The following is a 46773-nucleotide window of genomic DNA, read 5'->3' as shown; positions in this document are numbered from 1 at the left end:
AAAACTAACATCTCATTAACTGGTTTTGCTGTTCCTACTGCTGACCTTTCAATCGGAACTTTTAAGCTTACCGATGTTGTAGATCCCACCAACCCCCAAGACGCAGCAACTAAGGCATTTGTAGAAGCAGCAATAGCAATAGCTCCCGCTGTAGCCGCCAAAGAAAACACCGCCAATAAATCCACAGATGGCACTTTGGTTGATAACTCAGATACGGATTTCCCCACAGAGCAAGCCGTTAAAACCTATGTTGACACCAATTTAGCTACTGCCTTATCTACTGGAAATACTGCTTTATTAGCTGAAGTTTCGCGAGCAACAGCTGCAGAAAATGCAAACACTACTAGCATAGATGCTATTAACGAATTAGCAGATGGCAGAATTTATGTAGGAGACGGTAGTAACAACGCCACTGAAGTTGTTATCTCTGGAAATGCGACAATGACCAACGCAGGTGTCTTAACAATTGTTGACGGGGCAGTTACATCTGCCAAAATTTTTGACGGAACTATTTCAAATGTTGATGTAGACCCTACTGCTGCAATTGCTGGTTCCAAAATAACACCAGACTTTAATGCCCAAAATGTCGTTACCACAGGAACATTAGCAGCTGGCAGCACTACTATAACTGGATCATTAAATGTTTCTGGGACAACAACAATTAATACTGGTGTAAATTCTACCGCATTACCTACAGGAAGGGGAATAGCAAACCAAGTTTTAACCACAGATGGTGCTGGTACAGCAATATGGCAAGCCCCAGCCGTAAGAGCTATGGGGAAAGTTGATGCAACAGGAACAGCAGTAAAAATAACCCCTACCGTTACATCTGCGTATTCTGTCCCTGGTGTTTACACTGTAAATCTAAGCGCTTTAAGTTTAGGGGGGGACTACATCATTCAATTAACTCCTTTAAATGTAGGTACAACAGCATTAACAATTCAAGTCACAGCACAATCAGCCGCAAGCTTTACCGTACAAATATCAGATAGTGCAGGAACACCAACAGATGCAGCTTGGTTCTTTACCGTAACAGATTTTTAGTAGATGAAAAATATACACTACTTCATACTAGTTCTACTTACCACAAGTACGTTTGCACAATCTGCCCTGTACAATAGCGGTAGCATTCGCATTCATGACACCGCTACCCTTGGGTTTCATACCAACCTAATCAATAACGCTACCTTTGACCAAAATTTGGGTACCGTAGGTTTTTACGGCCCCACCGTTACCAGCGTTTCAGGGGCGTTTATTCCTGTTTTTTATGATATCGAGATATTTAAACCCCTAAGTGCTGTTGACCTAGAAACTTCTATAGACGTTACCAACGCGCTTAATTTTATAGATGGTGATATCCGCACCTTTAGAAACAACCCCATAGAGAACATGATTGTATCTCCAGATGCCTTTACTACCGGAGAATCTGATCTCTCTAAAGTAGACGGCTACCTGTCTATAAAACAAAAACAAAATTTCTTTTTTACGGTGGGTGACGCTAGCTATATTAGACCACTAACCTTAAATTCTGAAAGTGAAAACCCAGAAGCCAAATGCGCCTATTTTTACGAAGACCCCAACATACCCACTACTTTTAACACCAGCTTTAACACCAATAGCCGAGAAAAAGAAGTACGTGCGCTTAGCACAACCGAGTTTTGGGATATTGATGGCAGCCTACCTTCTACAATTAGTATTTCTTGGAATGAACGCTCTGCAATTTCCAATATTGTTGATGAATACTATCAAATAGGGGTTGCGGGTTGGCACCGCACTGCAAAAAAATGGATAAACTTAGGGAGCGTAAATCCTATAGGCGATTTAAACCAGGGTGCCGTAACCTCAGAAACCTTTGTTCCCAATGATTATGAAGCCATTACCTTTGCCAAAATGGCCATTCCAACGAAATTATTTAAATTAAACAATTACCTTGTTAGCAATAACGGAGATGGGATCAATGATTTTCTCTACATCCCTGAACTGGAAGAATCTCCCAACAACCGCATTCGTATTTTTGATAGAAACGGACTTCAAGTGTTTGAACAAAACAACTACCAAAATGAGTTTACCGGTTTTTCTAACATGAACAATCTTGTATACCAAAGAAATGAAGGTTTGCCTAGTGGCGTGTATTTCTATTTGGCGTATTTAGATGACTTACAATTAGAGTTTCAAGGCTTTTTATACCTTACCCATTAATTCTACTGTCCACTATTGGCATAAGAACACTACCTTTTTTAAAATTTTTGACCTCCAAATTTTATAGCTTCACGTTTACAATATAAGGGCAGCTTATAGACAACTCCCAACAATACTTTGTATTTTTGGTCTCCTTTAGTATTACTATGGCAACCAAAATATCCTATACACTTATCTCATCCCTAGAAACACATGCTGTTCGCCACGCTGTTTTACGAGCAGGAAAACCCATTTCTTCTTTTATCTTTGATGGTGATGATACACCAACTACCATTCATATCGGTGGTTTTTATAAAAACAAATTAATAGCCGTTGTTAGTTTATTTAAACAGAAGAACGAAGCTATTTCTAGCACCAACGCCTACCAATTGCGAGGAATGGCAGTGTTAGAAAAGTACCAAGGCCAAGGACATGGCCGTAAAATTATTGCGGTTGCCGAAACAATTTTAGAGAAAAAGAACGTTTTTATAGTATGGATGAATGCAAGAGAAAGCGCAATTCCATTCTATATTAATTCGGGTTATTCTAAATTTGGGCCTATTTTTGATATTCCAGACGTAGGTTTACATTATGTGATGTATAAAAAATTAAATTCATAGTTATGCAAAGAAGGTCATTTATTCTAAAAAGTGGTATTGTAGGAGCCGTTGCTTTAACACTACCCAACTTTATTTTTTCGCAAGAACAAGACATGGAATATTCTGTTCAAGAACTAATGGGGCAAACAGATATTGATCTTTACGGAAAAGGCATTAACCTACGAAAAGAAGCCCATGACGCTTTCCTTAAAATGAAAGTTGCCGCCTATAGTGATGGCTTTGATCTTAAAATAGTCTCTAGCTATAGAAACTACGCAAGACAAGAAGGTATTTGGGAACGCAAATATTTAAAATACACTCAAAACGAAAATTTAAGCCCCCTAGACGCTATAGAAAAAATTGTGGAATATTCTACCATTCCTGGCACTAGCAGACATCATTGGGGTACCGATATTGACATTATTGATGGGTACCAAAAAACCACTGGCGATGTCCTTGTTCCTGAAAAATTTGAAGCAGGCGGCCCTTTTGAGGACATAAAAATATGGATGGACGAGAATGCCCAAAAATATGGTTTTCATTTAGTGTACACCAATGATAAAAAAAGAAGAGGATTTAAGTATGAACCTTGGCACTATAGTTATGCCCCTATTTCCATACCCATGTTAACCCAGTTTAGGAGTAAAAATATCATGCGCCTATTACACAACCAAGATTTACTAGGAAGTGAACACTTTACTACAGGCTTTATAAAATCTTATATAGTGAATAATATTTTAGACATAAATCCAACACTATTATAACTCTTTTTGTATCTTTCTTTTACTAACCAAGGAGCAGCACCACAATGAAAAGAGGAAATTGGAAAATTAGAATCATCATAGGTTTAGTCATTGTTGCCTTTGCATTTGTGCAACGCTGCAACAACAAAGAAGAAAACCCTTATACGGGTCGTGTTCAAAATATTAATATGAATACCGATCAAGAAATTGCCATAGGCTTACAAAGTGCCCCTGAAGTAGCACAGCAATATGGTGGTTTATTCCCAGACCAAGGCAAGCAAGCTTTGGTAGATGCCATTGGCACTAAAATAGTACAAAATAGTATAGCTAAAGAAACTCCTTATAAATTTGAATTTCATTTACTGGCAGATGACCAGACCATTAATGCATTTGCATTACCTGGAGGGCAAGTTTTTATTACCCATGCTTTATTTTCCCAGCTCACAGAAGCGCAATTAGCCGGGGTTTTAGGCCATGAAATAGGACATGTTATTGGCAGGCATTCCGCGGAGCGCATAGCGGATAGTAGTTTTTGGCAAACCCTAACGATGGGTGCCTCGGTTGGAGCTGATATGGGCGGCGTGGTAAGTGGTATAGGACAAAACACCTTATTGACAAATGGCCGTGGTGATGAGCTGGAAAGTGATGAATTAGGTGTTTTATTTATGATTCAAGCGGGTTATAATCCGGAAGAAATGATCGCCGTAATGAAAATACTAAAAGCTGCCGCTGGCCCTAATAGGCAACCAGAGTTTCAAAGTACCCATCCTGACCCTGAAAATAGAATAGAAAAAATTAGAGAAGCCATTGCCAAATACAAGAAACAGCAATAAAAAATCGTTAAAAACCCATTATTCTCGTTCTTTTTCCATAAATTTGGAGCACCCCAAGCTTACATATTGACCATTAATACACTTATTGCTTTGAACTTTTATAATTCAAAAAATGAGACGATATGGAATGGCTACTACATTATAAAAACATTTACCTCAGTGCATTTGACGATTGCAAACCAGGTATAGCAGTTACAATTTTAAAAATATATTCTGTTTTTTGCTTCGCACTTATCTCTATTGCCGTTTATGCTTTTTTATACAGAGCATTTACAGGATTTAGATTTTAAGGCAACCCAGTTGCAAGAACACAATTACGGTATTTCAATATACTTATAAAATTCTATTGATTAATTTCAATGGATTTTTTTTTACCTCTTGAGAATACATTCCCTTTTTTGCCTTTGTGTAATTCCTTGCTAGTCGCGATAAAATTGCGATATGACCCTATGCAACAATCAATACCACTCAATTATTTGGGGCATATGTATTTTTAAAAATCATATTGTGCACTCCCTTTTTTTTGCGATATCGTTTTAGTAACAACTTCTCTTTGACAGAATCTGAAAAATCTAAAAAAAGAAGCTCTAAAGGCTCTAAAACTTAATAAATGATGGTATTTTTGAGCTGCAAACAATTTACACCATGAATAAGAAAGTTATTTTAATGATTTTAGATGGTTGGGGAAAATCTCCAGACCCTAAAGTCTCTGCCATAGAAAATGCAAACACACCATTTATAGACAGTTTATATACAAATTACGCCAATGCCAATTTACTAACCGACGGTATGAGTGTTGGACTTCCAGAAGGTCAAATGGGCAACAGTGAAGTAGGACATATGAATTTAGGTGCAGGCCGTATTGTGTACCAAGATTTGGCTAAAATAAACTTAGCTATCAAAGAAAATACTTTAAAGGATGAAAAAGTATTGCAAGACGCCTTTAAACACGCCAAAGACAACAACAAGCCTATTCATTTTTTAGGCTTACTAAGTAATGGAGGTGTACACTCGCACACTACGCATTTAAAAGGATTAATTACCGCAGCAGAAAATTACGGTATCGAGAAATCATATGTACACGCTTTTACTGATGGTAGAGATGTAGACCCTAAAAGTGGTAAAAATTACATAGCCGATTTAACCAACTTTTGTGCCGGTAAAAAAACGCAACTAGCTACTATTATAGGAAGGTACTATGCCATGGATCGCGACAAGCGATGGGAACGCGTAAAACTAGCCTACGATCTTCTAGTACACAATACAGGGAGTTTATCTAACAACCCCGTAGAAGCAATACAAAACAGCTATGACAATGATATTACTGATGAGTTTGTACAACCCATTGTTGTAACAGACAGCAACAATGCACCCATTGCTAAAATACAAGAGGATGATGTTGTTATATTCTTTAATTTTAGAACAGATAGAGGAAGAGAATTAACGCAAATGCTGAGTCAGGAAGTATTTCACGAATACAACACCCACCCCCTATCGCTGTATTACGTAACTATGACCAATTATGATGAGTCGTACAAAAACGTGGCTGTTATTTACGACAAAGCCAATATTGAAGAAACTTTGGGAGAGGTACTTTCTAAGGCGGGAAGAAAACAAATACGTATTGCTGAAACAGAAAAATACCCACACGTAACTTTTTTCTTTAACGGCGGTCGAGAAGTTCCTTTTGATGGAGAAAAGCGCATATTATGTCCGTCTCCAAAAGTAGCGACCTATGACCTGCAACCAGAAATGAGTGCTTTTGAAATAAGGGATGCTATTATTCCAGAATTGGAAAAAGGGGAGGCCGATTTTGTTTGTTTAAATTTCGCCAATCCGGATATGGTGGGCCATACAGGTGATATGCAAGCAGCCATAAAAGCCTGTGAAACTGTAGATAGCTGTGCAGCATCTGTAATCACTACTGCCTTAGCTAATGGGTATACTACCCTGGTAATTGCAGATCACGGAAATTGTGAAACAATGGTAAATCCTGATGGAAGCCCCAACACCGCACACACTACAAATCCAGTTCCTTTAATTTTGGTAGACAAAGAACTGAAGCACATTAACGATGGTGTTTTGGGTGATATTGCACCAACCATATTAAAGTTAATTGGTATTGAACAACCAAAATTAATGACTCAAAACTCTTTAGTTTAAGATCTTCAATCTATAGATGATTGTACAAGATTGTTTTAACTTTGCAAACTATGGTAAAAATAAAAACCCTTGAAGAAATTGAAATTATGCGCGAAAGTGCGCTTATAGTTTCCAAAACCCTAGGCGAAATAGCCAAAGAAGTTAAACCTGGTGTTACCACTTTAAAGTTAGATAAAATTGCAGAGGAATTCATAAGAGACCAGGGTGGTATTCCAGGATTTCTAGGATTGTATGATTTTCCAAACACCCTTTGCATGAGTCCCAACGACCAGGTAGTTCACGGAATCCCAAACAACACTCCCTTGGTAGAAGGGGATATTATTTCTATTGATTGTGGGGTATTAAAAAATGGATATTACGGAGATCACGCCTATACTTTTGAGGTGGGAGAAGTACATCCTGACACCAAAAAATTACTAGACATCACCAAACAATCGCTTTATGTTGGTATCCGCCAATTTAAGGCAGGTAATAGGGTTGGCGACGTAGGTTTTGCCATTCAACAGTTTTGCGAAGCCGAAGGATATGGAGTGGTTCGTGAACTTGTAGGCCATGGTTTAGGCAAGCAAATGCATGAAGGTCCAGAAATGCCAAATTACGGAAAACGTGGTAGAGGTAAGAAATTTGTAGATGGTATGGTGGTTGCTATAGAGCCAATGATTAATCAAGGTACCAGAAAAATTGTACAACACAATGATGGGTGGACCATAACCACTGTAGACAACAAGCCTAGTGCACATTTTGAACACGATGTTGCTTTAGTAAATGGTAAGCCACAATTACTATCTACCTTTGACTATATTTATGAAGCATTAGGAATAACCAGCAATGAAGAAGATGAATTTAGAAAAATAAGCAACAGTTAATCGTTAGCCTTTTATCCCTTGAAAAAAACATTCAAAAACATCCTTAATCTGGTTCCCAGGCCTTGGCTAATTAAATTAAGTTATGTTATTCGGCCTGTTTTAGCACTTTATTTAAAAGGAAAGAAGTATACAGACCCTATAGACCAGAAAAGCTTTCGAAGTTTTTTACCCTATGGATATGAAAAGCAACGAGACAATGTATTATCTCCTTCAACACTTTCCTTAGAACGCCACAGATTACTATGGCTGTACCTACAGAACGAAACAGATTTTTTCGCTGCACCGCATAAGGTTTTGCATTTTGCACCAGAACAAGCGTTTTACAAACGTTTTCGGAAAATGAAGAATCTAGACTATACCACAACAGATTTAGAATCTCCCTTGGCAGATGTAAAAGCAGATATTTGCAAATTGCCTTTTAAGGACAACACCTATGATATTATTTTTTGCAATCACGTGCTAGAACACATCCCAGATGACACCAAAGCAATGCAAGAATTGTATCGAGTTTTAAAACCTGGTGGATGGGGAATTTTTCAAATTCCACAAGATCTCAATAGAGAAACTACTTTTGAAGACAACAGCATAACCGACAGAAAAGAGCGGGCGCGTATTTTTGGACAATACGACCATGTACGCATTTATGGCAGAGATTATTTTAATAAATTAAGAGCCATTGGTTTTGGTGTTGAAGAAGTAGATTACACCAATACCCTTTCCCAAGAAGCAGTTACCAAGTACTGTCTCGCCAAAGGTGAGCTTATTCCTATTGTAAAAAAATAAACCTATTGCAATATTAAGGATTTAAAACCTTGGGTCATAAAGTCTTTAGCCTCCCCGTTTTCATCCAAATAAACCATATACACTTCTAGTGTACTGTCTTTTTCTAAGATCTTTTTGGAAGCCTCCAAATCCATAGCCATAAAAGCAGTGGCATACCCATCTGCTTTGGCACAATTGTCTGTAATTACCGTTGTCGCCAACACCTTTGAATTTTTAGTAAAGCCAGTTAATGGGTTTAAGGTATGTACATATTTTTCACCAGTTACAGCGTCTATTCTAAAATGCCTGTAGTTCCCTGATGAAGCCATAGAAACGTCTTTTAAAGCTACAGCAGCCTTATACTCCGTTCTATCTTCAATTTGCGGATCATTAATGCCTACAACCCAACTCTTATCTTTGAGAACGTTTTTTCCTTTTGCGGTAATTTCACCCCCTACCTCAATTAAATAATTCTCTACTCCCTTAGCCTCCAACATTGCCGCTAAGCGATCAATACTATACCCTTTGGCAATAGCATTAAAATCGAAATTAATACTAGGACTCTGCTTCCGAACTGTTCCTTTATTGGTAAGTTCTACCTTATGAAACCCAACAAATTGTAACAAACTATCTACTCTAGTACTATCCAATTCTATTTTTTGACCAGGACCAAAACCCCATGCATTGACTAAAACACCAACCGTTGGGTCAAAATAACCACTTGTTTTTGCATGGATTTCTTTAGAGAGCAAAAATACATCAGTAAACATATGATCTATTTTTAAAGTAGAGTCTCCTTGGTTGATCTTGGAGATGTCTGAGTCTGGTATATAGGTAGATAAAGAATGATTGATTACTGCAAAAACAGAATCAATTTCCCGTTGATAATCTAACTTAGTGTTAGAAAAATAAATGATACTGTAAGAGGTACCAAGAGCTGGGCCGTTATTTCTATTTTCAATTATTTTAGAGGAGTTTCCTCTTTTACAACCAAAAAATAATGCAACAACCATTAAAAGTAAAACCCCTTTTATTTTAAATCTCAATAAGCCCTTCATAATCAACAATATATTCTTCATTTAAGTAAACTGGCAAATTACCATCAACTGCATTTGATAAGCCTACACCGGCATAGTAGGTCTTGGCATCCATTTTTTCAGCATGCTCCTTCATTTTTTTCATAAAAGCAACATCATAAACCTTAGGGTTGTTTGGGTATGCTATATCCCGGACCACAATAAAATGCAATTGCTTATCCTTTAGACATACAAATTGTGGGTTTTTCTTTGGCTGGCTATTAACCCCCATAAACTCAAATCCTTCTGCCTCTAACTGCTTACCAACAATATTCATTGCTAAATTATGTAGTTCTTGTGCCGATAAAGGTTTTCCCATACTACAAAATTAGAACAAAAAAAAGAGACTACCCCACTAAAAGGACAATCTCTTTCTAACTAAATTAAATTTTAAAAGTCAATACACTAAAGACTCTTTAAGTACTTCACTGCAGCATATGCATTGGCTGCTTTTGCGTACTTTAATGCTGTAACACCAATTTTTGAAGTAGCATCCACGTCGGCCCCATTCGCCACTAAAAGTTGTAACAAATCTACTTTGTTGTATCTAGCAGCGTACATTAATGGCGTCATTTCCAATGCTCCTGATTTTTGGTTGATATCTGACCCAAATTCTAAAAATTTTTGAGTCATTTCATAATTACCTTGAACCACAGCAACACTTAAGGGTGCTAAATTTTTAATGGTTGTTTTGGTAATTTTTAGATCTTTATCTTTACTAGAGTCAGATCCTGGGCCTGCACTAGCAGATACACTTGTTGCTAATAAACTAAATAAAATTCCGAATGCGATAATTGATTTTCTCATGATAATTGATTTTTGATGTGATGAATGATTTAACTTTTGATTTATATTAATAGAGACGACCGTAAATTAATTTTGTTTCACTTTTTATCCATATTAATATTTATTTAACATTTCAGTTATAAACTTGACAAATAAGTAACAGCTTCTGATGCCTTAGATATTTTGGCATATTCTAGTGCCGTAACGCCTACTTTAGAGGTAAGTTCTACTTCCGCACCATTGGCGATAAGCAATTTTAATAATTTTACATTGTTATACCGAGCAGCATACATTAAGGGAGTCATCCCCATTACTTTGGAGCCTTCATTGATATCTGACCCGTATGCTAAGAATTGCTCTGTTAATACGTAATTTCCTTTGGCAACTGCTAAATTTAAAGGTGTTAAATTCTTCGTTGTCTCTTTAACCACTTTTTTGTCGTTCATTGGGTCTGCAGTAGTTTTTGCACTTACTGATAAAACACTAAATAAAATTCCGAATGCAATACTAAATTTTTTCATAATTGTTGTTTTTAAATGATGATGAATTGATTATGGTGTAAATGTATTGCAGTTTGTTTGTTTCCAAAACTAGTTTATGACCAACGGTAGAATCTTACGAGTGAACGGTAGCTAACCTACTAATGGATTGAAAACAAAGGAGCGTCAAAAGGAGCAGTCCTATACAAGAAACAGCTAAAGTGCACGGGCAATTGCTACACCCTAAAAAATAGAAAAGCCGATACATTGCTGTATCGGCTTTTCTATTTTATTTCATTTGCGGGTTATCCACCAAAGTCATCAAAACGTATATGTTCATCTGGTATACCGTAATCCTCACCCATTTTCTGAACAGCTTTGTTCATTAATGGCGGGCCACAGAAATACAACTCAATATCCTCTGGAGACTCATGGTGACTTAAATAGTTATCGATAACACAATTGTGTATAAAACCTACAAAACCATCACCTGGAGCATCTACATTCTCCTTGACCTTCCAATTATCCTCTTCCATCGGCTCTGAAAGTGCCAAATAGAATTTAAAGTTAGGAAATTCTCTTTCTAACTCATAGAAATGCTCTAAGTAGAACAACTCTCTTTTAGAACGACCACCGTACCAATACGTTACTTTTCTACCTGTACGTAAAGTTTTAAATAAATGATACAAGTGAGAACGCATTGGCGCCATCCCTGCTCCACCACCAACATATAACATTTCAGATTCGGACTCATTGATAAAGAACTCGCCGTAAGGTCCTGAGATGACAACTTTATCCCCTGGTTTTTGTGCAAAAATATACGATGAGGCTATACCAGGATTTACATCCATCCACCCATTTTTAGCTCTATCCCAAGGTGGGGTTGCTATACGTACATTTAACATAATTTCTCGTCCTTCTGCTGGAAAAGAGGCCATAGAATAGGCTCTTTCTACAGTTTCGGTATTCTTCATTGCCAAAGGCCATAAACCAAATTTATCCCATTCTGCCTGAAACTTATCTGGTGTTTCATGTTCTTCAGGATGTGCAGTAATATCGATATCTGAATATTTAATTTCACATTCAGGAATTTCGATTTGAATATAACCACCTGCCTTATACCCCATATCTTCTGGGATTTCAACAACAAATTCTTTAATAAAAGAGGCAACATTGTAATTACGAACAACGGTAGCTTCCCATTTTTTTATACCAAATACTTCTTCAGGAATAGTAATATCCATATCCTGCTTCACTTTTACCTGACAAGCCAAACGAACACCGTGACTCAATTCTCTTCTAGAAAAATGTGGCGTTTCTGTTGGCAGCGCTTCCCCACCACCCGATAATACGTGACACTCACACTGTATGCAAGTACCACCACCACCACAGGCAGACGGTAAAAATATTTTTTGATTACCCAAAGTGGTCAATAATGAATTCCCAGAACCCACTTCTATCTTTTTCTCACCATTTATAGTTATGGTAACAGGACCAGATGGAGATAATTTTTCTTTGGTAAAAAGTAAAAGAGCAACTAGTAACAGTAATAATACCATAAAAGCTATTACTGTTATAACAATTGTACCTATTGTGCTTGTAGCTAAAATCATTCTTATTTATTTATAGCGTTGTTATAAGAAACTGAATTTTCATCAACCTCATTCTTAACTTTCTTTTCTTCAATTTGCTGTGCGGTGCCCGATTTTTCCTCTTGAGGAGCATCATCACCACCGGTTAGCATCCCTCCAAAACTCATAAAGCCGATGGCCATAAGTCCTGTAACAATAAATGTAATACCCAAGCCTCTTAAGGCAGGTGGCACATTAGAGTATCTTATTTTTTCACGAATGGCGGCAATAGCTAAAATTGCTAAGAACCAACCAATACCAGAACTAACCCCGTAATTAAACGCTAAACCTAAGGTTTGGATGTCTCTAGATTGCATAAACAACGATCCACCTAATATGGCGCAGTTTACAGCAATTAATGGTAAAAAAATACCTAATGAATTGTATAAGGAAGGCGAAAACTTTTCTACCACAATCTCTACCAATTGAACCATTGTTGCAATGGTAGCAATAAATAAAATAAAGGATAAAAAGCTTAAATTATAATCTGCATATTCTGGACCTAGCCAAGCTAACGCTCCATCTCTTAACACATACTGATCTAACAGCCAGTTTAAAGGCACTGTTACCGCCAGTACAAAAATTACAGCAGCTCCTAAACCTACAGCTGTTGTCACTTTTTTAGATACCGCCAAATAGGAACACATTCCTAAAAAGGTAGCAAATACCATATTGTCTATGAATATGGATTTAAAGAATAATTCTATATGTTCTAACATAACATTGTACTTTTTATATAACTAATTCTAGTTTTCTTCTATTAAGGCTTTATTTCTTGAACGTTGTATCCAAATGATGATTCCAACTACAATTAACGCCATTGGTGACAATAACATAAAACCATTGTTTTCATATCCAAATGCATACAAACCAGATTTAGCAATTGGATCGCCCAATACTTTATACCCTAATAAAGTTCCAGAACCTAAAAGTTCTCTAAAGAACCCAACAATAATCAATATTAAACCATAACCAAAAGAGTTTCCTATACCATCTAGGAATGACCTCCAAGGCCCGTTTGCCAAGGCAAAAGCCTCAAAACGCCCCATAATAATACAGTTGGTAATAATTAAACCAACAAATACAGACAAGGTCTTACTTAACTCATAAGCAAAGGCTTTTAATACCTGATCTACGATTATTACTAGAGAAGCTACGACAACCAATTGTACAATAATTCTAATTTTTGACGGAATGATATTCCGCATTAAAGAGATCACAACGTTCCCTATTCCCAGTACAAACATCACTGAAATCGCCATTACTATAGACGCTTTTAATTCTGCTGTAATTGCCAAGGCAGAACAAATTCCCAGTACCTGAATGGTAATTGGGTTGTTATCCGCTAATGGATCTAATATTAGATTTGCATCTTTTTTAGAAAGTAATCCCATTTCTTAATTTTTAGCTCTTATAGTTTCTAAATAATCTTTATAAAGCGCTATGCTTTGCTTTATCATCGCAGACACTCCGTCACCTGTAATAGTAGCACCAGCTAAAGCATCTACTTCATTGTCATCCTTAATTTCATTGATAGGGTCATTATTCCCTTTTGCTACTGCTATACCAACAAAACTATTTCCGCTTAAAATAGACTCACCAACAAAGTCGTCCATAAAATAACGCTGCTTAATATTTGCTCCTAGGCCTGGTGTTTCCCCTTTGTGATCAAAAAAGACACCTTGCACCTTTAAATCTTCACCTAAGGCAACAAAACCCCAAATTGCATCCCAAAGACCTTTCCCTCTCATAGGAATGATATACGATTTAACTCCGTCTCTTTCTCCAATAAATACAGGTAATTTTCGCTGCTCTCCACTTTTAGCAAGTGTTTCTTGTTTCTTTAAATCTATTAAATATGCCTGGTCATCCGTAGTGATCTTATCACCTTGTATTACCAATTGCTCTTTAATGTACTTTTTAAATTCGGCCTCAACCTTATCCGTAGGAATAAAATTTACGCTTCCTTCATCTTCATTTTCATCAACACCCATTGCGTACAAAATGTTCTGTTGTTTTTCAAATCTTTCGTTTTCTTTAATACGATCATTCAACGATGACGCTAAAAAAGCCAAGATAGACCCCACAACAACAACCATAATTGCTGCAAAAATGACGGTGTAACTATTTTTATCTGTATCAATTGCCATAATTATACTTTATATTAAGCTGTAGTCTTTTTTAATCTTTTCAAACGTTTTTTAACATTCCCTTGAATCACATAGTGATCTATTGTAGGCGCAAAAACATTCATTAATAATATGGCCAAGAAAACTCCTTCTGGATATGCCGGATTAAATACTCTAATTAAAACCGATATAAATCCGATAAAGAATCCGTAAATCCATTTGCCTTTATTGGTTTGTGAACCTGTAACTGGATCCGTAGCCATATATACAATACCGAAGGCCAAACCACCAACAAGCAAATGCTGCCAGAATTCAAAGCTCATTAAACCGTAGAATTTACTTCCTTCCGAAATCCATTCTGCACTAACTGCGCCATTAAAAATTAAGCCCATCACTAAGGCACCCACAACAGCACTTAACATAATACGCCAGCTTGCTATCTTGGTAAAGATTAAGAACAAGCCCCCTAAAAGTATTAAGAATGTTGAAGTCTCACCTACTGAACCCGGTATAAAACCAAAGAACATGTCCGAAACTGAATGCGACAAGTCACTATTCTGAGCCAAGTGTCCAAGAACAGTTTCACCAGAAATAGCATCTGCAGTCCCGGCTCTTTCTACCGCTCCATGCACCCAAACCTTATCTCCACTCATCCAAGTTGGATATGCAAAGAATAAAAAGGCTCTAATGGTTAATGCAGGATTTAAAATATTCATTCCTGTACCACCAAAAACTTCTTTTCCGATTACGACACCAAAAACAACAGCTACTGCCAACATCCATAAAGGGGTATCAACAGGAACAATTAATGGTACCAACATACCCGTTACCAGGTAGCCTTCTTCTACTTCATGTCCTTTAATCACTGCAAAAACAAACTCTACCGCTAGTCCAACCCCATAAGAGATAAGCACCAAAGGAAGTACAGTTGTAATTCCAACCCAGAAGTTATCCCAAGTAAGAAAATGTTCCATAAGGGAGAAATCTGCGGGAAAACCATTTATTGCAGAAAAGTGTTGGTAACCAGCATTGAACATTCCAAATAATAAAACTGGAACCAACGCCATGATAACCGTATTCATTGTACGCTTTAAATCATCTGCCGCCCTCACATGAGAACCAGAATGCGTAGTTTCATTTGGCAAGTACAAAAACGTATGGATTGCATTAAATGCAGGTGCCATTTTTTTGCCTTTATACTTTTCCTTTAAATTGTGTAATGTATTTTTAAGACCCATCTTTTATCCTATTTCTTTTTGTAATAAGTCCAACCCTTCTCTAATTATTTGCTGATGTGGTTGTTTGGATATGCATATAAACTCCGTTAATGAAAAATCTTCTGGGGCAACTTCATACAATCCAAGCTGTTCCATTTCATCCAAATCCTTTATCATACAAGCTTTTAACAACTGCATGGGATAAATATCCATTGGAAACACTTTTTCATAAGCACCAGTAACAACAAAAGCTCTATGCTCGCCATTAGTATTGGTATTTAAATCATATTTCTTCTTCGGGAACAACCATGAAAAGGTCATTGCTCTCGTTGATGATATTTTATTAAAAACAGGCTTGTTCCATCCAAATAACTCATAATCGTCCCCTTCAGGAATAACTGTTACTGTATTGTTATAATATCCCAAATACCCTTCTGGAGAAGTCTTAGACCCCGTTAACACATCGCCATTAACAACCCGGAAGTTTTCAATAGCAACACCACTTCCATATAAGAAAGTAGAAATTTCAGATCCTATAGTAGCTGTGTAATATTTAGGCGACTTAACAACAGAACCAGCCAACGCTATTGTTCTTTGTGCGTTAAACTTACCCGTTAACAACAACTCACCTATAATCACCAAGTCTTGGGCATTCACGGTCCAAACCATTTCCCCTTTATTAATAGGGTCAATTTTATTGATCTGCGTACCCACTAAGCCTGCAGGATGTGGCCCAGAAACTTTATGCTCTGTAACCCCAGACAAACCAGACAATGGTGAGTTGGCACTATTCACAGAAACATGCACTGTTCCAGAAGTCAAGGTTGCAAGTGCAGTTACTGCCGCTTGTAATTCCTTTTCTTTTCCTTGCAAAACATAATCGAGGTTTGCCGCCAATGGCGCTGTTGCATAACCAGAAACAAAAATAGCCTTTGGAGCAACTTTTGGATTGGCAACTACATCATAGGGTCTTTGTTTAATAAAAGCCCAACAACCTGATGTCAACAACTGCTCTTTTACATCAATTGCAGTCGCATTCGCTAAGTTTAGTGTTTTGTGTTCTACTACCTCATTGGATTTATTAGCGCGAATCTTTAGCGATAATATTTTTCTTCTTGCTCCTCTTTGTATTTCCACCAATTCACCAGCTACAGGAGAAACAAAAAACATTTCTTCTATATCCTTATTGTAAAACAACGGCTCTCCTGCTTTAACAGAAGCCCCTTCTTTTACTAACATTTTTGGCGTTACACCATGAAAATCGTCAAGATTTATTGCGTAAACATTACTTAAAACCGCTTTAGAGGTAGTTTGCTCTGCGGCACCGACTAGGTTGATATTTAAGCCTTTTTTTATTCGAATGTCTGTAGACATATTATTGTAGACCTTAGGTTAACAAAATTTCGTGCAAATTTAAAGTTTTAAGTGCATATTTCCTCGCCAAAACAACAGAAGATATTTTATTTATATTGATTCTAAATAAAGCTACTCCAAAATGACTCAAAATAATTTTAGGCACAACTTTTGCTTATATTTGCAGTTCAATATCACGCAATGAAACACTATTTTTTCCTACTTCTGTCTTTAGGGAGTTTTTTTTTAGCACAAGCACAAGAACTCGTAGAAAAAAACCCTCCGAGCAATATAAAATCCATACTTTTTAAAGGAACAACAGCAGATCAATTTCCCATCATAGAACTTGGCGCATATGCCTACCTAGAATTTGACGACCTCAACGCCTCTGAAGATGACTACTACTACAAGATTGTACATTGCGATTACACCTGGAAGCCATCCAATTTATTAAAATCGCAATACCTGAGCGGACTAGACAACCAAAGAATCACGGAATACAGCAACAGTTACAATACCTTACAAGCCTATTCTAACTACCGTTTAACTATCCCCAACAATAACCTAAGTCTTAAGATTAGTGGCAACTACATGTTGGAAGTTTACAACGATATAGACGAACTTCAATTTTCAAGACGGTTTTTAGTTTACAAAAATATGGTAACCGTTGGTGTCAGTACTAAAAGAACACGCGATTTTAATTTCTTAAACGAAAAGCAAGTCGTTCAAGTCACTATTAACGCTGGCAATTTTCAACTTATAAATCCAAAAAGAGCCGTAAAAATAGCCATACTTCAAAACTACTATTGGACGTCTGCCCTTTACAATATAAAGCCACAATACACCATAGGAAAAGAATTGATCTATAAATATGATACCGAAACTAGTTTTTTTGGCGGCAATGAATTTTTAAACTTTGACACCAAAGATCTTCGGGCCACAACCACAGCAATTGCCCGTGTACAACTAGAGGATATTTATCATCATTACCTACATACAGACCAGCACAGAAGCAAAGAACCTTACACCTATTTTCCTGATATTAATGGCGATTTTATTGTCGGTACGCAACAAGGAGATGACGCCTCTAGAGAAGCAGAGTATACCAGTATTCATTTTAAATTACCATATAAAGAAACCATTGCCCTAAACGATGTATATGTATTTGGAAAGTTCAACAATTACGCGCTTACAGAAGAGAACAAATTAACCTACAACGAGAACACCGGCTATATGGAAGGAGTACTAAAACTAAAACAAGGCTTCTACAACTACAAATACGCCATTAAAACTGAAGACAACCAAATTAATATCAACACCATAGGAGGAGATTTTCACTATACGGAAAACAACTATTTGGTGCTTGTATATTACAGAAATTTTGGAGATCAGTTTGATAGCCTTATTGGGTTAGGTAGTGGAAATTCTAGCAATATCACCAACTAATGCCACAACTTTGTCAGCTAAAGTTATTCGTTTGCCGAAAATACGTTAAAACATATAGCATCTTTCAAATTTAGAATTATATTTGTTTTTGTGGACAACACAAGGCGCACTGTTAATTGCGACCAATAAAAAAAGAATCTATAGTTTTTAAAAATTGAATACTATGACTACACAAGTTACCAAGGGCATTAAAGTATCCATAAGCACCAATTTTGAAGGAACTTTCTTTAAAAACTACAAAATGCATTATGCTTTTGGGTACACCATTACCATTGAAAACCAAAGTAAAGATTCTGTACAACTCACCTCTAGGCATTGGGAAATATACGACTCTTTAAATGATTTAGAGATTATGGACGGCGAAGGTGTTGTTGGGCAAAAACCCGTATTAAAACCGGGACAATCACACACCTACAATTCTGGCTGTTTGCTGACTTCTCCTATTGGGGCAATGCGAGGTCACTACAACATGATCAACTTTTCAACTTCAGAAAAATTTAGAGTAAACATCCCGAATTTTAAATTTAGTGCTCCTTTTGCCCTGAATTAAATTTCCGCTTTACAAATCCTATTTTTGTTTTAATAACGCGTTTCATTTTAGTACCTTTGCAACTGTTTTTAACCTAAAAAATAGTAAAAATGGGCAAAGGATTTTTTGAAGTTCCAACCGCTATCAACGAACCAATAAAAAGTTACGCTCCTGGCACGCCAGAACGCGAAGCTGTACTTAATCAATACAAAGCGTATTATAACGCAACAGTAGATGTACCTTTATATATAGGCAGCCAAGAAATTAGAACAGGCAACACCAAGCCAATGTCTCCTCCGCATGACCATCAACATATAGTGGGACACTATCATGTAGCAGAAAAAAAACACGTTACTAAAGCTATAGAAAACGCATTAGAAGCAAGAGAAGCTTGGGCTAACCTTGCCTGGGAACAACGCGCTGCGATATTTTTAAAAGCAGCAGAATTGGTTGCCGGGCCTTACCGAGCAAAAATAAATGCAGCAACGATGATTGCGCAATCTAAAACCATTCATCAAGCCGAAATTGACGCCGCCTGCGAATACATCGATTTTCTTCGTTTTAACGTAGAATATATGACGCAAATTTACGCAGAGCAGCCAGACTCTGCTGAAGGCATATGGAATCGTGTAGAATACCGCCCTTTGGAAGGGTTTGTATACGCTATTACACCATTTAACTTTACAGCTATCGCAGGGAATTTACCCGCAAGTGCTGCTATGATGGGTAATGTTGTTTTATGGAAACCAAGTGATAGTCAAGTATTTTCTGCTAAAGTATTGGTCGATATATTTAAGGAAGCAGGTGTTCCTGATGGCGTTATCAACGTAGTTTACGGAGATCCTGTTATGATTACAGAAACCGCCTTAGCGAGTCCTGATTTTGCAGGACTACACTATACTGGATCTACCTATGTATTTAAAGAATTATGGAAACAAATAGGGAACAACATACACACCTATAAAACTTACCCAAGAATTGTTGGCGAAACAGGAGGCAAGGATTTTATTTTAGCCCACAAAACGGCTAATCCTGCACAGGTTGCTACCGCCATAGTTCGCGGTTCTTTTGAGTTCCAAGGACAAAAATGTAGCGCAGCTTCTAGGGTTTATTTACCAAAATCTACCGCTAAGGAAACTTTGGAATTGGTGAAGAGAGATTTAGCTACCATAAACAAACCAGGATCTCCTGAAGACATGAGCAATTTTGTAACGGCAGTTATTCACGAGGCATCTTTTGACAAGCTAGCGAAATATATCGATGGCGCTAAAGAAGCTAAAGACGCAGAAATTTTTGCCGGTGGTAACTATGACAAATCCAAAGGCTACTTTATTGAGCCCACGGTTATTTTAACTACCAATCCTAAGTACACCACTATGGAGACTGAGCTTTTTGGCCCTGTTGTAACCATATATGTGTATGACGATAAGGACTGGAAAGAAACATTGAAGTTGGTAGACAGCACTTCTGAGTATGCTTTAACTGGAGCTGTTCTATCTGGAGATAGATACGCCATTGAAGAAGCTACCAAGGCTCTACAAAACTGCGCCGGTAACTTCTATATAAATGACAAGCCCACAGGAGCTGTTGTTGGTCAACAACCGTTTGGTGGCGCTAGAGCATCCGGAACTAATGATAAAGCTGGATCTGCACAAAACTTATTGCGTTGGGTTTCCCCAAGATTGATTAAAGAAACATTTGTTACACCAACAGATTATAGATACCCATTTTTAGGGTAAACTAGCGCGTAATTAGTACAAAAGCCAAAATCTTAGAAGTTTCTAAGATTTTGGCTTTTTTTATGTTTAAAATTTAATTTAAAAAGCAAAAAATTGCTTGTGACACAATTTTAATGTAAATTTAACGTTAACTAAATGTAAACATACGGTTTACTTAATGTAAATTTGTACTAAAATTGAAAGACTATGAAAGAGAGCATCGCAAAAAAAATCACCAAGAAAAGAACGCCATCTAGCTTAGATAGGCTTTATTCGTATATGAAGAATTACGCTAAAAATTGCAAGTACTCATTCCACAAAATGTTAAGTACTTAAACTACCCTTTGTGCTTTAAGGGCAAGTATACTATTTTCTTAGTCTCAAAAAATTCTTCCGTATAATAATCGGATAATTTATAAATTTCTGCTGTTTTATAATCGCTTAATTCTTCAGAGAGATCACCTCCTTTTAAATAGAGAATACCATTTCTCCTCTCGTGTATCGAATTCTTTTTAATACGGCCTTTTATCCATCGTACAAAAGTTGGCATTGCTGCTACTGCCCTACTCACTATAAAATCATATTGGGTGTCTAAATCCTCAACACGGCTATGTATTGCGGTAACGTTCGTCAATTGCAAACCATCTACAACTTCCTGAACTACTTTTACTTTTTTACCAATGGCATCAACGAGTGTAAACTGAGTTTCGGGAAAAAGAATCGCCAAGGGTATCCCTGGAAAACCACCACCTGTACCTACGTCTAAAACCGTTGAGCCAGGTAAAAATTGTTGAAATTTTGCGATAGCCAATGAATGTAAAACATGGCGCAAATAGATTTCTTCTATATCTTTACGAGACACAACATTTATCTTGGTGTTCCAATCTGCATACAGCGATTCTAGTGCCACAAAATGTTCTTTTTGCACATCCGTTAGATCGGGAAAATACTTTAAAATAATACCAGACTTCATAAATTTCATCAAATTTTTAGCAAAAGTAAGAAATTCCGTAATCATAAAATTTTCTTATTTTACGATATTAATCATATTATAAAAAGTACTTTTACATTATATTTGTCCTTTATTAAGTAAAACTTATACTTAAAACCCCTCTCGAAAACTACAACAACTGCTTTCGATGACTATAAAAACAAAACATTCACCCATAAAAATGGGTCATAAGAAATAAGAATTATGGAAAATAAATCAATTCGATTTTCACGGAAAGATTCAACTCAATTTTTTAAAACCCTAAACAAGCGAGTGAATAATTATTTTAAAGAAAATGAGATCAAAAAAACAGGTAACTGGAAGCTACATTTAAAAACTGTAGTAATGTTCACCCTATTTTTAGCGCCTTATTTTTTAATTTTAACTTTAGGCTTGCCAAATTGGGCAAACTTATTATTGACCATTACTATGGGCGTTGGTATGGCTGGCGTTGGTATGAACGTTATGCATGATGGCAACCATGGTTCTTACTCCAACAATAAATGGGTAAATAAAATAATGGGAGGTAGTATTTACATTTTGGCTGGTAATGTTTACAACTGGCAGGTACAACACAATGTTTTACACCATACGTATACCAACATACACGAACATGATGAAGACCTAGAAGCTGGAAGAATCTTACGTTTTTCTAAACATGCAGAATGGCACAAACACCATAAATTTCAGCATTTCTACTCGGTTTTCTTATATGGGTTGCTAACATTTAACTGGGCCATTACCACAGATTTTCAGCAAATGTATCGGTATATGAAACGTAAATTAGCCTATGGTAAATTACCGAGTAAAGCTACCAATTGGAGCACACTTGTAATTGCTAAATTAATATATATCACTATTTGGATTGTTATCCCATTGGTATTTTTAGACATTGCTTGGTGGAAAATATTACTTGGCTTCTTTATTATGCACTATGTGGCGGGTGTTATCTTAAGTGTTGTGTTTCAGTTAGCACATGTTGTAGATGAGGCAGAAACACCTCTTCCGGATGAAAGTGGCACTATGAAAAACACTTGGGCTATTCACCAGTTGTTTACGACCGTAAATTTTGGAACTAAAAACAAGATTGTAAATTGGTTTACTGGCGGATTAAATCACCAAGTAGAGCACCATATTTTTCCTAATATTAGCCATGTTCATTACACAAAAATCTCAAAAATTGTGAAACAAACGGCAAAAGAATTTAATTTGCCATACAATGAATATAAAACTACAAGAAAAGCTATAATTTCGCACTTCAAACATTTAAAAGAGCTAGGCAAAAACCCAGCTTTACAGTATCAGTAAAACTAATGAACTCATGAACAATCATTTATCCGATAGAATTACAAACATGTCTACATCGGCAACTTTAGCTATGGCTGCTAAAGCACGAGAATTACGCAATTCTGGTAAAGACATTATTGGTTTAAGTTTAGGTGAACCAGATTTTAACATCCCTGACTTTATAAAGGAGGCTGCTAAGCAAGCTATTGATGACAATTACAGCAGTTACTCTCCTGTTGATGGCTATGCAGACTTAAAACAAGCTGTTGCTAATAAATTTAAACGAGATAACAATCTTACCTACGGACTAAATCAAATTGTAGTTAGTACAGGTGCTAAACAGTCTTTAGCCAACATTGCCATGTGCATGATAAACAAAGGGGACGAAGTTATTTTACCTGCACCATATTGGGTAAGCTATAGTGATATTGTTAAACTTGCGGAAGGAACACCGGTAGAAGTACCCACAAGTATTGACACCGATTTTAAAATGACACCTCAGCAATTGGAAGCTGCTATTACGCCGAAAACCAAAATGATGTGGTTTAGCTCACCTTGCAATCCAAGTGGTTCTGTTTACAACAAAGAAGAATTAGAAGGCCTTGCCGAAGTTTTAAAAAAATATCCAAACATATACGTAGTTTCTGATGAGATTTACGAACATATAAATTTTAGAGGAGGACACGTAAGTATTGCCGGCATTGATGGAATGTACGACCGTACCATTACCGTAAATGGCGTTTCTAAGGCATTTGCTATGACGGGTTGGCGTATTGGTTACATTGGAGGTCCAGAATTCATCGCAAAGGCTTGTACTAAATTTCAAGGACAAAACACCAGTGGTGCTAATTCCATTGCACAACGTGCCACAATAGCAGCATTAGACGCCCCAGTGAGCAAGATTCAATTTATGATTGATGAGTTTCACAAAAGAAGGGATCTTGTTTTGGAACTTTTAAGCGAAATAGAAGGGTTTAACGTAAATGTTCCCGAAGGTGCTTTTTATGTTTTTCCAGACATATCTAGCTTTTTTGGCAAAACCATTAAAGGAACAACGATCAACAATGCCTCTGACTTTTCATTGTATTTATTAGAAAATGCAAATGTTGCAACCGTAACTGGGGAAGCCTTTGGAAATGCAAACTGTATTCGTATCTCCTATGCTGCATCAGAAAAAGAATTGCGCGAAGCTATGGCTAGAATTAAAGCGATTCTATAACCTACAAAATACAAATTACAAAAGGTCTTATTGCTAGTTGTAATAAGGCCTTTTTTATTGCAAGCAGTTTACTAAATAATTTCTATTTTTATGACTAAAACTATCAAAATAGAAACACACCTTACACCCCCGCAAAAAGAACCTATTCGACTTCAAGAGTATGGTGTAGGTATTTTTACAACCCTAACCACCAAATCGGCCTTAAAAAAAGCACTTAAGAAAAAGCATATTTTAGTGGATCTAAAAATAGCAAGCACAGCAACCTTTATTAGGGGTGGCGAAACCATATACTACAACAAACCCTTAGAAAAATCGATCAAAAAGAATTTTAAAATAGATTTAGAGGTTGTTTTTCAAGATGATTATTTAGCCATTATCAATAAACCTGCAGGCATCCTAGTAAGTGGCAATTCTTTTAAAACCATAGACAATGCCTTGGAATCCAATCTAACAAAAAGTAGCTTGCCTGATGCTACCAAACCAAGGCCTGTACATCGGTTAGATTTTCCCACCACAGGACTTTTGGTCATTGGAAAAACTACCGCCAGCATCCTACTACTAAACAAGCTTTTTGAAAACAAAGAAATTGCAAAAACCTATTTGGCGGTAACCCAAGGCGTTATGCCTACTGAAGGCAGTATCAATACTGAGGTAGACAACAAAGTTGCACTATCTCACTACAGCGTTCTCAATCGCATAGTATCTAAAAAATTTAAATTCCTTAACTTGGTAAAATTAACGCTAACCACCGGAAGAAAACATCAACTTCGAACTCATTTAGCAGGGATAGGCAATCCCATTTTAGGAGATGCGCAATACGGTATAGCAGGACAGATAGTAAAAGGAAAAGGACTTTACTTGCACGCCTATTCTTTAGAATTTACCCATCCATTTACCAATGAAAAAATAAAGGTCACAAAAGAGCTTTCAACAAAGTACACCAAACTATTTCCTTCCTTTTTACAAAACCAATAGGCACAACCTATGTTTTCTTTAAAAAAACTATGCCTTTTGCTTGGGGAACCTATAAAAAGTGGTGTTTGCTAAAATGCCTATCGCAAACCAATAGGTTAACAGAATTAGAATACCCGAATAATTAAAAGGACTTACAAATTTATCATAAGCCAAGAGAGCATCCGAAATTAAGAATAAGCTAACAGCTAAGGCTATAGCTCCAAAAATTGGCCTTCTATATTCTAAATACAAATTAATACCCTGCCAGCACATGAATAGGATACATACGATATACACCCCTACAACAGCAAATAAGTTGCCTAAACCAGGATAAATAAAATAGTAATATAGCCCACCAATACTTAATAATACAATGAATGGCATTGCAAACAAGCTTAGCCCGCTGATAGAAATAAAAGCATAAGAAAAAACAATATGGCCAATTAAAAAGGATGCCAGTCCAAAAATAAAGTAGGCATCATTTAACAAAAGTACATCGCCCAGCAAACAAAAAACCAAGGCCACAAGGATTGCATAAAAATAGGCTTTCGCCGGGCGATACCCATATACAATTACACTGCTAATAAGTAGCATTGTAGTGAACGGCTTAAGAATACCATATAGGGCTTCATGCTCTGCAAATTGAGCCCAAATAGCAGCAATAGCCGATACGAAAACCACACCATTTAACCAAGCTCTTCCCATTACTTCCTTTCTAACCATAACGCTTTGGAAATATGGTAAACTTTATGCATCCAATGAATTTTATCCCGGAACACTACTTAATATTGTTTATTTTAGTCCTATCCAAAAAAATACAATCGTGAAACTACTTCAAATCACCATAGCATTATTATTTTCTCTATCCCTGTATTGTCAAAAACCGGCCTACAAAATTTACAACGCTAAAGGAAAAAAAGTAACGTATAAAAAAATGCTAAAATCACTTACCAAGGACGATATTATCTTATTTGGCGAATTGCACAACAATCCAATTTCGCATTGGCTGCAATACGAAGTTACTGCAGACCTGAACCAAACAGAACAACTCGTTTTAGGAGCCGAGATGCTAGAAGCCGATAACCAAACGCAAGTAAATAATTACTTAGCAGGCATTATAGACGCAAAAGCATTAGATACCGTTGCTAGACTATGGCCAAATTACAAAACGGACTATGCGCCCTTGGTTGATTTTGCTAAAGAAAACGAACTAATTTTTACAGCTACAAATATTCCTCGGAGATACGCTAGCTTGGTCTACAAAAAAGGATTCAGCGCTCTTGACACGCTATCGAAGGCAGAAAAACAATGGATTGCTCCGCTACCGATTGCTTTTGATAGCGAGCTACCAACTTATAAAAACATCCTTAAGATGATGGGAGATCACGGCACTCCAGAACTTGTAATGGCACAAGCAATAAAAGATGCAACTATGGCTCACTTTATTCTTCAAAACCACCGGACTAATACTATTTTTATTCATTACAATGGTGCCTACCATTCCGATAATTACGAGGGTATTTTATGGTATTTAAGAAAAGAAAAATCGGACTTAAACTACACCACCATTACGACGGTCTTACAAGAGAATTTAAAAAAACTAGAAAAAGAAAATCTGAGTCGTGCCGACTTTATTATCAGTGTGGATAGTCACATGACCAATACATACTAAACATCGCAATTATGACAACAACAAACGAAGCACTGATACAAGAATTTTACACTTCATTTGCTAAGGGCGATGCCAAGGGTATGATAAATTGTTATCATCCGGATATTATTTTTACAGATCCCGCTTTTGGAACTTTAAAAGGCGAGAAAGCAAAAAGTATGTGGCAAATGTTATTAAGTAGAAACAAAGAAGGCTTACACATTTCATTTGGTGACGTAAAAGCTACAGAAAATACAGGAAGTGCTAGCTGGCAGGCCAAATACACTTACGGCCCTAAAAAAAGAAAGGTTGTAAACAATGTTACGGCAACTTTTGTATTCTTAGATGGTAAGATCGTAGAACATACAGATTCTTTTAATTTATGGAAGTGGTCTAAACAAGCTTTAGGACTCAGTGGTTTTTTTATAGGTTGGACTCCTTTTTTAAAAAAGAAAATTCAGGCAAATACCAATAAACTTTTGCATTCATTTATATCTTCTTCCAAAAATAAGGCGTAAGCAGAATAAGCACTGTAAAGAGTTCTAATCTACCTGCCAACATTAAGAAACCGCACCACCATTTTGCTAATTCGGGCAAACTATTAAAATTATTAAGCGGATTTAAAGTCCCAAAACCCGGCCCTACATTCCCCAAGGATGTTGCAGCACCACCTATGGCAGATATAAAATCTAACCCTAGAAAACTGAGAACCAATGCACCTAATATAAACAAGAGCATATAGAGTACCAAAAATGCGATAATATTATACACTATCTTTTCAGGTACCATTTTATTGTTATAACGCACCGGTATAATAGCATTAATATGCAAAGTTCTTTTAAACTCTAGCAAGCCATTTTTAATAATCAGTAAATGACGCATTACCTTAATACCACCAGCTGTAGAACCTGCACAGCCTCCTAAAAACATCAACCCAAAAAAGAATACGGTTAAAAAGGGTGTCCAGCTCGTAAAATCTGCTGTGACAAAACCGGTCGTAGTAATCACGGCAATTATCTGAAACAATGCATGCCTAAAGGAGCTTTCAGCTGCTCCCAATACCATTGGATGGTAGTCCGAAACCGGAACATCTGCTTTAAAGTATACTACCAAAGCAGCAATGATTGTAAAAAACACGATAAAGCCAGTATAGAACTTAAACTCTTCATCATGTAGCATTTTTTGAATTTTCCCCTTAAAGGCAAAATAACTTAACACAAAGTTGCTCCCTGCCAAAAACATGAACAAGATAACGATATACTGAATTAAAGGTTGATCATTCCAATAGGCTAAACTTGCATTTTTTGTTGAAAAACCACCTGTAGAAAGTGTTGCCAAAGAGTGATTTATGGCATCAAAAAACGACATTCCTGCGAGCTTCAGCAGCAGTGTTTCTGCTACAGTATACCCAAAATATATTAGCCAAAGTCTTTTGGCTGTATCTGTAATTCTCGGGTGTAATTTATCTGCACTAGGCCCTGGTGCTTCGGCTGAAAACAACTGCATACCTCCAATCCCTAATAACGGTAAAATAGCAATGGCTAAAACAATAATACCCATGCCCCCTATCCAGTGGGTTAGGCTTCGCCAGAAAAGAATACCCTCTGGCAAAATTTCTATATCGTCTAGAATTGAAGCTCCTGTAGTTGTATAGCCCGAAATGGTTTCAAAAAAGGCATTGGTCACATCGGGTATGGCTCCTGAAAAAATATAGGGTAGCACTCCTGAAATAGACATCACTATCCACCCAAAGGTGACAATTAAATACCCTTCTTTTCTTTTAACTTCTTTTTTATGACCTCTTGTAATTAGCATGGCCATACCTCCTGCTACCAAGGTTACAATGGCTGCCATAGCAATTTCTAAAGTTGCTCCATCATTATAAAAAGCACTAACTCCGGCAGAAATACCCATAAACGCACCATTGCACAACAACAACAGGCCCATGATATGAATAATGATTTTATAGTTCAATCCCATTTATAAGAAAAGTTTTTCGATTTTAGGAATGGCTTGTGGCAAGCAACATACCACCACTCTATCACCTTCTAAAATTTCAAAATCTCCTAGAGCAATTACTCCTTCCCCATCTCTAACAACGCCTCCTATAGTGGCTGATCTTGGAAAGTCTAGCTCTTTAATAATTTTTCCATTCACAGCAGAAGTAGACTTTACTACAAATTCTAAAATTTCTGCATTTAAATTATTCAAACGGGTTAAGGCAACAACCTCTCCACGTCTAATATGCTTAAAAATATTATTTGCTGCTAATAGCTTTTTATTGATTAAGGTATCAATCCCTATGGTATGCGAAAGCTGAAAATAGTCCATATTTTCTACCAAGGCAATGGTCTTCTTAATGTTTTTAGATTTTGCCACTAGACAAGACATAATATTGGTTTCCGAATTAGAAGTTACAGCAATAAATGCATCCATCGCTTCTAAATTCTCTTCTTCTAGCACCTCTACAATTCTTCCATCGGCATTAATAACTAGCGCATTTGGCAAATCATCTGCCAATTGCATAGCAACTTCCTTATCCTTCTCTATCAGTTTTACATTGAATTTCTTGGCGCATAAATCTCGTGCTGTTTTATAACCCAATTTACTGCCCCCATGAATCATGACATTTTTAATCTCTGTCTTATGTTTGCCCGTAAGTTTTAAAAGTTCATTTACCCCTTCCTTGGTTGTAATAAAATAAACTTGGTCTCCCTTCATAAACTCCGTATCTCCCCTAGGGATAATCGTATATTGGGTACCTTTGCGTTGAATTGCAATGGGCATAAAATGAAGTTCAGGAAAAATCCTTGCCGCTTCTTTTACCACTTTGCCGACAAAAGGAGCTGAGTTGGGCAAACAAACGCCAATCATAATTAAAGCACCCGACTCAAATTCGTAGGTATCATTAAAGGCAGATTGATTTAGCAATAACTGTATCTCCGTTGCCGCTAGCTCCTCTGGAGAGATCAATTCATCTACTCCCAATTTCGCAAAATTTAAATCCTCTTTATGGCGAATAAATTCTGTATTAGAAATACGCGCAATTGTACGCTTACAACCCAATTGTTTTGCTAAAATACATAGGGTAATATTGGTGGTTTCTGAAGAAGTAACTCCTATAACTAAGTCGGACTTTTCTACTTGCGCATCTTTTAAAACAGAGACAGAAGTTGCGTCTCCCTTTAGAACTCTAATATCTAAATGACTGTCGGCATATGCCAAACTTTCTTTATAGGTATCAATTAAGGTAATGTCTTGAGATTCAAAAGACAATAATTTTGCCAAATGAAATCCAACCTCCCCAGCACCTGCTATAATAATCTTCATGTATTCATTCTAAGTACAATCAAACCTACGAGATTAAAAAGAATGTTACGTAAAATTTGATAGGCAAAATTACTCAATTTAATACAATTCAAGATTATTTAGGCATAAAATATACTTTAAGCCTATTTACCCTACTCATAGCAGAACTTCTATGACACCCAAAGCACTGCCTGGCAAATTAATTGCCACCCAAAAACTCACTTTCTTTTCATTCCCTAACTCCTGAAAAATGTAACCATTATACTATCTTTGTAAAAAAAATAGTAATGGCTGAAAAAGTTACTCCATATAAAAATTCTGAATTAGGAAAGAAAGAACAGGTTACTCAAATGTTTGATACTATTTCTAAAAATTACGACGGACTTAACCGTGTAATTTCTTTTGGAATAGATGTAAAATGGCGTAAAAGAGTGGTTAATCTGATAAAAAAGGAACAACCAGAAAACATTTTAGACATTGCTACGGGCACGGGAGACCTCGCCATTAACCTGATAAAGACTGGGGCTAAAAAAATCACAGGTTTAGATATTTCACCGGGCATGCTCGAGGTTGGTAAACAAAAAATTATAGAGAAAAAGTTAACCAACACCATAGATCTCGTTATTGGAGACAGTGAAAATTTACCTTTTTCAGACAACTCTTTTGATGCCATTACCGTTGCCTTTGGTGTGCGTAATTTTGAAAACTTAGACAAAGGCCTACTGGAAATATATCGTGTATTAAAGCCAAAAGGTATTTTTGTAGTTCTAGAAACATCCGTACCTACTAAAACACCTTTCAAACAGGGGTATAAATTTTATACAAAATACATCCTTCCTACCATAGGAAAAATCTTTTCAAAAGACCGTACGGCCTATTCTTATTTATGTGAATCTGCTTCTATTTTTCCTTATGGTAAAGACTTCAACAATATTTTACAAAAAAATGGGTTTATTACAGTAGAGAATAAGCCACAAACATTTGGGGTCGCCTCCATTTATGTCGCATCAAAATAAAATATGAAGCATTTAATGAAAAAAAAACTACGTCTTTTTTCTTGCCTTGTCTTTTTAGGCTCACTATTAAACGCCCAGTTTAATGAAAGGCCCATTATGAATTTAGAAAATGAAGACCTACACCTCTTAAATTGGGGGTACTTTTTAGGGTTTAATCAGTACGACTTTAAATTTGAATACAAGGATGATTTAGGGGATCTGCTTGTAGATAAATCGCTTGGCTTCAATGTGGGATTAATAGGAGAATTACGATTAAATAAGTTTTTAGATTTACGCTTTGAGCCGGGCTTACATTACACGAGTAGAACCGTGGGCTTTAGAGGATTCGACAATGAAAACGACGCCATCAGGGAGGTGAAATCTACCTACATTAATTTTCCATTGTTATTAAAAGTAAGCACCAAGAGAATAGGCAACTGGAAGCCTTTTATCGTAGGCGGCGCCTCTACTTCCTTAAACCTGGGCAGTAATGAAGATAGTGTAGAAGACAATAGTGGTGCTACTTTTAGAATGAAGAAGCAGACGTATTATTATGAAATGGGTTTTGGAATTGATTTTTACTTAGAATACTTTAAGTTTTCACCCTCTATTAGAGGTGTTTTTGCGATAAATAATGAGTTGGTACCCGACAATGATCCAAATAGTCCTTGGACAGGTAATATTAACACGATGAAAACAAGGGGGATATTTATCAATTTTACTTTTGAGTAGACACTTTTAGACCTCGTCTAATTTCATTCAATAAAATAGCTGTGGCTGTTGCTACGTTTAAACTCTCGGCAGTTTGTTTTCCAAACTGAGGAATGCTTACTTTTTTAGTGACTAAATTTTCAACTTCACGAGACACTCCATTAGCCTCGTTTCCTAAAACTAAAACACCTTTTTCAGTAGATAAATCTTGTTGATAAATACTTACACCATCCATAAAAGCACCATAAATTGGCATGGCTGCTGCTTTTATAAATTTAGGCAAATTGGTATAGATAATATTCACCCTAGCAATAGAACCCATGGTTGCTTGTATGGTTTTAGGGTTATAGCAATCTACAGTTTGTTCAGAACACACTAGATTTGGTATCCCAAACCAATCGCACATGCGAATGATAGTTCCTAAATTTCCGGGATCGCGAACATCATCCAAGGCAACTACCCAATCATTATTCATGGTATCCAGCGTTGTCTTAGGCTGATAAAAAACTGCCAAAATATTATTTGGTGTTTTTAAGGCACTCATTTTCTTTAAATCAGTTTCAGATATTAATTCCCCCGAAAAATTGACCCCAGACAGGAGTTTATCATCCGTTACATATATTCCATAAACCTTTACATTAGCATTTACCAGCTCTTGAACCACCTTAAAACCTTCTACAACGAACAGTTTATGCTCAGTTCGGTACTTTTTTTGCTGTAAACTTTTTATAAATTTTATTTGGCTTTTACCAACCATACAAATAATGTATTTTTGAACTCTATGAATATGTGCTTCCTAAACACGAAAAACATTGCAAAAATAAGCTTAATATTGCTAGTTATAGCAATTACATCTTGTAATGCCCTAAAAAGAGTGGACAATGATGAGCTCTTGCTCACCAAAAACGTAGTAACTACAGACGGCAAAAAAGTTAAAAATGAAGATGTTTACAGTCTTATTTCTCAAAAACCAAACAGCACCCTCTTAGGATACCCATTGCGCTTAAACTTGTATAATTTAGCCAAAGAAAATCCAGATTCATCCTACCAAGCTTGGCTGCATAAAAAACCTAAAAGAATAGCGAAGCTAACGAAGCTACTATCTAAAAAACAAGTAGATCAATTAGGAGAATCCTTTATGGTAAAAGGAGCTAGCACCTGGCTTAAAAACATTGGAGAGTCGCCAGCGATTATAGACACATCACTAGCGAGAAAATCTACCAATTTACTGAAAGCCTATTACAATAGCCAAGGGTATTTTAATTCCAAATCACAATATACCATAGATTCTACCAACAGCAAACAACGGGCTCAAATAAAATACAATATAGAACTAGGTGAACCTTATATGATAGACAGTTTATCCACAAACATCAGTTCTAAAACATTAGACTCTATTTACGAATTAAACAAACACAAATCTTTACTAAATACCAACGATCAATACAATTGGTCTAATTTCAGCAATGAAAGACAACGATTAATTGCATTATTCCGTAATACTGGAATTTATAATTTTCAAGAAAGCTCCATTAATTTTGACATTGATAGTATTTCTAATCCTTCATCAAAGGATATGAGAATTAAGCTACAAATAAAAAACCTTAAAAAAAGAGGTGAAAATATAATTACAGAATACAAGGTTTACAAGTTTGATACCATTCGCATTTATACCGACTATTTTTTTGGCGACAATCCTTCCGAAATGAATAGTATGGAATACGAGAATTACATCATATACTATAAAGACAAGTTAAAATACAAGCCCAGAGCCCTCACAAACGCAATTTTCTTAAAAAAAGACAGTATCTACCGAGAGATAAACAAGTCTAGGACCTATAGGCAAATAAGCAATTTAAATACATTTAAATATCCTAACATCACCTTTGATAGTATTGGCCATACCCTACATACAAAAATTTATTTATCTCCATTAAAAAAATACCAGCTCAGAATAGATCCAGAATTAACACATTCTAATATTCAGAGGATAGGCACTGCCTTTAGCACATCCTTAACTACTAAAAATGTTTTTGGCGGCGCAGAAACCCTTAGTTTATCTGCAAGAGGCTCCTTAGGTTTATTAAGTGACGCCTCAATTTCTAATGAAAATTTTGTTTCAGAAGTTGGTGCCGACATCAATTTAACGGTCCCTAGAATTTGGATGCCTTTTAATACTAAAAAAATTATTCCGCCCTACATGCTCCCTCAAACACGGATGATAATAGGGACGAATTTTCAAAAAAACATTGGACTCGACAAACAAAATTTTAATACAATACTGGGATACAATTGGTCTGCAACCCAATCCAAAAAAAATGCTTTAGAGCTTATTAACATTCAATTTATTAGAAATATAAACCCAGGTAGGTTCTTTAATGTTTACCAAAGCACTTATAAAAGACTAGACGATATTGCAGATAATTATCAAGATGACCCCACCTTAAGTGAATACTTTAACGCACCAGATGATACTACAGACCCCAAATTAATAATACCGACAGGTACAAGCGGTTTTATAGAACAAATATTAAATCAAGGATTGGCACCAAGTACATCTGATGATTATATAGAAGTGAGAAGCATTGACGAGCGCCAAAAAAGATTGACAGAAAACAACTTAATATTTGCCACTAACTATTCTTATACGAAGGATAGCAGAACCGGACTAAATGACAATAGCTTTCATCAGTTTAAAATAAAGTTAGAAAGTGCCGGCAACCTACTATCTGCTTTCTCTAATGTTATTACCTTCAATGAAAATGAAGACGGAAATCTTTTGGTTTTTGGCGTTCCCTTTTCTCAATATATAAAAACAGATTTTGATTATATAAAACATTGGAGTTTTCCATCACAGAATGTCGTCGCATTTAGAGGCTTTTTCGGGATTGCAGTCCCCTATGGAAATTCAAACAGCATCCCTTTTACCAAAAGTTACTTTGCCGGAGGCTCTAATGACAATAGAGCATGGAATGCTTATGATTTAGGTCCTGGCAGCACAAAATCCTTAAATGATTTTAATGAGGCGAATCTAAAAATAGCCGTAAACCTTGAATTTAGATTTCCAATCGCTGGTAGTATAAAAGGAGCCTTTTTTGCAGATGCAGGAAATATCTGGAATGTCTACGACAATGAAGAAAACGAAGATGCCATTTTCACTGGCTTAAGCTCTCTTAAGGATATTGCACTAGGTACTGGTTTTGGAATTCGGTATGATTTTGACTACTTTGTATTGCGTTTAGATACAGGTTTTAAAACATACAACCCAGAGCTAGAAGTTTCTAAAAGATGGTTTAGAGATTACAACTTTAATAATGCTACAATTAACATTGGCGTAAATTATCCTTTTTAGACCTAATAATTTTATTACTTTTGTCTCGTTAATCTAAATTTTATACCAACATAATAATATGAGTCACAATATTAAACCAGGAGTTGCAACAGGCGACCAAGTACAGGAAATTTTCAACTATGCCAAAGAGAAAGGTTTTGCCTTACCTGCTGTAAATGTAATTGGTTCAGATACCATTAATGGTGTTTTAGAAACAGCAGCAAGTTTAAATGCGCCTGTAATTATTCAATTTTCAAATGGTGGCGCTCAATTTAATGCAGGTAAAGGATTATCTAATGAGGGGCAAAAAGCCGCAATCGCTGGTGCAATCGCTGGCGCAAAACACGTTCACGAATTAGCAGAAGCCTATGGTGCTACTGTAATACTACATACAGACCATTGTGCTAAAAAATTATTGCCATGGATCGATGGTTTGTTAGATGCAAGTGAAAAGCATTTTGCAGCTACTGGGAAATCTTTATTTAGTTCACACATGATAGATCTTTCTGAAGAGCCTATTGAAGAAAATATTGAAATCTGTAAGACCTATTTAAGCAGAATGAGCAAAATGGGGATGACCCTAGAAATTGAACTTGGTATCACAGGTGGTGAGGAAGATGGCGTTGATAATACGGATGTAGACGATTCTAAGTTATACACCCAACCAGAAGAAGTTGCTTATGCCTATGAAGAACTTTCTAAAGTTAGCCCTAAGTTTACCATCGCTGCAGCCTTTGGTAATGTACATGGTGTATACAAACCTGGAAATGTAAAACTAACTCCAAAGATTTTATTAAATTCACAAGAATATATTTCTAAAAAATACAATGTAGAGCACAATCATATCGATTTTGTATTCCATGGTGGATCAGGATCTACAGTTGAAGAAATTCGTGAAGGAATTAGTTACGGTGTTATTAAAATGAATATCGATACGGATTTACAGTATGCATTTTTAGCAGGGGTACGTGATTATGTTCAGGATAACAAAGCATACTTACAATCTCAAATAGGGAACCCAGATGGTGGAGACGTACCCAACAAAAAGTTTTATGATCCTAGAGTTTGGCTTCGTGAAGGAGAAAAAACGTTTATAGATCGTTTAAAGAAAGCTTTTGAGGATTTAAATAATGTGAATACATTATAACCTTGAAGTCTCCAATTAACTTAATATCATTTTATGTCAGCTTGGTTTAAAAGAACAGAAAAAGGAATACAAACAGCTACAGAAGAGAAAAAAGACACGCCCAAAGGGCTGTGGTATAAGTCTCCAACAGGTAAAATTGTTGAATCTGAAGTTTTGGCCAAAAATTTCTATGTTAGTCCAGAAGATGACTACCACGTAAGAATTGGAAGCAAAGAATATTTTGAGATACTTTTTGATGGCAATAAATTTAAAGAATTGGATATTAAATTATCATCCAAGGATCCTTTAAAATTTGAAGACACCAAAAAATACGTTGATCGCTTAAAAGCCGCTGAGAAAAAAACAGGATTACATGACGCAGTAAGGACTGCCATTGGAAAATCATATGGTAATGATGTTGTAATTGCATGTATGGATTTTTCTTTCATTGGTGGTTCTATGGGGAGTGTTGTAGGTGAGAAAATTGCCAGAGCCATAGATTATGCCATAAAAAAGAAGGTTCCTTTTGTAATGATTTCTAAATCGGGTGGTGCCCGCATGATGGAAGCTGCCTTGTCTTTAATGCAATTGGCCAAAACATCTGTAAAACTAGCACAATTGGCTGAGGCCGGTTTGCCGTATATTTCATTATGTACAGACCCAACAACTGGTGGTACCACGGCATCCTATGCCATGCTAGGTGATATCAATATTGCAGAACCAGGAGCTTTAATCGGTTTTGCAGGTCCTAGGATTGTAAAAGACACCACAGGGAAAGATTTACCAGAAGGTTTTCAATCATCAGAATTTTTAAAAGAACACGGATTTTTAGACTTTATTACGCATCGAAGAGATTTAAAAAAGAAAATTAATCTATATATCGACTTAATTCAGAACAAAGCTGTTAGGTCGGAATAAAAATAATCGTATATTTGCGCCCTGATTGAAAATCAATCACGTACATAAAAATCATTAAACTAATATTGGAATGTATTTAACAAAGGAAGTAAAAGCCGAAATCTTTAAGAAACACGGCAAAAATGAAAAAGATTCTGGAACTGCAGAAGGGCAAATTGCTTTATTCACACACAGAATTAACCACCTAACTGGTCACTTAAAAAATAATCACAAAGATTATAACACAGAGCGATCTCTAGTTAAATTGGTAGGTAAAAGAAGAAGTCTTTTAGATTATTTAATTAAAAAAGACATTGTACGTTACCGTGCTATTATTAAAGAATTAGGTATTAGAAAATAATACAATCGGGGGAAAGCTTGCTTTCCCCTTTTTTATACGAGTTGGCTTACGCAAGTATCCAACAAAAATGCAAAGACCTTAGATCAGAATAAGGCAAACTAAAAGCTTACTTATAGTTTTTCATTGGTCAACACAACAACACAACAGCTCGTCTCACAAAGACGTAAGACCATTGTTTAACAAGTCTGGTTAAATATAATTCAGGCTTAAAATCAAATTTATGATTCCAAAAGTATTTAAAGAGGTCATAGACCTTGGGGACGGTAGAGAAATCTCTATTGAAACTGGAAAATTGGCAAAACAGGCACATGGCTCTGTTGTTGTTAAATCTGGAAAATGTATGTTATTATGTACAGTAGTTTCCAATTACAAACAAAGTGATGTAGATTTTTTACCATTAACGGTAGATTACCGTGAAAAATTTGCAGCAGCTGGGCGTTATCCAGGTGGTTTCTTCAAAAGAGAAGCAAGACCTAGTGACGGAGAAGTTTTAACCATGCGTTTAGTAGACCGTGTGTTACGTCCTTTATTCCCAAAAGATTACCATGCAGAAACACAGGTGATGATTCAATTAATGTCTCATGATGATGATGTTATGCCTGAAGCTATGGCTGGTTTAGCCGCTTCTGCTGCTATTCAATTATCAGATTTCCCTTTTGAATGTGCTATCTCTGAAGCTAGAGTTGGTCGTGTTAATGGTGAATTTGTAATTAACCCAACAAGAGCACAATTAGAAGAATCTGATTTAGAGATGATGATTGGCGCTTCTGCCGATTCTGTTATGATGGTTGAGGGTGAGATGGATGAAATTTCTGAAGAGGAAATGGCCGATGCTATCAAATTTGCACACGAAGCTATTAAAGTTCAAATTGCTGCGCAATTGCGTTTGGCAGAGGCTTTTGGCAAAAAAGAAGTTCGTGAATACGCAACTGCAGAGGTAAACGAAGATTTACAAAAAAGAGTACATGATTTAGCTTACGATAAGTGTTACGCAATTGCAAAGAAGGGAACTTCTAAAGCAGAACGTACTGCTGCATTTGCTGAAGTAAAAGAAGAAGTAAAAGCCTCTTTTACAGAAGAAGAGATGGAAGAATTTGGTCATCTTGTTGGCGGATACTACAGTAAAGCTGAAAAAGAAGCCGTTCGTGAATTAACTTTAAGTGAAGGTTTACGTTTAGACGGTCGTAAGACGGATGAAATTAGACCAATTTGGTGTGAGATTGATTATTTACCATCTACACATGGTTCTGCTATTTTTACACGTGGAGAAACTCAAGCTTTGGCTACAGTTACTTTAGGTACATCTAGAGATGCTAACAAAATAGACATGCCGTCTCACGAAGGTGAAGAAAATTTCTATTTACACTATAACTTCCCTCCTTTTTGTACAGGTGAAGCTAGACCATTAAGAGGAACTTCAAGAAGAGAAGTTGGTCATGGTAACTTAGCACAACGTGGTTTAAAAGGAATGATTCCTGACAATTGTCCGTATACAGTACGTGTAGTATCTGAAGTATTAGAATCTAACGGTTCTTCTTCTATGGCTACTGTTTGTGCAGGTACAATGGCATTAATGGATGCTGGTGTTAAAATGAAACGTCCAGTTTCTGGTATTGCAATGGGATTAATTTCTGATGGTGATCGTTATGCTGTATTGTCTGATATTTTAGGTGATGAAGATCACTTAGGAGATATGGATTTTAAAGTAACCGGTACTTCTGAAGGAATTACAGCTTGCCAAATGGATATTAAAATCAAAGGATTATCTTACGAGATTTTAGTAAATGCCTTGAAACAAGCTCGTGATGGTCGTTTGCATATTTTAGGTAAAATAACGGATACTATTGCTGCACCAGCTGAAGATGTTAAATCGCATGCTCCAAAAATGGTAACCAGACGTATTCCTAACGAATTCATTGGTGCTTTAATTGGTCCTGGTGGAAAAGTAATACAAGAAATGCAAAAAGAAACTGGAACTACTATCGTTATTAACGAAGATCCAGTTACTGAAGAAGGTATTGTTGAAATTCTTGGTACTGCACAAGATGGTATTGATGCTGTTTTAGCAAAAATAGATGCTATACTGTTTAAACCAGAAAAAGGAAGCGTATACGAAGTTAAGGTAATTAAAATGTTAGATTTTGGCGCTGTCGTAGAATATATGGATGCTCCAGGAAATGAAGTTTTATTACACGTGTCTGAGTTGGCTTGGGAACGTACAGAAAATGTTACCGATGTTGTAAATATGGGTGATGTTTTTGATGTAAAATACTTTGGTCAAGATCCAAGAACACGTAAAGAAAAAGTTTCTAGAAAAGCTTTATTACCAAAACCAGAAGGTTATGTAGAAAGAGCTCCAAGAGAAAACAATGATCGTGGTGGACGCGACAATAGAGGTAGAGATAATCGTGGACGTGACAATCGTCGTGATGATCGCAAACCTAGAGAAGATAAAAAAGAAGATTAATTCTTAATTTCTTTTCAAGATTAAAAAAGCCCAACAATTCAATTTGTTGGGCTTTTTTGTTCAAAACAGTGCTTTTTTATTTAAAAACCGCACTTCCCCCGACAATATGTCACCTAAACATACACTTTTATACCTCGTCAATTTAAAATATACTAAGTTATACGCGCCTTCATTATCAACATCACAATCTAAGCGCATACCACTAACAATTTAATGATTCCCCGAAATTAGATCTGAAAATCAGGACTTTCGCATAGTCCTTGTGCCCTTTACTGTATATAAAACAATATATACACAACATGAAAGTATTAGTAATTGGTGCAGGTAATATGGGATTAACATACGCAGAAGGTATGGCCAAATCTCCGCTTCTAAGCAAACACAAACTTAGGATCTACGACACCGATCCCAAAAAAATTGAAACCCTTAGAAAAAATGATGTATTTAAAGTTTTTGACAACCTAGAAGATTGTTTGCCAGAATCTGACGTCGTATTTATTGCCGTTAAACCTTTTCATAGTGACGATTTGTTTACACAAATGAAACCTATGCTCAATACCCAGCAGGTATTTGTATCCTTAATGGCTGGCGTAACCATACAATCTATTCAAGAAAGATTACATACTAAAAAAGTAATACGTTCCATGCCTAATTTACCGGCACAGGTTGGCAAAGGAGTAACATCATACACAGAATCAAAAGAAGTATCAACCATAGAACTTATAATGGTTCGCAATTTATTAGATACAACAGGGACATCAATCCATGTTAGTACTGAAAATTTCATTGATGCTTCAACAGGTATCTCGGGCAGTGGCCCTGCCTACGTATTTTATTTTATGCAGTCCATGTTAGAAGCAGCCTTACAAATGGGTTTTTCAGATTACGACTCTAAAGTACTGGTAAGTAACACCTTTGAAGGTGCTATAGAATTATTTAATCAGAACGATATCTCTCCGGAGAAATGGATAGACCGCGTAGCATCTAAAGGTGGTACTACCCAAGCGGCAATAGACTCTATGGAAGACAACAATGTAAAACAGCTCATCCAAGACGCGGCCTACGCAGCGTTTAATAGAGCGATAGAAATGGGCAAAGAAAAATAATAAAAATGGATATTAAAAGAGTAGTTGTAAAAGTGGGTACCAATGTACTTACAAACAAAGACAATAGAATTCTAGGCCCAGTGTTAAAAGAATTGGTACGTCAAATTTCAGTATTGTATGAAAGAGATATCATGGTTGTTTTAGTGTCCTCCGGATCTGCAATTGCAGGAAAGGAAATATTAGGAGAAACCAACATCAAAGATACATCTACCAGAAGACAAGTATACTCGTCTGTTGGTCAACCTAGGCTAATGCGCCATTACTATAGTTTATTTAGTGATTATGGTATGCGATGTGCTCAAGTATTGGCAACAAAAAGAGACTTTGACTTAGGAGTACATAGAGACACTATGATTAATTGCTATGAAGGTCTATTATCTGAAGGCATTATACCTATTGCCAATGAAGATGATGCTGTTTCTGTAACTATGTCCATGTTCTCAGACAATGATGAACTTGCCAGTTTGGTGGCAGAATTAATAAATGCAGATCGGCTTATTATTTTATCTGATACCGACGGACTCTATACAGGGGATCCTGATGATAAAAATTCCAAGCAAATTAGCCAAGTGACAGGAGATCAAAATGTGGAACAATACATACAAGTTAACACTAAAAAAGAAGGAGAAGGCCGAGGGGGGATGGCTTCTAAACTTAAAATAGCAAAAAGCACTGCTAAAAAGGAAATTCCTACCCATATAGCCAATGGTAAGAAACAAAATGTAATTGTAGATATCATTGACAACAAAAAAATAGGAACAAAATTTATTCATTAAAATTAAAAAAACATGAAATTATTAACTTCCAAATTAAAAAATAAAGTACTCGACTCAATGCTGAAAATTATTGAGGAACACAGAGTCGAAATTTTAGAAGAAAATAAAAAAGATATTGCAGCTTTTACCAAAGATGATCAGGCCTTATTAGATCGCCTTATTGTAAATAACAATAAGATAGACGGTATGCTACAAGCCATTACTGAGGTAAAAGATCAAGAAGACCCCGTAGGAAGGGAAATATCTAATATTACCCTAGAAAGCGGGTTGGTAGTTACCAATAAAACAGCTCCCTTTGGCACCATACTTATCATCTATGAGTCCAGACCCGATGTCACCATTGAAGCTGCAGTTTTGGCCTTTAAAGCAAATAATAAAATTTTACTAAAAGGGGGAAAAGAGGCGTTACACACAAATATTATCTTAGAAAAATGTTGGCACCAGGCCTTGGAAGAGAACAATGTTGCTAAAGATTGGATTAAGCTATTGCATTTACAACGGGAAGAAACACAAGAGTTCTTAAAACATCCACCTGAAAAATTAGATTTAATAGTACCTAGAGGGGGGGAGCGATTAATACAGTTTGTAAAAGAAAATGCCAGTTGCGCTGTTCTAGTAAGCGGTCGTGGCAACAATTTCTTATATGTTGCAGAAGATGCCGATTGGGAAAAAGCTATAGCGATAATTATCAATGCAAAAACTGATAAAATATCTGGCTGTAATGCGCTCGACAAAGTTTTAGTAAATAAGCACATACCTGATTACGAGGCTAAAATAAAAGAATTACAACTTGTTTTACAACAATTAAAGGTTACTGTAATTACAGACGAGCCTATTTCTAAATTCCTTCTAAACACAGAAACCATAACAGACAACAACATTTGGAAGGAAGAATTTTTAGCATTAAAAATACTTATTGGCGAAGTGGATGATCTAGATAGTGCAATACAAAAAATAAACACCCATTCTGGAGGACATTCTGCTGTTATTGTAACACAAGACCCCACAAAAGCAACAACTTTTATGGAACAAATAGACAGCGCTGCCGTATACCATAACGCCTCTACAAGGTTTACAGATGGCGGACAGATGGGAGTTGGTGCAGAGCTAGCTATTAGTACAGATAAGCTTCACCACCGAGGCCCCCTAGGTTTAAAGCAATTGGTAACCAATAAATATTATGTTTATGGCGACGGTCATATCAGAAAATAAAAAACTTAGGTATAGTACCGTACCTATGGCTACTCCTTCCTAGTATAGGGTGATAAAAAATAAATTTGTGACCTAATAAAGGTAAAATGTAAAATTAAATGCACTACAATGTAACATTTATCGTTTTTCTACGTATAAGTATATGCACCCCTTAGGTTGCAGACAATTTAGAACGAAAATCAAATGAGACAGCTTAAAATTACAAAACAGGTTACCAATAGGGAAACCGCGTCATTAGATAAATATTTACAAGAAATTGGCAAGGTTGATTTAATTACTGCTGATGAAGAGGTAGAATTGGCACAACGCATTAAAGCTGGTGACCAATTGGCCTTGGAAAAACTAACCAAAGCAAATCTTAGGTTTGTGGTGTCTGTAGCAAAGCAATACCAAAACCAAGGGCTTACTTTACCAGATTTAATTAATGAGGGTAATTTAGGATTAATCAAAGCAGCACAACGTTTTGATGAAACCCGTGGATTTAAATTTATTTCTTATGCGGTATGGTGGATTCGTCAATCTATCTTACAAGCTTTGGCGGAACAATCGCGTATTGTACGTTTGCCTTTAAATAAGATTGGATCTATCAATAAAATAAACAAGACTTTTGCTTTTCTAGAACAAGCACATGAGCGTAAGCCTTCTGCTGAAGAAATAGCCAAAGAATTAGACATGACTATTGAAGACGTTAAGCAGTCTCTAAAAAATTCAGGTCGCCATGTCTCTATGGATGCTCCTTTAATTGATGGAGAAGATTCTAACCTATACGATGTATTGCGTAGTGGTGAATCTCCAAATCCTGACAGAGAGTTATTGATAGAATCATTGCGTACAGAAATTGAAAGAGCCCTAGAAACCTTAACACCAAGGGAAGCAGACGTAATACGCCTTTATTTTGGATTGGCAGAACAACATTCTATGACCTTAGAAGAAATAGGAGAAACTTTTGATTTAACTAGAGAGAGAGTACGGCAAATAAAAGAAAAAGCAATTCGAAGATTAAAGCATACTTCAAGAAGTAAAATTTTAAAAACATATCTTGGCTAAACCGCATAGGTTTAGAAGCACAAACACAATTAATATGCTCTCATAAGCAAGAGTAGTTGTCTTTTTGGCATAAAAATTGTAATTTGTGAACTGTAACAACAGTTTATCATGACTGTTCGTTTTTTGATTGATGAATGAACTCCGGCTGATTACCGGAGTTTTTCATTTTATATACTTAATCAATACTAAAAGTTGTTTCAGAGACAACTGGTAAACCTTCAGACGTTATACCTTCTAAAGAAACCGTATACCTGCCAGAAACTGATTTTGCTGGAAATTCAAAGGTATGTTTGCCTGTTTTATCTACTGTAATATTTGGCTCCCAAAATAAAGTAGTCGTATATTTTGGTCTTCCATCCATAGTGGAATCATTCGTAAATCCTGGCTCATAAAACTTTCGCGATTGATAAAATCCAGGGTGAACAAATCCGTTTTGGCCAACCCTACTATTATTTTGTTTTACTTGCTCTTCTCCGGTCAAGGTATACACCGCAATAACACCATTACCCCCTTCAGATCCGAAAATAGCGGCCCGAGATCCTTTTAAAACATCTATAAAATCTACTTCCCAAATAGGAATATTTTCTATGGCTTCTTGATTTACAGGTACACCATCCAAAAGAAAAAGAGGTGTAGAATCGCCTGTTATAGAATTACGACCACGTATGGTAATAAATCCACCAAAAATCTCAATTCCAGGAACTCTACTTCGCAAAGCATCTAGAATATCTTTATAAGGCACATCACTAATCGTTGAAAAATCTAAGGTATTTGAAGCCTGTGAATATATAGATCCTTCTTTTCTCTTATAAGACAATTCTATTCCTCTTGTTTTACGTTTTGTTTCTACCAATACTTCATCCAGTTCAATCATGCTCATTATTTCATTTTCAAACATAGCATCTATTCGAGATCTTTCGTCCGATTCGTGTACGTAATCACCAACCTCAATTGCATTTATACCTGCATAAAATCCGTTATTTTCCAAAACGGGAGCCGAAACAAAAGAATCCAATTGAATTTTAAAATCTTTCATCACACGTTTATAATCATTTGCCTTTAAGATTACTGTTTCTTTATCCGCAATATCCAAACCCGTAAACTGAAATTCTCCGTTATCCTCAGATAAAACACTACCCGTGCCAATGAGGTCATTTGTTTTATAACTTAAAGAAACGGTTGCTACAGCGGTCTTTTTTGGTTTGTGGTAATCTCTAACTGATCCTTTTACGGTGATACCGTTTTCATTGATATACTGAAGCCTATCTTCTTTTAACTCGGGGAAATCAGTAAAAATAAACTTTCTCCAACCTTGCGTCATCAGTAACAAATCTAGATGTTGTGCCCTATCTGGGTCTTCAGAATAAAAATAATATCCCGGGTTTTCTATCGTTCCTTTTATTTCAGAATTTAATAACAAATAGGTACGAATATCAGACTTTTCGTCTCTTGGCTGTTGTACAGAAATATCGGTAACTGAGACGGATAGATTGGCTGCAATAGGAGTATTGACCGCCTTAGTTGCAATTTCTAATGCCACCATTTCACCCTTTTCATATAGTTTTTCAGATGATGCTACTGTAATCTCATCCGTATTTACAGCACTATTATTAAAAACCAAGCGTTCCGCAACAGGTACTGCCGCTTCGTTATACAAGGTAAATTGAACAATCCCAAAGTGTAACACATCCTTGGAAAGACTAAGAACTGCCTTTTTTTTATTTCCAGATATTTTTGCACTGTACACAATGTCATTTCGTTGTGCACCAATCAGCACATAGTCTCCAAAACCTTCCGGATTAGAAGTTACTAAATTCAATTGATATTTATCGTCTAAGTCTTGTATTTGAATAATTGATGTATTCCTAACAGCCTCGGGTAATTTATAGGAATAACTTTTACCGTTAAAAACAACATCGGCGGTATAAACTTGCCCCTCTTTAGGTACAAAACCAAAGCTACCCATACCAAATTTAGAGGCTTTAAATGCCACTATTTGTTCTCCTAGGTCATTTAATATATTCCCAGATACATCTACACCCTTTCCAGTACTGCTTAAGGCTTTAAACCCAATCCGATTGTAAGTATCGGATAACATATGACCACTCTCTGGAAAAAATTGAACATCTAATGCCAATACGCTCTTGTCAGTAGCTTCTAATTCCTTGGCTTTCTTTTTTGAAACATTCTCCTGCTCCTTCAACCGTTCCTGTACTAAAGGCAATGCTTTCACAAAAACTTTCTTTCTAAAGAAGAAAGAATTATCAAAATTCCTCATATAATTGGTATAGGCTCTAACCGTATATGTTCCACTTGCAAAGGTTAGGGGCAGCGCAAAATCCCCAACACCAAAACCATTTTCTACTTTAATTATTTTAGAATCGAGGATACTATTGTCCACACCAATAAGATCCACATAAAGTACTTTAAGCGATTCTTCTGTTTTATGGGTTGCCGCATTAATAAGATATGCCTTAAACCATATAGCATCGCCTGCATTATAATAGGATTTATCTAAGTGTAGGTATACTTTCTCCTTGTAAAAAGGTTTGTTTTCTTTAGAAGTTATAGGTTCTGATGAATTTTGAGCTACTAAGCTTGTTGAATAGTTGCTTACGAGAAGAAGCATAAAAAAGAAAACAAGGTGTTTCATATTTCTGATTTTAAAATATTTAAACATAAATATATCAAAAATCACACCAAATCATCATCTTAAAGGTTTAAAAAACTATAGGGCATAAAAAAAGCCCTTATCGTTAGATAAGGGCTTTAAAAAAAGGCAGCGGCCTACTCTCCCACAAAAATGCAGTACCATCGGCGCAGAT

The 46773-nt window shown here is 36.2% G+C and carries 44 protein-coding genes; 28 read left to right on the top strand and 16 right to left on the bottom strand.

Translation table 11 applies throughout. The annotated features are described in order from the left end of the window. The 9 genes from MWU65_RS16070 to MWU65_RS16035 all read left to right on the top strand — a co-directional run. A partial coding sequence (locus tag MWU65_RS16070) for a hypothetical protein (protein WP_247079609.1) occupies positions 1-1044 on the top strand: 1044 nt, incomplete at its 5' end. 3 nt (positions 1045-1047) lie between these two features. Further along, positions 1048-2199 (top strand): gliding motility-associated C-terminal domain-containing protein, encoded by a 1152-nt coding sequence (locus MWU65_RS16065; protein WP_247079607.1) that lies wholly within the window; start codon positions 1048-1050, stop codon positions 2197-2199. A gap of 146 nt (positions 2200-2345) precedes the next feature. Then, positions 2346-2798, top strand: a complete 453-nt coding sequence (locus MWU65_RS16060) for a GNAT family N-acetyltransferase (protein WP_247079605.1) — start codon at positions 2346-2348, stop codon at positions 2796-2798. Between the two features lie 2 nt (positions 2799-2800). Further along, on the top strand, positions 2801-3541 hold the full coding sequence (locus MWU65_RS16055; RefSeq protein WP_247079603.1) for a M15 family metallopeptidase: 741 nt from the start codon (positions 2801-2803) through the stop codon (positions 3539-3541). Positions 3542-3585: 44 nt separating this feature from the next. Next, positions 3586-4353 (top strand): M48 family metalloprotease, encoded by a 768-nt coding sequence (locus tag MWU65_RS16050; protein ID WP_247079601.1) that lies wholly within the window; start codon positions 3586-3588, stop codon positions 4351-4353. Between the two features lie 122 nt (positions 4354-4475). Further along, positions 4476-4643, top strand: coding sequence for a DUF6747 family protein (locus MWU65_RS17815; protein ID WP_348646044.1), 168 nt, complete (start codon positions 4476-4478; stop codon positions 4641-4643). A 355-nt stretch (positions 4644-4998) separates the two neighbouring features. Further along, complete coding sequence (gpmI, locus tag MWU65_RS16045; protein WP_247079599.1) at positions 4999-6516, top strand: 2,3-bisphosphoglycerate-independent phosphoglycerate mutase; 1518 nt, start codon at positions 4999-5001, stop codon at positions 6514-6516. A gap of 50 nt (positions 6517-6566) precedes the next feature. Further along, positions 6567-7382, top strand: a complete 816-nt coding sequence (gene map / locus MWU65_RS16040) for a type I methionyl aminopeptidase (protein ID WP_247079597.1) — start codon at positions 6567-6569, stop codon at positions 7380-7382. Between the two features lie 18 nt (positions 7383-7400). Next, on the top strand, positions 7401-8165 hold the full coding sequence (locus MWU65_RS16035; protein ID WP_247079595.1) for a class I SAM-dependent methyltransferase: 765 nt from the start codon (positions 7401-7403) through the stop codon (positions 8163-8165). A gap of 2 nt (positions 8166-8167) precedes the next feature. On the opposite strand, the gene MWU65_RS16030 is transcribed toward MWU65_RS16035, so the two are convergent. The 10 genes from MWU65_RS16030 to MWU65_RS15985 form a co-directional block, all read right to left on the bottom strand. Next, positions 8168-9202, bottom strand: coding sequence for an FAD:protein FMN transferase (locus MWU65_RS16030; protein WP_247079593.1), 1035 nt, complete (start codon positions 9200-9202; stop codon positions 8168-8170). Beyond that, a complete protein-coding gene (locus tag MWU65_RS16025) occupies positions 9180-9539 on the bottom strand; it encodes a Na(+)-translocating NADH-quinone reductase subunit F (RefSeq protein WP_247079591.1) in 360 nt (119 codons plus the stop codon). The genes MWU65_RS16030 and MWU65_RS16025 overlap by 23 nt, the downstream gene beginning before the upstream one ends. 86 nt (positions 9540-9625) lie before the next feature. Then, on the bottom strand, positions 9626-10027 hold the full coding sequence (locus tag MWU65_RS16020; protein ID WP_247079589.1) for an ankyrin repeat domain-containing protein: 402 nt from the start codon (positions 10025-10027) through the stop codon (positions 9626-9628). Between the two features lie 116 nt (positions 10028-10143). After that, positions 10144-10527 (bottom strand): ankyrin repeat domain-containing protein, encoded by a 384-nt coding sequence (locus MWU65_RS16015; RefSeq protein ID WP_247079587.1) that lies wholly within the window; start codon positions 10525-10527, stop codon positions 10144-10146. 263 nt (positions 10528-10790) lie between these two features. After that, the gene (gene nqrF, locus MWU65_RS16010; protein WP_247079584.1) at positions 10791-12098 is read right to left on the bottom strand and encodes an NADH:ubiquinone reductase (Na(+)-transporting) subunit F; all 1308 of its coding nucleotides are present in this window, start codon (positions 12096-12098) and stop codon (positions 10791-10793) included. A 2-nt stretch (positions 12099-12100) separates the two neighbouring features. Next, positions 12101-12835, bottom strand: a complete 735-nt coding sequence (nqrE, locus tag MWU65_RS16005) for an NADH:ubiquinone reductase (Na(+)-transporting) subunit E (protein WP_247079582.1) — start codon at positions 12833-12835, stop codon at positions 12101-12103. Positions 12836-12862: 27 nt separating this feature from the next. Beyond that, the gene (locus tag MWU65_RS16000) at positions 12863-13510 is read right to left on the bottom strand and encodes an NADH:ubiquinone reductase (Na(+)-transporting) subunit D (RefSeq protein ID WP_247079580.1); all 648 of its coding nucleotides are present in this window, start codon (positions 13508-13510) and stop codon (positions 12863-12865) included. Between the two features lie 3 nt (positions 13511-13513). Then, complete coding sequence (locus MWU65_RS15995; RefSeq protein WP_247079578.1) at positions 13514-14266, bottom strand: Na(+)-translocating NADH-quinone reductase subunit C; 753 nt, start codon at positions 14264-14266, stop codon at positions 13514-13516. Positions 14267-14280: 14 nt separating this feature from the next. Continuing rightward, a complete protein-coding gene (locus tag MWU65_RS15990) occupies positions 14281-15483 on the bottom strand; it encodes an NADH:ubiquinone reductase (Na(+)-transporting) subunit B (protein WP_247079576.1) in 1203 nt (400 codons plus the stop codon). Positions 15484-15486: 3 nt separating this feature from the next. Continuing rightward, positions 15487-16836 carry a Na(+)-translocating NADH-quinone reductase subunit A gene (locus tag MWU65_RS15985; protein ID WP_247079575.1) on the bottom strand — a complete coding sequence of 450 codons (1350 nt, stop codon included), beginning with the start codon at positions 16834-16836 and terminating at the stop codon, positions 15487-15489. Positions 16837-17016: 180 nt separating this feature from the next. Here MWU65_RS15985 and MWU65_RS15980 point away from each other — a divergent pair, with 180 nt between their 5' ends. The 3 genes from MWU65_RS15980 (at position 17017) to pruA (ending at position 20529) form a co-directional block, all read left to right on the top strand. Next, positions 17017-18261, top strand: coding sequence for a DUF5103 domain-containing protein (locus tag MWU65_RS15980; RefSeq protein WP_247079574.1), 1245 nt, complete (start codon positions 17017-17019; stop codon positions 18259-18261). Between the two features lie 163 nt (positions 18262-18424). Further along, positions 18425-18811, top strand: coding sequence for a Co2+/Mg2+ efflux protein ApaG (gene apaG / locus MWU65_RS15975; RefSeq protein WP_247079573.1), 387 nt, complete (start codon positions 18425-18427; stop codon positions 18809-18811). 89 nt (positions 18812-18900) lie between these two features. Continuing rightward, positions 18901-20529, top strand: a complete 1629-nt coding sequence (gene pruA / locus MWU65_RS15970; RefSeq protein ID WP_247079572.1) for an L-glutamate gamma-semialdehyde dehydrogenase — start codon at positions 18901-18903, stop codon at positions 20527-20529. 316 nt (positions 20530-20845) lie between these two features. Here the strand turns inward: pruA and rsmG are convergent, their stop codons facing one another. Next, complete coding sequence (gene rsmG, locus MWU65_RS15965; RefSeq protein ID WP_247079571.1) at positions 20846-21526, bottom strand: 16S rRNA (guanine(527)-N(7))-methyltransferase RsmG; 681 nt, start codon at positions 21524-21526, stop codon at positions 20846-20848. 177 nt (positions 21527-21703) lie between these two features. Between rsmG and MWU65_RS15960 the strand changes: the two genes are divergently transcribed. The 3 genes from MWU65_RS15960 to MWU65_RS15950 all read left to right on the top strand — a co-directional run bounded on the left by MWU65_RS15960 (position 21704) and on the right by MWU65_RS15950 (position 24980). After that, complete coding sequence (locus MWU65_RS15960) at positions 21704-22807, top strand: acyl-CoA desaturase (RefSeq protein WP_247079569.1); 1104 nt, start codon at positions 21704-21706, stop codon at positions 22805-22807. A gap of 13 nt (positions 22808-22820) precedes the next feature. Further along, positions 22821-24005 carry a pyridoxal phosphate-dependent aminotransferase gene (locus tag MWU65_RS15955; RefSeq protein ID WP_247079567.1) on the top strand — a complete coding sequence of 395 codons (1185 nt, stop codon included), beginning with the start codon at positions 22821-22823 and terminating at the stop codon, positions 24003-24005. Between the two features lie 90 nt (positions 24006-24095). Then, positions 24096-24980 (top strand): RluA family pseudouridine synthase, encoded by an 885-nt coding sequence (locus tag MWU65_RS15950; RefSeq protein WP_247079565.1) that lies wholly within the window; start codon positions 24096-24098, stop codon positions 24978-24980. A gap of 27 nt (positions 24981-25007) precedes the next feature. Here MWU65_RS15950 and MWU65_RS15945 read toward each other — a convergent pair whose 3' ends face one another. Further along, positions 25008-25682: a lysoplasmalogenase gene (locus MWU65_RS15945; protein ID WP_247079563.1), complete on the bottom strand. Its 675-nt coding sequence runs from the start codon at positions 25680-25682 to the stop codon at positions 25008-25010. Between the two features lie 100 nt (positions 25683-25782). Here MWU65_RS15945 and MWU65_RS15940 point away from each other — a divergent pair, with 100 nt between their 5' ends. Beyond that, positions 25783-26631 carry a ChaN family lipoprotein gene (locus tag MWU65_RS15940; protein ID WP_247079560.1) on the top strand — a complete coding sequence of 283 codons (849 nt, stop codon included), beginning with the start codon at positions 25783-25785 and terminating at the stop codon, positions 26629-26631. A gap of 11 nt (positions 26632-26642) precedes the next feature. Further along, positions 26643-27128, top strand: coding sequence for a nuclear transport factor 2 family protein (locus MWU65_RS15935; protein WP_247079558.1), 486 nt, complete (start codon positions 26643-26645; stop codon positions 27126-27128). Here the strand turns inward: MWU65_RS15935 and MWU65_RS15930 are convergent. Next, complete coding sequence (locus MWU65_RS15930; RefSeq protein ID WP_247079556.1) at positions 27100-28590, bottom strand: potassium transporter TrkG; 1491 nt, start codon at positions 28588-28590, stop codon at positions 27100-27102. The genes MWU65_RS15935 and MWU65_RS15930 overlap by 29 nt on opposite strands. Further along, the gene (trkA, locus tag MWU65_RS15925) at positions 28591-29940 is read right to left on the bottom strand and encodes a Trk system potassium transporter TrkA (protein WP_247079554.1); all 1350 of its coding nucleotides are present in this window, start codon (positions 29938-29940) and stop codon (positions 28591-28593) included. 266 nt (positions 29941-30206) lie between these two features. Here trkA and ubiE point away from each other — a divergent pair, with 266 nt between their 5' ends. Continuing rightward, positions 30207-30935, top strand: a complete 729-nt coding sequence (ubiE, locus tag MWU65_RS15920; protein ID WP_247079552.1) for a bifunctional demethylmenaquinone methyltransferase/2-methoxy-6-polyprenyl-1,4-benzoquinol methylase UbiE — start codon at positions 30207-30209, stop codon at positions 30933-30935. Between the two features lie 15 nt (positions 30936-30950). Next, positions 30951-31646 carry a porin family protein gene (locus MWU65_RS15915; RefSeq protein WP_247079550.1) on the top strand — a complete coding sequence of 232 codons (696 nt, stop codon included), beginning with the start codon at positions 30951-30953 and terminating at the stop codon, positions 31644-31646. Here MWU65_RS15915 and MWU65_RS15910 read toward each other — a convergent pair. Then, positions 31633-32382: an RNA methyltransferase gene (locus MWU65_RS15910; protein ID WP_247079549.1), complete on the bottom strand. Its 750-nt coding sequence runs from the start codon at positions 32380-32382 to the stop codon at positions 31633-31635. The genes MWU65_RS15915 and MWU65_RS15910 overlap by 14 nt on opposite strands. 75 nt (positions 32383-32457) lie before the next feature. On the opposite strand from MWU65_RS15910, the gene MWU65_RS15905 reads away from it, so the two are divergent. The 9 genes from MWU65_RS15905 (at position 32458) to MWU65_RS15865 (ending at position 43948) form a co-directional block, all read left to right on the top strand. Beyond that, positions 32458-34977 carry a BamA/TamA family outer membrane protein gene (locus tag MWU65_RS15905; protein ID WP_348646043.1) on the top strand — a complete coding sequence of 840 codons (2520 nt, stop codon included), beginning with the start codon at positions 32458-32460 and terminating at the stop codon, positions 34975-34977. Between the two features lie 58 nt (positions 34978-35035). Then, positions 35036-36103 (top strand): class II fructose-bisphosphate aldolase, encoded by a 1068-nt coding sequence (gene fbaA / locus MWU65_RS15900; RefSeq protein ID WP_247079547.1) that lies wholly within the window; start codon positions 35036-35038, stop codon positions 36101-36103. A 33-nt stretch (positions 36104-36136) separates the two neighbouring features. Then, positions 36137-37000 carry an acetyl-CoA carboxylase, carboxyltransferase subunit beta gene (gene accD / locus MWU65_RS15895; protein ID WP_247079545.1) on the top strand — a complete coding sequence of 288 codons (864 nt, stop codon included), beginning with the start codon at positions 36137-36139 and terminating at the stop codon, positions 36998-37000. 70 nt (positions 37001-37070) lie between these two features. Continuing rightward, the gene (gene rpsO, locus MWU65_RS15890; RefSeq protein ID WP_247079543.1) at positions 37071-37340 is read left to right on the top strand and encodes a 30S ribosomal protein S15; all 270 of its coding nucleotides are present in this window, start codon (positions 37071-37073) and stop codon (positions 37338-37340) included. A 220-nt stretch (positions 37341-37560) separates the two neighbouring features. Beyond that, on the top strand, positions 37561-39807 hold the full coding sequence (locus MWU65_RS15885) for a polyribonucleotide nucleotidyltransferase (protein ID WP_247079541.1): 2247 nt from the start codon (positions 37561-37563) through the stop codon (positions 39805-39807). A gap of 299 nt (positions 39808-40106) precedes the next feature. Beyond that, the gene (proC, locus tag MWU65_RS15880) at positions 40107-40913 is read left to right on the top strand and encodes a pyrroline-5-carboxylate reductase (RefSeq protein WP_247079539.1); all 807 of its coding nucleotides are present in this window, start codon (positions 40107-40109) and stop codon (positions 40911-40913) included. Positions 40914-40918: 5 nt separating this feature from the next. Further along, positions 40919-41689 carry a glutamate 5-kinase gene (gene proB, locus MWU65_RS15875; protein WP_247079537.1) on the top strand — a complete coding sequence of 257 codons (771 nt, stop codon included), beginning with the start codon at positions 40919-40921 and terminating at the stop codon, positions 41687-41689. Positions 41690-41701: 12 nt separating this feature from the next. Beyond that, on the top strand, positions 41702-42901 hold the full coding sequence (locus tag MWU65_RS15870; RefSeq protein WP_247079535.1) for a glutamate-5-semialdehyde dehydrogenase: 1200 nt from the start codon (positions 41702-41704) through the stop codon (positions 42899-42901). 183 nt (positions 42902-43084) lie between these two features. Beyond that, on the top strand, positions 43085-43948 hold the full coding sequence (locus MWU65_RS15865; protein ID WP_247079533.1) for a sigma-70 family RNA polymerase sigma factor: 864 nt from the start codon (positions 43085-43087) through the stop codon (positions 43946-43948). A 175-nt stretch (positions 43949-44123) separates the two neighbouring features. Here MWU65_RS15865 and MWU65_RS15860 read toward each other — a convergent pair whose 3' ends face one another. Then, a complete protein-coding gene (locus MWU65_RS15860) occupies positions 44124-46601 on the bottom strand; it encodes a TonB-dependent receptor plug domain-containing protein (RefSeq protein WP_247079531.1) in 2478 nt (825 codons plus the stop codon). Positions 46602-46773: the final 172 nt, after the last annotated feature.

It is taken from the genome of Cellulophaga sp. F20128, from assembly GCF_023015805.1.
Lineage (GTDB): Bacteria > Bacteroidota > Bacteroidia > Flavobacteriales > Flavobacteriaceae > Cellulophaga.
Note: the sequence above shows the minus strand (reverse complement) of the source record. Positions and strands in the feature narration are given on the sequence as shown.

Bases quoted from the DNA above. Each gene is read 5' to 3' on its own strand.
- MWU65_RS16065 (WP_247079607.1), top strand. From the start codon at position 1,048: ATGAAAAATATACACTACTTCATACTAGTTCTACTTACCACAAGTACG.
- MWU65_RS16060 (WP_247079605.1), top strand. From the start codon at position 2,346: ATGGCAACCAAAATATCCTATACACTTATCTCATCCCTAGAAACACAT.
- MWU65_RS16055 (WP_247079603.1), top strand. From the start codon at position 2,801: ATGCAAAGAAGGTCATTTATTCTAAAAAGTGGTATTGTAGGAGCCGTT.
- MWU65_RS16050 (WP_247079601.1), top strand. From the start codon at position 3,586: ATGAAAAGAGGAAATTGGAAAATTAGAATCATCATAGGTTTAGTCATT.
- MWU65_RS17815 (WP_348646044.1), top strand. From the start codon at position 4,476: ATGGAATGGCTACTACATTATAAAAACATTTACCTCAGTGCATTTGAC.
- gpmI (WP_247079599.1), top strand. From the start codon at position 4,999: ATGAATAAGAAAGTTATTTTAATGATTTTAGATGGTTGGGGAAAATCT.
- map (WP_247079597.1), top strand. From the start codon at position 6,567: ATGGTAAAAATAAAAACCCTTGAAGAAATTGAAATTATGCGCGAAAGT.
- MWU65_RS16030 (WP_247079593.1), bottom strand. From the start codon at position 9,202: ATGAAGGGCTTATTGAGATTTAAAATAAAAGGGGTTTTACTTTTAATG.
- MWU65_RS16025 (WP_247079591.1), bottom strand. From the start codon at position 9,539: ATGGGAAAACCTTTATCGGCACAAGAACTACATAATTTAGCAATGAAT.
- MWU65_RS16020 (WP_247079589.1), bottom strand. From the start codon at position 10,027: ATGAGAAAATCAATTATCGCATTCGGAATTTTATTTAGTTTATTAGCA.
- MWU65_RS16015 (WP_247079587.1), bottom strand. From the start codon at position 10,527: ATGAAAAAATTTAGTATTGCATTCGGAATTTTATTTAGTGTTTTATCA.
- nqrF (WP_247079584.1), bottom strand. From the start codon at position 12,098: ATGATTTTAGCTACAAGCACAATAGGTACAATTGTTATAACAGTAATA.
- nqrE (WP_247079582.1), bottom strand. From the start codon at position 12,835: ATGTTAGAACATATAGAATTATTCTTTAAATCCATATTCATAGACAAT.
- MWU65_RS16000 (WP_247079580.1), bottom strand. From the start codon at position 13,510: ATGGGATTACTTTCTAAAAAAGATGCAAATCTAATATTAGATCCATTA.
- MWU65_RS15995 (WP_247079578.1), bottom strand. From the start codon at position 14,266: ATGGCAATTGATACAGATAAAAATAGTTACACCGTCATTTTTGCAGCA.
- MWU65_RS15990 (WP_247079576.1), bottom strand. From the start codon at position 15,483: ATGGGTCTTAAAAATACATTACACAATTTAAAGGAAAAGTATAAAGGC.
- MWU65_RS15985 (WP_247079575.1), bottom strand. From the start codon at position 16,836: ATGTCTACAGACATTCGAATAAAAAAAGGCTTAAATATCAACCTAGTC.
- MWU65_RS15980 (WP_247079574.1), top strand. From the start codon at position 17,017: ATGAAACACTATTTTTTCCTACTTCTGTCTTTAGGGAGTTTTTTTTTA.
- apaG (WP_247079573.1), top strand. From the start codon at position 18,425: ATGACTACACAAGTTACCAAGGGCATTAAAGTATCCATAAGCACCAAT.
- pruA (WP_247079572.1), top strand. From the start codon at position 18,901: ATGGGCAAAGGATTTTTTGAAGTTCCAACCGCTATCAACGAACCAATA.
- rsmG (WP_247079571.1), bottom strand. From the start codon at position 21,526: ATGATTACGGAATTTCTTACTTTTGCTAAAAATTTGATGAAATTTATG.
- MWU65_RS15960 (WP_247079569.1), top strand. From the start codon at position 21,704: ATGGAAAATAAATCAATTCGATTTTCACGGAAAGATTCAACTCAATTT.
- MWU65_RS15955 (WP_247079567.1), top strand. From the start codon at position 22,821: ATGAACAATCATTTATCCGATAGAATTACAAACATGTCTACATCGGCA.
- MWU65_RS15950 (WP_247079565.1), top strand. From the start codon at position 24,096: ATGACTAAAACTATCAAAATAGAAACACACCTTACACCCCCGCAAAAA.
- MWU65_RS15945 (WP_247079563.1), bottom strand. From the start codon at position 25,682: ATGGTTAGAAAGGAAGTAATGGGAAGAGCTTGGTTAAATGGTGTGGTT.
- MWU65_RS15935 (WP_247079558.1), top strand. From the start codon at position 26,643: ATGACAACAACAAACGAAGCACTGATACAAGAATTTTACACTTCATTT.
- MWU65_RS15930 (WP_247079556.1), bottom strand. From the start codon at position 28,590: ATGGGATTGAACTATAAAATCATTATTCATATCATGGGCCTGTTGTTG.
- trkA (WP_247079554.1), bottom strand. From the start codon at position 29,940: ATGAAGATTATTATAGCAGGTGCTGGGGAGGTTGGATTTCATTTGGCA.
- ubiE (WP_247079552.1), top strand. From the start codon at position 30,207: ATGGCTGAAAAAGTTACTCCATATAAAAATTCTGAATTAGGAAAGAAA.
- MWU65_RS15915 (WP_247079550.1), top strand. From the start codon at position 30,951: ATGAAAAAAAAACTACGTCTTTTTTCTTGCCTTGTCTTTTTAGGCTCA.
- MWU65_RS15910 (WP_247079549.1), bottom strand. From the start codon at position 32,382: ATGGTTGGTAAAAGCCAAATAAAATTTATAAAAAGTTTACAGCAAAAA.
- fbaA (WP_247079547.1), top strand. From the start codon at position 35,036: ATGAGTCACAATATTAAACCAGGAGTTGCAACAGGCGACCAAGTACAG.
- accD (WP_247079545.1), top strand. From the start codon at position 36,137: ATGTCAGCTTGGTTTAAAAGAACAGAAAAAGGAATACAAACAGCTACA.
- rpsO (WP_247079543.1), top strand. From the start codon at position 37,071: ATGTATTTAACAAAGGAAGTAAAAGCCGAAATCTTTAAGAAACACGGC.
- MWU65_RS15885 (WP_247079541.1), top strand. From the start codon at position 37,561: ATGATTCCAAAAGTATTTAAAGAGGTCATAGACCTTGGGGACGGTAGA.
- proC (WP_247079539.1), top strand. From the start codon at position 40,107: ATGAAAGTATTAGTAATTGGTGCAGGTAATATGGGATTAACATACGCA.
- proB (WP_247079537.1), top strand. From the start codon at position 40,919: ATGGATATTAAAAGAGTAGTTGTAAAAGTGGGTACCAATGTACTTACA.
- MWU65_RS15870 (WP_247079535.1), top strand. From the start codon at position 41,702: ATGAAATTATTAACTTCCAAATTAAAAAATAAAGTACTCGACTCAATG.
- MWU65_RS15865 (WP_247079533.1), top strand. From the start codon at position 43,085: ATGAGACAGCTTAAAATTACAAAACAGGTTACCAATAGGGAAACCGCG.
- MWU65_RS15860 (WP_247079531.1), bottom strand. From the start codon at position 46,601: ATGAAACACCTTGTTTTCTTTTTTATGCTTCTTCTCGTAAGCAACTAT.